Source organism: Mesorhizobium sp. (assembly GCF_004962245.1).
Classification (GTDB): Bacteria; Pseudomonadota; Alphaproteobacteria; order Rhizobiales; family Rhizobiaceae; genus Mesorhizobium.
Genome location: NZ_SUHQ01000031.1, coordinates 1 through 57,671, shown reverse-complemented (window position 1 = coordinate 57,671; position 57,671 = coordinate 1). Strand labels below are relative to the sequence as shown.

General features: G+C 62.1%; 49 protein-coding genes (1 of these 49 running past the window's edge). 27 read left to right on the top strand and 22 right to left on the bottom strand.

What is annotated here, in order from left to right; all coding sequences use genetic code 11:
- A protein-coding gene (locus tag E5X88_RS27160) for an arsenate reductase (azurin) small subunit (protein WP_292166734.1) crosses the window boundary here: on the top strand, positions 1-505 show its 3' portion. Its footprint begins 23 nt before the window's first position; 505 of the gene's 528 nt are visible here — the last part of the coding sequence; its start codon lies beyond the left edge, outside the window; it ends in the stop codon at positions 503-505.
- 14 nt (positions 506-519) lie between these two features.
- Positions 520-3,057, top strand: a complete 2,538-nt coding sequence (locus E5X88_RS27155) for an arsenate reductase (azurin) large subunit (RefSeq protein ID WP_292166732.1) — start codon at positions 520-522, stop codon at positions 3,055-3,057.
- Between the two features lie 135 nt (positions 3,058-3,192).
- Here the strand turns inward: E5X88_RS27155 and E5X88_RS27150 are convergent, their stop codons facing one another.
- Positions 3,193-4,119, bottom strand: coding sequence for a LysR family transcriptional regulator (locus E5X88_RS27150; protein ID WP_292166729.1), 927 nt, complete (start codon positions 4,117-4,119; stop codon positions 3,193-3,195).
- A 115-nt stretch (positions 4,120-4,234) separates the two neighbouring features.
- On the opposite strand from E5X88_RS27150, the gene E5X88_RS27145 reads away from it, so the two are divergent.
- From E5X88_RS27145 to speB, 7 genes are all read left to right on the top strand, one after another.
- Positions 4,235-5,227: an ABC transporter substrate-binding protein gene (locus E5X88_RS27145; protein ID WP_292166726.1), complete on the top strand. Its 993-nt coding sequence runs from the start codon at positions 4,235-4,237 to the stop codon at positions 5,225-5,227.
- A 152-nt stretch (positions 5,228-5,379) separates the two neighbouring features.
- Positions 5,380-6,120, top strand: a complete 741-nt coding sequence (locus E5X88_RS27140) for an ABC transporter permease (protein WP_292166723.1) — start codon at positions 5,380-5,382, stop codon at positions 6,118-6,120.
- A gap of 10 nt (positions 6,121-6,130) precedes the next feature.
- Positions 6,131-6,904, top strand: a complete 774-nt coding sequence (locus tag E5X88_RS27135; protein WP_292166721.1) for an ABC transporter ATP-binding protein — start codon at positions 6,131-6,133, stop codon at positions 6,902-6,904.
- The gene (locus E5X88_RS27130; protein WP_292166718.1) at positions 6,901-7,656 is read left to right on the top strand and encodes an SDR family oxidoreductase; all 756 of its coding nucleotides are present in this window, start codon (positions 6,901-6,903) and stop codon (positions 7,654-7,656) included. Before E5X88_RS27135 ends, E5X88_RS27130 begins: the two co-directional genes overlap by 4 nt.
- Entirely contained in the window at positions 7,650-8,357 is a 708-nt protein-coding gene (locus tag E5X88_RS27125) for an SDR family oxidoreductase (RefSeq protein WP_292166715.1), read from the top strand. The genes E5X88_RS27130 and E5X88_RS27125 overlap by 7 nt, the downstream gene beginning before the upstream one ends.
- A gap of 13 nt (positions 8,358-8,370) precedes the next feature.
- Positions 8,371-9,141 carry a creatininase gene (locus E5X88_RS27120; RefSeq protein ID WP_292166712.1) on the top strand — a complete coding sequence of 257 codons (771 nt, stop codon included), beginning with the start codon at positions 8,371-8,373 and terminating at the stop codon, positions 9,139-9,141.
- A gap of 13 nt (positions 9,142-9,154) precedes the next feature.
- Positions 9,155-10,123, top strand: a complete 969-nt coding sequence (gene speB, locus E5X88_RS27115; protein ID WP_292166709.1) for an agmatinase — start codon at positions 9,155-9,157, stop codon at positions 10,121-10,123.
- 4 nt (positions 10,124-10,127) lie between these two features.
- Here speB and E5X88_RS27110 read toward each other — a convergent pair whose 3' ends face one another.
- From E5X88_RS27110 to E5X88_RS27100, 3 genes are all read right to left on the bottom strand, one after another.
- Positions 10,128-11,651, bottom strand: a complete 1,524-nt coding sequence (locus E5X88_RS27110) for an FGGY family carbohydrate kinase (RefSeq protein ID WP_292166706.1) — start codon at positions 11,649-11,651, stop codon at positions 10,128-10,130.
- Between the two features lie 60 nt (positions 11,652-11,711).
- A complete protein-coding gene (locus tag E5X88_RS27105) occupies positions 11,712-12,599 on the bottom strand; it encodes a shikimate dehydrogenase (RefSeq protein ID WP_292166703.1) in 888 nt (295 codons plus the stop codon).
- Between the two features lie 92 nt (positions 12,600-12,691).
- Positions 12,692-13,333, bottom strand: a complete 642-nt coding sequence (locus tag E5X88_RS27100) for a glucose-6-phosphate isomerase (protein WP_292166700.1) — start codon at positions 13,331-13,333, stop codon at positions 12,692-12,694.
- 289 nt (positions 13,334-13,622) lie between these two features.
- Here E5X88_RS27100 and E5X88_RS27095 point away from each other — a divergent pair, with 289 nt between their 5' ends.
- From E5X88_RS27095 to E5X88_RS27070, 6 genes are all read left to right on the top strand, one after another.
- A complete protein-coding gene (locus E5X88_RS27095; RefSeq protein ID WP_292166697.1) occupies positions 13,623-14,282 on the top strand; it encodes an orotidine 5'-phosphate decarboxylase / HUMPS family protein in 660 nt (219 codons plus the stop codon).
- Positions 14,225-14,773, top strand: coding sequence for an SIS domain-containing protein (locus E5X88_RS27090; protein ID WP_292166694.1), 549 nt, complete (start codon positions 14,225-14,227; stop codon positions 14,771-14,773). Before E5X88_RS27095 ends, E5X88_RS27090 begins: the two co-directional genes overlap by 58 nt.
- 240 nt (positions 14,774-15,013) lie before the next feature.
- Positions 15,014-16,486, top strand: a complete 1,473-nt coding sequence (locus E5X88_RS27085; RefSeq protein ID WP_292166691.1) for an extracellular solute-binding protein — start codon at positions 15,014-15,016, stop codon at positions 16,484-16,486.
- Positions 16,487-16,577: 91 nt separating this feature from the next.
- A complete protein-coding gene (locus E5X88_RS27080) occupies positions 16,578-17,696 on the top strand; it encodes a carbohydrate ABC transporter permease (protein ID WP_292166688.1) in 1,119 nt (372 codons plus the stop codon).
- On the top strand, positions 17,693-18,739 hold the full coding sequence (locus E5X88_RS27075; protein ID WP_292166685.1) for a carbohydrate ABC transporter permease: 1,047 nt from the start codon (positions 17,693-17,695) through the stop codon (positions 18,737-18,739). The genes E5X88_RS27080 and E5X88_RS27075 overlap by 4 nt, the downstream gene beginning before the upstream one ends.
- Positions 18,740-18,744: 5 nt before the next feature.
- On the top strand, positions 18,745-19,821 hold the full coding sequence (locus tag E5X88_RS27070; RefSeq protein ID WP_292166682.1) for an ABC transporter ATP-binding protein: 1,077 nt from the start codon (positions 18,745-18,747) through the stop codon (positions 19,819-19,821).
- Positions 19,822-19,827: 6 nt separating this feature from the next.
- Here E5X88_RS27070 and E5X88_RS27065 read toward each other — a convergent pair whose 3' ends face one another.
- From E5X88_RS27065 to E5X88_RS27000, 14 genes are all read right to left on the bottom strand, one after another.
- Positions 19,828-21,336: a tripartite tricarboxylate transporter permease gene (locus E5X88_RS27065; protein ID WP_292166680.1), complete on the bottom strand. Its 1,509-nt coding sequence runs from the start codon at positions 21,334-21,336 to the stop codon at positions 19,828-19,830.
- Between the two features lie 10 nt (positions 21,337-21,346).
- Positions 21,347-21,820, bottom strand: a complete 474-nt coding sequence (locus E5X88_RS27060) for a tripartite tricarboxylate transporter TctB family protein (protein ID WP_292166679.1) — start codon at positions 21,818-21,820, stop codon at positions 21,347-21,349.
- A gap of 105 nt (positions 21,821-21,925) precedes the next feature.
- On the bottom strand, positions 21,926-22,903 hold the full coding sequence (locus E5X88_RS27055; protein ID WP_292166676.1) for a tripartite tricarboxylate transporter substrate-binding protein: 978 nt from the start codon (positions 22,901-22,903) through the stop codon (positions 21,926-21,928).
- Between the two features lie 308 nt (positions 22,904-23,211).
- Positions 23,212-24,534, bottom strand: a complete 1,323-nt coding sequence (locus tag E5X88_RS27050) for an FAD-binding oxidoreductase (protein WP_292166674.1) — start codon at positions 24,532-24,534, stop codon at positions 23,212-23,214.
- An 11-nt stretch (positions 24,535-24,545) separates the two neighbouring features.
- Positions 24,546-25,433: an ABC transporter permease gene (locus tag E5X88_RS27045; RefSeq protein WP_292166672.1), complete on the bottom strand. Its 888-nt coding sequence runs from the start codon at positions 25,431-25,433 to the stop codon at positions 24,546-24,548.
- A gap of 10 nt (positions 25,434-25,443) precedes the next feature.
- Positions 25,444-26,394 (bottom strand): ABC transporter permease, encoded by a 951-nt coding sequence (locus E5X88_RS27040; protein ID WP_292166669.1) that lies wholly within the window; start codon positions 26,392-26,394, stop codon positions 25,444-25,446.
- Between the two features lie 105 nt (positions 26,395-26,499).
- Positions 26,500-28,170, bottom strand: coding sequence for a peptide ABC transporter substrate-binding protein (locus tag E5X88_RS27035; protein WP_292166667.1), 1,671 nt, complete (start codon positions 28,168-28,170; stop codon positions 26,500-26,502).
- A gap of 59 nt (positions 28,171-28,229) precedes the next feature.
- On the bottom strand, positions 28,230-29,561 hold the full coding sequence (locus E5X88_RS27030) for an FAD-binding oxidoreductase (protein WP_292166664.1): 1,332 nt from the start codon (positions 29,559-29,561) through the stop codon (positions 28,230-28,232).
- Positions 29,562-29,563: 2 nt separating this feature from the next.
- Positions 29,564-30,292, bottom strand: coding sequence for an SDR family NAD(P)-dependent oxidoreductase (locus tag E5X88_RS27025; RefSeq protein ID WP_292166662.1), 729 nt, complete (start codon positions 30,290-30,292; stop codon positions 29,564-29,566).
- Positions 30,289-30,711, bottom strand: a complete 423-nt coding sequence (locus E5X88_RS27020; protein ID WP_292166803.1) for a MarR family transcriptional regulator — start codon at positions 30,709-30,711, stop codon at positions 30,289-30,291. Before E5X88_RS27020 ends, E5X88_RS27025 begins: the two co-directional genes overlap by 4 nt.
- Before the next feature lie 322 nt (positions 30,712-31,033).
- Positions 31,034-32,680, bottom strand: a complete 1,647-nt coding sequence (locus E5X88_RS27015; RefSeq protein ID WP_292166660.1) for an ABC transporter ATP-binding protein — start codon at positions 32,678-32,680, stop codon at positions 31,034-31,036.
- A 107-nt stretch (positions 32,681-32,787) separates the two neighbouring features.
- A complete protein-coding gene (gene uxuA / locus E5X88_RS27010) occupies positions 32,788-33,990 on the bottom strand; it encodes a mannonate dehydratase (protein WP_292166658.1) in 1,203 nt (400 codons plus the stop codon).
- A 208-nt stretch (positions 33,991-34,198) separates the two neighbouring features.
- Positions 34,199-35,305, bottom strand: coding sequence for a glycosyltransferase (locus E5X88_RS27005; protein WP_292166655.1), 1,107 nt, complete (start codon positions 35,303-35,305; stop codon positions 34,199-34,201).
- Positions 35,306-35,313: 8 nt separating this feature from the next.
- Positions 35,314-36,759 carry a GumC family protein gene (locus E5X88_RS27000; RefSeq protein WP_292166652.1) on the bottom strand — a complete coding sequence of 482 codons (1,446 nt, stop codon included), beginning with the start codon at positions 36,757-36,759 and terminating at the stop codon, positions 35,314-35,316.
- Between E5X88_RS27000 and E5X88_RS26995 the strand changes: the two genes are divergently transcribed.
- On the top strand, positions 36,758-37,054 hold the full coding sequence (locus E5X88_RS26995; RefSeq protein WP_292166651.1) for a hypothetical protein: 297 nt from the start codon (positions 36,758-36,760) through the stop codon (positions 37,052-37,054). The two genes, E5X88_RS27000 and E5X88_RS26995, sit on opposite strands and share 2 nt — an antisense overlap.
- Positions 37,051-38,364, top strand: coding sequence for a VpsF family polysaccharide biosynthesis protein (locus E5X88_RS26990; protein ID WP_292166648.1), 1,314 nt, complete (start codon positions 37,051-37,053; stop codon positions 38,362-38,364). Before E5X88_RS26995 ends, E5X88_RS26990 begins: the two co-directional genes overlap by 4 nt.
- Before the next feature lie 18 nt (positions 38,365-38,382).
- Here the strand turns inward: E5X88_RS26990 and E5X88_RS26985 are convergent, their stop codons facing one another.
- Entirely contained in the window at positions 38,383-39,423 is a 1,041-nt protein-coding gene (locus E5X88_RS26985; protein WP_292166646.1) for a hypothetical protein, read from the bottom strand.
- A 612-nt stretch (positions 39,424-40,035) separates the two neighbouring features.
- Between E5X88_RS26985 and wecB the strand changes: the two genes are divergently transcribed.
- From wecB to E5X88_RS26970, 3 genes are all read left to right on the top strand, one after another.
- Positions 40,036-41,190, top strand: a complete 1,155-nt coding sequence (wecB, locus tag E5X88_RS26980) for a non-hydrolyzing UDP-N-acetylglucosamine 2-epimerase (protein WP_292166644.1) — start codon at positions 40,036-40,038, stop codon at positions 41,188-41,190.
- Positions 41,183-42,520, top strand: coding sequence for a UDP-N-acetyl-D-mannosamine dehydrogenase (wecC, locus tag E5X88_RS26975; protein ID WP_292166642.1), 1,338 nt, complete (start codon positions 41,183-41,185; stop codon positions 42,518-42,520). Before wecB ends, wecC begins: the two co-directional genes overlap by 8 nt.
- 86 nt (positions 42,521-42,606) lie before the next feature.
- Entirely contained in the window at positions 42,607-43,320 is a 714-nt protein-coding gene (locus E5X88_RS26970; protein ID WP_292166639.1) for a WecB/TagA/CpsF family glycosyltransferase, read from the top strand.
- Between the two features lie 110 nt (positions 43,321-43,430).
- On the opposite strand, the gene E5X88_RS26965 is transcribed toward E5X88_RS26970, so the two are convergent.
- A complete protein-coding gene (locus E5X88_RS26965; protein WP_292166637.1) occupies positions 43,431-44,870 on the bottom strand; it encodes a polysaccharide biosynthesis C-terminal domain-containing protein in 1,440 nt (479 codons plus the stop codon).
- 153 nt (positions 44,871-45,023) lie between these two features.
- Here E5X88_RS26965 and E5X88_RS26960 point away from each other — a divergent pair, with 153 nt between their 5' ends.
- Positions 45,024-46,142, top strand: a complete 1,119-nt coding sequence (locus E5X88_RS26960) for a glycosyltransferase family 4 protein (RefSeq protein WP_292166635.1) — start codon at positions 45,024-45,026, stop codon at positions 46,140-46,142.
- Between the two features lie 77 nt (positions 46,143-46,219).
- Here the strand turns inward: E5X88_RS26960 and E5X88_RS26955 are convergent, their stop codons facing one another.
- Positions 46,220-47,461, bottom strand: a complete 1,242-nt coding sequence (locus E5X88_RS26955; RefSeq protein WP_292166633.1) for a cellulase family glycosylhydrolase — start codon at positions 47,459-47,461, stop codon at positions 46,220-46,222.
- A 115-nt stretch (positions 47,462-47,576) separates the two neighbouring features.
- Between E5X88_RS26955 and E5X88_RS26950 the strand changes: the two genes are divergently transcribed.
- The 3 genes from E5X88_RS26950 (at position 47,577) to E5X88_RS26940 (ending at position 51,848) form a co-directional block, all read left to right on the top strand.
- Positions 47,577-49,487, top strand: a complete 1,911-nt coding sequence (locus tag E5X88_RS26950; RefSeq protein ID WP_292166631.1) for a heparinase II/III-family protein — start codon at positions 47,577-47,579, stop codon at positions 49,485-49,487.
- 238 nt (positions 49,488-49,725) lie between these two features.
- Positions 49,726-50,721: a sterol desaturase family protein gene (locus tag E5X88_RS26945; protein ID WP_292166629.1), complete on the top strand. Its 996-nt coding sequence runs from the start codon at positions 49,726-49,728 to the stop codon at positions 50,719-50,721.
- Entirely contained in the window at positions 50,718-51,848 is a 1,131-nt protein-coding gene (locus E5X88_RS26940; protein WP_292166628.1) for a GNAT family N-acetyltransferase, read from the top strand. The genes E5X88_RS26945 and E5X88_RS26940 overlap by 4 nt, the downstream gene beginning before the upstream one ends.
- A 176-nt stretch (positions 51,849-52,024) precedes the next feature.
- Here E5X88_RS26940 and E5X88_RS26935 read toward each other — a convergent pair whose 3' ends face one another.
- The gene (locus E5X88_RS26935) at positions 52,025-52,495 is read right to left on the bottom strand and encodes a YbhB/YbcL family Raf kinase inhibitor-like protein (RefSeq protein WP_292166626.1); all 471 of its coding nucleotides are present in this window, start codon (positions 52,493-52,495) and stop codon (positions 52,025-52,027) included.
- Between the two features lie 252 nt (positions 52,496-52,747).
- Here E5X88_RS26935 and E5X88_RS26930 point away from each other — a divergent pair, with 252 nt between their 5' ends.
- From E5X88_RS26930 to E5X88_RS26920, 3 genes are read left to right on the top strand one after another with little or no spacing between them, the layout of a single operon-like run.
- Positions 52,748-54,697, top strand: coding sequence for a PrkA family serine protein kinase (locus tag E5X88_RS26930; protein WP_145716968.1), 1,950 nt, complete (start codon positions 52,748-52,750; stop codon positions 54,695-54,697).
- A gap of 19 nt (positions 54,698-54,716) precedes the next feature.
- Positions 54,717-56,024 (top strand): YeaH/YhbH family protein, encoded by a 1,308-nt coding sequence (locus tag E5X88_RS26925; protein ID WP_292166621.1) that lies wholly within the window; start codon positions 54,717-54,719, stop codon positions 56,022-56,024.
- A gap of 11 nt (positions 56,025-56,035) precedes the next feature.
- Positions 56,036-57,586, top strand: coding sequence for a SpoVR family protein (locus E5X88_RS26920; protein WP_292166619.1), 1,551 nt, complete (start codon positions 56,036-56,038; stop codon positions 57,584-57,586).
- Positions 57,587-57,671: the final 85 nt, after the last annotated feature.

Genomic DNA, 57,671 nt, shown 5'->3' with positions numbered 1-57,671 from the left:
CGACGTCGGCCGCCGTCAATTTCTAAGGGGAGGGGCGTTCGCCGCCGCAGGCATGGCCACGGCAGTGGCGCTGCCGGCGCAAGCTCAGACCAAGGCCGCACCCGGTCTGGCACTGGTCGAATATCCGTCGAACAAGTTGGCCAATATCGCCGATTTGAAACCAAACGAGCCTTTCGATGTCGGCTACCCTGATGAAAACGCGCCCGGTGTGCTGCTGAAGCTTGGAACGAAAGTGGAAGGTGGTGCCGGCCCTGACGGCGACATCGTCGGGTTCTCGACCACGTGCCCCCACAAGGGCTTCCCGCTCAACTACAACGCCGACGACCACTCCTTCAATTGCCCCGGCCACTATTCGCGCTTCGACGCGGATGCCGGCGGACAACAGATCTGGGGGCAGTCGACCGCCAACCTGCCGCAATACGCGCTCCGCATCGACGACAAGGGCGACATCTATGCCGAGGGCGTGGATGAGCTGCTCTACGGTCGCCTGAGCAACGTACTTTAGGGGAGGATCGGATCATGGCTTACAAACGTCACATCGACCGGCTGCCGATCATTCCGGCGGATGCGAAGAAACACAACGTCACCTGCCACTATTGCATCGTCGGTTGCGGCTATCACGCCTACACATGGCCGGCCAACAAGCAGGGCGGCACCGATGCCGCCTCGAACGTATTTGGGGTCGATCTGTCCGAGCAGCAGGCCGCCGAGACCGACGCCTGGTACGCGCCTTCGATGTACAACATCGTCAAGCAGGACGGTAAGGACGTCCATATCGTCATCAAGCCGGACCACGACTGCGAGGTGAACTCCGGCCTTGGTTCGGTGCGCGGCGCCCGCATGGGCGAAACGCGGTATTCGACGGCACGGGGCTCGCAGATGCAGCGGCTCACCGACCCGATGGTATGGCGCTATGGCCAGATGCAGCCGACGTCCTGGGATGATGCGCTCGACCTCGTCGCGAGGGTGACCGCGGCGGTCGTGAAGGAGCAGGGCGAGGACGGGCTGTTCGTCTCCATGTTCGATCATGGCGGGTCGGCGGGCGGTTACGAAAACACCTGGGGCACCGGAAAACTCTATTTCGGCTCCATGAAGGTGAAGAACATACGCATCCACAATCGCCCGGCCTACAACTCGGAAGTCCATGCCACCCGCGACATGGGCGTTGGCGAACTCAACAACTGCTACGAGGACGCCGAGCTTGCCGACACGATCATGGCCGTCGGTACCAATCCGCTCGAGACCCAGACGAACTACTTCCTCAACCACTGGATTCCGAACCTGCGAGGCGCAACGCTGGACAAGAAGCAGGCGCAGATGCCGGACGAGCCGCATGCGGCCGCCCGGATCATCGTCGTCGATCCCCGCCGCACGGTGACCGTCAACGCCTGCGAGGCCGAAGCGGGTAAGGAAAACGTGCTCCACCTCGCGCTCAATTCAGGAACCGACCTGGCGCTGTTCAACGCGCTGTTCACCTACATTGCGGACAAGGGCTGGGTCGACGAGGATTTCCTCAAGAACAGCACGGCCGCGGAAGGCAAGGCGCGCCCGGCGCTTTATCCGGCCCGCGGCGAGGCGGACGGCAAGCCTGGGCACCTTACCAACTTCAGCGGCGCCGTTGAAGGCTGCAGGATGTCGATCGAAGAGGCGGCGGGCATTACCGGGCTCGATCCGGCCGACATCGTCAAGGCGGCGGAGTGGATCGCCATGCCGAAAGAGGGCGGAAAGCGCCGGCGCACCATGATCGGCTACGAGAAGGGGCTGATCTGGGGCAATGACAACTACCGCACCAACGGTGCGCTGGTGAACATAGCGCTGGCGACGGGCAATATAGGCCGCGAGGGTGGCGGCGTGGTGCGCCTCGGCGGACACCAGGAAGGTTATGTGCGCCCCTCAGATGCGCATGTTGGGCGGCCCGCGGCCTATGTCGACAAGCTTCTGATCGAGGGCCAGGGTGGCGTCCACCACATCTGGGCCTGCGACCACTACAAGACTTCGCTCAATGCGCACGAGTTCAACCGCGTCTACAAGACGCGGACGGACATCGTGAAGGACGCGATGAGCAAGGTGCCGTATGGCGACCGGCAGGCGATGGTCGAAACCATTCTGGCCGCCATCAAGGCCGGCGGCCTGTTCTCGGTCGATGTCGACATCATACCGTCCAAGATCGGCGCGGCGAGCCATGTCTGGCTGCCGGCGGCAGAGTCGGGCGAGATGAACCTGACGTCGATGAACGGCGAGCGGCGCATGCGGCTGGTCGAGCGCTACATGGACCCGCCGGGCAATGCCAAGCCTGACTGCCTGATCGCGGCAGGACTGGCCCAGCATATGGAAAAGGTGCTGCGCGAGATGGGCGACGCTGCCTATGCCGACCAGTTCAAGGGCTATGACTGGGCAACCGAAGAGGATGCGTTCATGGACGGCTACAACAAAAACGCCGGCGGCGGCGAGTTCGTCACCTACGAGCGCCTGAAGGTCATGGGCAACAACGGCTTCCAGGAGCCTGCTACCGGCTTCGCGGACGGCAAGATCGTCGGAACGAAGCGACTCTATGCCGACGGCGTTTTTTCCGGGGAAGGCGGCAAGGCAAGCTTCATGGACGCGCCTTGGCGCGGGCTGCAGGCACCAGGCAAGGAAGAGCAGAAGGCCAAATTCAAATATCTTATCAACAACGGCCGCGCCAACATCGTCTGGCAGAACGCCTTCCTCGACCAGGAGAACGAGTTCGTCATGGATCGCATGCCCTTCCCCTACATCCAGGTGAGCCCGGACGATATGGGTGAACTCGGCCTGAAGGCCGGCGACCTCGTCGAGGTCTACAACGATGACGGCTCGACGCAGGCGATGGTCTATCCGACCCCGACGGCGAAGAAGGGCGAGACCTTCATGCTGTTCGGCTTTCCGACCGGGGTGATGGGTAACGTCATCAATGACGGCGTGAACGAGCTGGTGATCCCGAACTACAAGCAGACCTGGGCGAACATCAGGAAGATCTCGGATGCGCCGGAAGGCGTGAAGCACCTTTCGTTCAAGTCGCAGGAATATCAGGCCGTCTGAGGCTCTCCCGGGTCCGCCGCGGCGCCAGTCGCAGCGGCGGGCCCGGTGTCTCGCTCTGCCGTCTGGAGATTCCCGTCGGAAGCAATCCTCAGTGTCTCGAGCGGCCAGCCAAAGCCATTGCCCGAGAAGTCCTGATCACTTTGCTCCACGTCCTTTCAAGGGACCCGTTTCCGATCCCCTGGTCAGTTCCTGCAGGAACGCCTGGACCAGATTTCGTGTTTCGTCCGCCCTGCGGTAAGCAATCAGATGCCGCGAACTGAAGGTATAAGATCCCGGCTTGATCGCCCGCAACTCGCCAGCATGGACCCATGACGATGCGAAATGGGCCGGCAGGAAGCCGATGAAATTCTCCGACAGGATCAGCATCAATTGTGCTTCCATGTGGATCACCGACGCGCTGGCCTTGGGATGCCCGACGAGATAGAGATCGTCGAAATACCGATAGCTGCGCACCGAAAACCGCGCGGCATGGATGGCGCTTTGGTCGATCCTTGAATCGGGCACCGCAAAAAGCGGATGCCGTCGGCCGCAATAGAGAAAATGCGGCTCACCGCAGTAATCCCGGTAAACGACGCCGGGCGCTTTCTGCGATAGCGGCCCGATGACAATATCGCGGCCGCCATCAGCGACTTGCTGCTCAAGCTCGGACGGCGTGCCCAGCGAAAGATCGATGAAAACATCGGAATCAGGGCTCATGAAGCGTCTGAGGGCATGCTGGATGCCCAGTTCATCGCTTGTGAATACGCCATCGGAGGTGCCGATCCGCAACCGGCCGGACAGGCTGCCGCTGGCCGCGCTGATGCGGTGCCCGAAATCGTCGAGGTCGCGGAACAGTTTCTGCGCCGCGTCGTAGGTCGCCTGCCCGACTTCGGTGAGGCGGAACTGTTTGCGTCCGCGATGGCAGAGCTGGGCGCCGATGCGTTTCTCCAGCTCCGCAAGATGCGTGCTGAGCGTCGGCTGCGACAGGTTGAGGGTGATCTGCGCGTCGGCGAAGCCGCCTGAATCGGCCAGCGCCACGAAGACGCGCAGCAGGCGGATGTCGATGTTGTCCAGACGGCGCATGCCTTGTCCCTCGATCGGCGATACATCGACATTATTCGATGTAAAATTCTAAATAAACTCATTTACATCAATGCTAGAATCGCGAGCCTGCGTGAAACAAAAATGGGGAACAATCATGAAATCGTCACTTCGCATCGCGTTGTCCGCAGCACTGGTGCTCGCCAGTTCGCAGTTCGCCTTCAGCGCCGACCAGATCCGCATCCTGGCTCCGACGTGGCTGGGATTTGCACCTGTCCACATCGCCGGCGACCTGGGCTGCTTCGCCGGCAAGGACCTCGACGTCAGCATCAAGTTCGAGGATGACCTGACCAATGTCATGGCGGCGATGGCGCGCGGCGACATCGAGATGCAGATGCGGTCCGTCGGCGAATATCAGGGTCGCCCGCGCGACGCCTCCACGCCGGGCATCATCATCGGCACGATCGACGAATCGGTCGGCGGCGACGGTGTCATCACCGATGACAAGATCAAGACGGTGGCGGATCTCAAGGGCAAAGTCGTCGCTGCCGAGCCGAACATTCCCTCACGCCTGTTGCTCCAGATGGAGTTGAAGCAGGCTGGACTGTCGCTGAAGGACCTCCAGATCAAGGACATCGCAACGGCTGACACGGGCGCGGTTTTCGTCGATGACTCGATTGCCGCGATCGCGACCTACGAACCGTTCATGTCACAGGCGCTGAAGGCCTCGACCCGTCCGGGTGCCCGCATGCTGGTCTCGTCCAAGGATCATCGCGGCATCATCATCGATGCGATCATCGTCCGCAACGACGATTTCAAGGCGAACCCGTACAAGTATGCGAAGTTTCTCGGCTGCATCTACGAGGCTGTCGACTTTCTCAAGTCCGAGCCGGAAAAATTCGCCGACATGGCCTCCAAGCATTTCGGCCTGACAGCGGCTGAAGTGACCGAGATCGTCAACTCCAGCCTGTCCTACACGACGCTCGCCGAATCGCTCGCCTATATGGGCGAACCGGGAGAAAAAGGCACGCTCCACGGTATCTTCGATACGGTGATGGACCTCAATCTGGAGAACGGCGCCGCCGACAACAAATTGGTGGCGACGGACCAGATCGACAATTCGGCGATCAACAAGGTATCGGCTAAGTAACGGCAGTACCGACCAGATCCGGCGGCCGCCTTCTGACGGCCGCCGGCGGCCATGCCATGCCGGCAGCCGTCAGTGACGGCCGTTGTTTCGACCATCCGGGGATAGCGATCTTGTTCAGCAGTCTGTTTGTTTTCCGCGGCCGGGCTTCGCCGATGGCGGAATCCGCCGTCAGCGTTGCGGCGGCCGCCCTGATCGTCGCGGGTTGGGAGCTGGCGGCGCGCGCCGGCGTCATCGCGCCGCAGTTCCTCCCCTCGCCAAGCCGAGTCGTCATCGCCTTATGGACAATGCTGACCGAGCAGAACCTCGTCTGGCACGTCGTGGTCTCGACCGCGCGTGTGTGGATCGCCTTCCTGCTCGCCGCGGCCATGGCCATCCCGATCGGCATCATGATGAGCAGTTACCGGATCGTCGGAGCCGCACTCGAGCCGATGATCGATTTCATCCGCTATCTTCCGGTTCCGGCACTTGTGCCATTGTCCATTATCTGGTTCGGCGTCGGCGAGGAGACCAAGATCTTCCTGCTCTGGCTGGGCACGTTCTTCCAGCTCGTGCTTCTCGTGGCCGACGACATGCGCCGGGTGCCGCAGGAGTTCGTCGAGGTCGCCCGCACCGTCGGCGCCACGTCAAGGCAGGTGATGACCGATGTCGCCTTGCGCTGGATGGGGCCGACTCTGATCGACAATCTCAGGATCACACTCGGCTGGTGCTGGACATATCTGATCATCGCCGAGATCGTCGCGGCCGATTCCGGCATCGGCTACGTGATCTGGACGGCACGCCGCTTCGTCAAAACGCCCGAAGTGATGGCGGGCGTCGTCGTCATCGGGCTGATCGGCCTCGTCACCGACCAACTGCTTCGCCTGCTTCACCGCCGGCTTTTCCGGTATCTGTGAGGGGCAGGTCATGAAGAACGGCTACGTTCAGTTCGTCGGTACGGCCAAGTCCTTCGGCCCGGTCGATGTCGTGCGAAAAACCGATCTTGGCCTCGACCGCAATTCGCTGGTGGTCTTCCTTGGCCCATCGGGCTGCGGCAAGACAACCTTGATGCGGATGGTCGGCGGCCTCGACGAGCCAAGCTCGGGTTCGATCCTGCTCGGGGGCGAAAAAGTTGTCGGGCCGGATCGCCGGCGCGGCATGGTGTTCCAGTCCTATTCGTCGTTTCCCTGGCTGACGGTCGAGAAGAACATTGCCTTCGGCATGCGCTACAGGAAGGATCTTGGCGTGGCCGAGAAGGCCGAGCGGATGCGCCATTATCTCGAATTGTTTGGGCTTGCCGACTTCGCCGGCTCCTATCCGAACCGGATTTCGGGCGGCATGCGCCAGCGCGTGGCGATAGCGCGCACACTCGCTGCCGGTTCGGATGTGCTGTTGATGGACGAGCCTTTCGGTGCGCTCGACGCGCTGACGCGCGAGCGCCTTCAGGTCGAGCTGCGGCAGATCCAGATTCGCGAGGAAAAGACCATCATCTTCGTCACCCACGACGTGGAAGAAGCGGTATTCCTCGCCGACCGGATCATCCTGTTTTCGCGCCGGCCGGCTTCGGTCGTGGCCGACATCGACGTGGCGGCCGAACTCGGCCCGCAACGGCCACTGGAGATCCGGGAAACGCAGAAATTCTTCGAGCTGCGCAACAAGGTCCTGCATCTGATCCGCAACGAGACCGGAGCGATCGTATGAGCCTGTCCTTCTCCGGAAAGTCTGTGGTGATCACCGGGGCCAGCCGTGGCATAGGCCTCGGCATCGCGAAGGGCTTCGCGCAAGCCGGCGCCAGCCTGCATCTCATTGCGAACGACGCGGCGGTGCACGAACGGGCGCGTGAATTGGGCGCCACCGGCACGGAGGCCGACATTGCCGATCGTGCGGCCGTCACGGCGGCACTCGAACCTGTCGCTCACATAGACGTGCTCATCAACAATGCCGGCCTGGAACTGATGACACCGATCACCGACAGTGGCGACGATGTCGAAGCCGCCTTCCGGCGCATCATCGAGATCAATATCATCGGCACGGCGCTCGTCACGGCGCGTGCCCTGCCGCGCATGCAGGCCGGCGGTTCGATCGTCAACACCGCATCGATCTGGGGGCGCGTCGCCGAGGCGCAGTTTGGTGCCTACGTCGCCTCCAAGCACGCCATCATCGGCCTGACGAAGACCTGGGCCAAGGAACTTGGGGGCAGGGGCATCCGCGTCAATGCGGTCTGTCCGGGATGGGTTCGCACGGATGCGTCGATGCGTTCGCTCGGCCGCATGGCCGAGAGAGACGCCGTCAGCGAGGCAGTACTGCTCGAAAGCATCGTTGGTGCACAGGCCCTGCCGGGTCTGATGGAGCCGGCCGATATGGCCGGCACCTATCTCTTCCTGGCGTCGGAGCTCGCAGCCAACATCACCGGGCAGTCGCTCGGCGTCGATAGGGGAGAAGTGCCTTGGTAAGCCCGCTCCACGGAAAACGCGCGCTGGTCACTGGCGCGGCCAGCGGCATTGGCCGCGCGACCGCGCACGCCTTGCGCGAGGCCGGGGCGACGGTTCTCGGGCTCGATCTCGAAGCGTCCGAGGGCGATATCCCCATTCTTGCCTGCGACCTCGCCAGCGAAACCGACATCATTGCCGCCGTCGGGCAGGGCGCGGACCGGATCGGCGGCTATGACATCCTCGTCAACAATGCCGGCATCCTCCAGGAAGCACCGCTTGGCGGGATTTCGCTCGACCATGTCGACCGCATGTTCGCCGTCAATGTGCGGGGCGCAATCATCGTGGCACGGGAAGTCTTGCCGCATCTTCCCGATGGCGGACGCATCATCAACATCGCCTCCGAACTCGCTTATCTCGGCCGGTCGGGTGCTTCGGTCTACTGTGCGACGAAGGCGGCGTTGCTCGGCCTTACCCGCTCCTGGGCACGCGAACTTGCACCCCGGATCCTGGTCAACGCCGTGGCGCCCGGGCCGACCGACACGCCGCTTCTTGGCTTCGAGGCGCTGACCGAGAGCCAGCGCGCGCTGGAGACGACACACCCGCTGGGGCGGATCGGACGGCCGGACGAGATCGCCTCCGCGGTGGTGTTCCTGGCCGGCCCCGGCGCAACTTTTTTCACCGGACAATGCCTGGGCGCCAATGGCGGCGCGGTGATGCCTTGAGAAAGAGATGATCATGAAAGACCGCGTTTTCCTCGCTGAACTGTCGTGGCCCGAGGCCCAGAAGCGGATCGCCGCCGGCGCTCCGGTGTTCCTGCCGCTCGGCGCGACCGAACAGCACGGCCACCATATGGCGATGAACGTCGATGTGGTGATTCCGACCGCCATCGCCGAAAAGGTGGCGGCGCAGGTCGGGGGTCTGGTGGCGCCGACGATCGCCTACGGCAACCGCTCGCAGCCTAGGACAGGCGGCGGCCCGGCCTTTCCCGGTACGATCAACATCACGGCACAGACTTTTTCGCTTCTGGTCAAGGATGTGATCTGCGACCTGTATCGCCAGAAGGTCCGACGCATCGTCGTGCTCAACGGCCATTACGAGAACATCGGCCCGTCAATCGAAGGTATCGAACTGGCGCTCGACGCCATCGGCCGCGAACGTGCGACAGACCTGACGATCCTGCGCGTCGACCACTGGGACATGGTGCGCGGCGAAACGCTGGCGAAGGTGTTCCCCGACGGCTACCCCGGCATCGAACTGGAGCATGCGAGCGTGATCGAAACGTCGATGATGCTGGCGCTGCGCCCGGAGCTCGTCGACCTCGACAAGGCGCTGCATGACGGTCCCGCGCAATTCAAGCCCTACGACCGCTATCCCAAGCCGGCCGAGGACGTGCCGCCGTCCGGCGTCCTGTCGTTGACCGAGGGCTCGTCGGCGGAGAAGGGCCGATGGCTGCTCGACGACTGCGAGACGAGGCTCGCCGATATCGTCAAACGTGAATTCTTCTGAGGTGAACGACAACATGAACAGCAATTTCTTTCAGCCGGTCGACGCCGCAGCCGTTCCCCGCTTCGCCGGGCTGTCGACCTTCATGAGACTGCCGGCCGTGGCAAGTGCCGAGGGGCTGGACATCGCACTGGTCGGCATACCGTGGGATGGCGGTACGACCAACCGCGCCGGCGCGCGCCACGGTCCGCGCGAGATCCGGAACCAGTCGAGCCTGATGCGGCGGGTGCATCACGTCTCGGGAACCGAGCCATTCAGCATTGCCAACGTTGCCGATGTCGGTGACCTGTCGGTCAATCCGATCAACCTCCTGGACGGCCTGAAGCGCATCGAGGACGGCATCGCGGCGATTGTCGCGGCAGGCGCCATTCCGCTTGCTGCCGGCGGCGATCATCTGACGACACTGCCGGTGCTGCGCGCAATCGCGCGCGATGCGCCGGTCGGCATGATCCATTTCGACGCGCATTCCGACACCAACGACCGCTATTTCGGCGACAATCCCTACACGCATGGCACACCTTTCCGACGGGCCATCGAAGAGGGGCTGCTCGATCCCAAACGTGTTGTCCAGATCGGCATCCGCGGTTCCATCTACGAGCCCAACGAGCATGATTGGGCCGTCGCCCAGGGCATCCGCATCATCTACATGGAGGAGTTTGTCCGGCGAGGCGCGGCCAGCGTCATGGAAGAGGCACGCGGCATCGTCGGCAGCGGTCCCACCTATGTGACCTTCGACATCGACTGCATCGACCCCTCGATGGCGCCCGGTACCGGCACCCCCGAGCTTGGCGGCTTCACCACGCGCGAAGCGCAGGAAATGGTCCGCCTTCTCGACACTGTGACCATAGTCGGCGCTGATGTCGTGGAAGTGGCACCGCCGTTCGATCTTGGTGGGATGACGGCGCTCGCGGGGGCGACGATGATGTTCGAGCTGCTGTGCGTGATTGCCGGGTCTGTCGCTGCAGGCAGGGTTCGACCGGCCTGAAGCGTCACGGCTGCGTCGGCCGCGTGTCGGCTGCAAGTGCGTCGAGGTCGTCGTAGAGCGCCTGGCTGTGGTGGTAGAGCCGGTCGAAAACGGGTTGGGTGCGCCTGTAGGTCTCTGCCCATCTGGGGTCCGGCAGGATTTCGGCGCGGTAGCTCACGAAGCGCTCGGCCGCCTGTTCGACGTGCGAGAAGCGGCCTGTCGCCGTCGCCGCCATCGCGGCACAGCCGACAATGCCGCATTCGGGCTCCCGCGGAACCAGGATCGGAATGTTGAAGGCACTCGCCTTGATCTTCAGCCAGAGCTCCGTGCGCGCCCCGCCACCGGCGGCGATAACGCGCTCCAGCGGCTTGTTTGACGCGTGTTCCATGATGCGGATGTGACGCGTCATAGCAAAGGCGATGCCTTCCAGGATAGCGCGGTGCAGATGCTCCATGCCATGCGCGGCGCCCAATCCGAAGAACTGTGCGCGGGCGTTGCGATGGCGCCCCAGGCGCTCGCCGGTGAGAAAGGGCATGAAGAGCAGTGCATCGCAACCGGCGGGTGCCTCGGCGGCGCGGGCGGCGATCTCCTCATAGGACAGTGCGTTGCCGTGGAAAGCGCGGCGTGCCCAGCGCATGCCGTCGCCGCCGGTCTCCAGCAGCACGAATTGCGCCCAGTTGCCTTCGATCGTCGCGACGTTCGAGATTTCCGGGTCAAGCAGCGGCTTCTCCGCGATCGCGGTGATGATGGCGCCCGTGCCGGTGCTGTCGGAACCCATTCCCGGTCGACAAGCGCCTGATCCGAGCAATGCGACGGGATAGTCGGCGCCGCCGACCAGCACGGGGGTTCCGGACCGCAGGCCGGTGTCGTGCGCTGCCTGTTCGGTGACGTGGCCGATGACATCCAGCGGGTTGCGGATCGGCGGCAGCTTGGCGGCGTCCAGCTCCATGCGTTCGATCATCACCGGCGACCAGTCGAGCCGCTCCGGGTTCATCAGAAAGCTGCAGGACGCGTCGCCTGTATCCATGGCAATCTCGCCGGTCAGCCGGTAGTTGATGTAGTCCTTCGGCATGATGGCGACCGCGCTGCGGGCGTATGCGGCAGGATCGTTGTCTCGGACCCATTGCAGTTTGAAGCCCGGCCATGCGGGAGTCGGCGTGTTGCCGCTTTCGGACAGATAGCTGTCCGGCTCATTCGCTTCTTCGAAGCGACGGACGAGATCGACGGTGCGCTTGTCGTTCCAGAGCGGCGCCGTCTCGCGAACCAGGGCTCCGTGCGCGTCGAGCAGGACCAGCCCGTGCATCTGTCCGCAGACGCAGATGGCGCAGATGTGTTCGCGGGCGCCATCGATGCGATCCAGCACCGTCTTGATGCTCGCGCGCGCACCCTCCCACCAGTCGACCGGCCGCTGTTCGGCCCAGCCGAACTCCGGCACGATCTGGTCGTGCTCTCGCGACGCAAGTTCGAGGATCTTGCCGGTGACATCGATCAGTGCGGCGCGGACGCTGCCGGTGCCGACATCGACAGCGAGGAAAAGCTCGCCGCTCATTTCGACAGGACCCTGAGATGGGCGAGCGAGCGCGGCGTGACGAGAATGCGGTCCACGGCATTACCCTTTCGCCGCTTCGATGGCGATACGCGAAATCGCGTTGAAATCCGGCCCCGACACCGGGATCGCAATGTCGAAGACCTCTGCGATCACCTGCGTCCAGCCATGCAGGAAATACGTCCAACCGTCCTCGATCTGCAACTGCTGTCGCGCCTGCTGCCGCCTTGCCTGGTCGAGGAAGATCAGGTCGCCGCGATAGTTGAGATCCCAGGCGATGCCACGTTTGGGGAACACGCCGTCATCGGTGATCGGCGAGCCCGGGGCGTCCTTGCCAAGTCCCGTCGCGTTGATCACCAGCGAACCTGGTTTCAGCGCCGCCAACGTCCCGTCATTGATCTCGGGTCGGTCTGCCAGGACATACTCGATCTCGACCGTCGATGTCATGCCTGTGTGAATGCGCTGGATTTCGTCGAGACGCGGCTGCGAACGGTTGGTGACAATGATGCGCGAAGGTAGGTCGGCGCCGCGTTCCTTGCGCATCAGGTGCCAGGTGATCGCAATCGTCGATCCGCCGGCGCCCATGGACAGGACTTCCGCGCCGGTATCCGCGAAGTATCCTGCCGGGATGAAACCATCTATCGCAAGGCCCGAAGAGATCGGATCCTTGGCATGGCAGATGAGTTTGCCGTCCCGCTTCGACAGGCAACTGGTCTCGCGCATCAGGCGAGCGTGCGGATCGATCACGTCGAACAGGTCGCGCTCGCGCGCTGCGTTGAAGAGATCGATCTTGTGCGTGGTGACGAGCGCGCCAAGCGATAGAGGGTCGGATTTTATGAAGGAGACGACCTCACGGTAGGCCTCCGGATCGGCATGCAGCGGAAAGTCGATGCCCTTGAGAACCGCATCCTTCAGCCCGAGGTGGCGCGCCCATGCAGGGAAAACCCGCATAATCGAACTGCTCGTCGTCGTGACGCCGATAAAATAGAATGTCGGCTGGGTAGCCGGCCGATAACGGCAAGCAGCGGTCTCGAAGGGAGCCTTCACGCCGGCACCGTGCTGGGTTGTTGCGCATAGAGGGCGGAGATCCGCTTCGCGTCACGCGGTCGCCAATCCGGGTTGTCGACTTCCTTCCAGCCTCCATCGCCGGCGACCACACGCGATCGCATGCCCCCCGATCTTGCGATGATCTCGTAGTCCTGCCCCGAATCGGCCGGATAGCAGAACAGCATCACCAGATCGTCTTCCCCGACATTGATCGAGCGGTGGATCCAGAAAGGGGGGACGTAACAGACGGTCTGCGCGTCGACGGGCAGGATCCGGACCTCGCCCTCCGGCGATTCCATCAGCATGAGGCCGTGCCCCTTCTGGCCATAGTAGATCTCGGGCCGGTCGGCCTGTCTGTGGATATGACCGCGCGTCATGAAATACTCGTCACCGACCTTGCCGGGCGCCATGCGCGTGACGCCGAAAATCAGATCACCCGACTGCTCGGTCGGTCGGAACTCGGAGACCTCGTAGACGATGCGCTCGCCCCATGTCGCGCGCATGGCTTCGAAGGCCGCGGCGTCCGCGTAGAGCCCGTCCAGATCGCGGAAGCGCTTCTGGTAGCTGCCGGTTGCATTGCCCATCGCACCAGTCGACAGATCGACCTTGCATCCAGTGGGCTCAAACAATCTCGTCAAAGGATTACCTCATATTGCATTGCTGATGGCGTCGACGCTGATCTGGCCCGCACCTCCTGCTTTCGACAAGAACCACACTTGCTTTGCAGGTTACGATTTGCTCTCCCTATGCAGACCAGCTTGGAGGTCGCTGGATTATGGCAGATTTCGACTGCGAAGCACACGATAGCAGGTTGGGCGTTGTCGTCCTGCCGCTTTGCGCTGCGTCTTGCCGTGTCACTGTCAACGCACCGACTACCGGCTGACAGCCTTCTCAACGCCATATCAGGCCTTATGCGAGAGAACCGCCTTGCTCCTCCAAGTCGCCTTCGACAGACCTGAACACCTGGCCCTGCTGCCGCAGATGAAGGCGTTCGCCGACATTATCGAGATCGGCACGCCGCTGCTGAAACGCCTTGGCCTCTCTGCCATCACCACGGCGCGCGAGCTCTGCCCTGACGTTATGGTGCTGGCTGATACCAAGACCGTCGACGGCGGCCAGTTCGAGGCCGATATGGTATTCGGCGCCGGTGCCGCGTTCATGACGGTCCTGTCGTGTGCTTCGTCCGCCACGCATGAGACGGTAGGAAGACGCGCCGCAGCCTTCGGCGCGACGGTCATCGTCGACACCATCACCGAGTCGGGCAAGGCGGAATTGCTTCCCTTGAATGCTGCCTTCCCCGAAAGCTTCGGCTACGTCGCGGTCCATTCGCCGACCGATGCGCGGCTGGCGGGCAACATTTCCACGTCACATATCGACGCCGTGAGAAAGATGCACGATCGCGGCTTTCTGGTTTCGCTCGCCGGCGGGATCGGCCCCGACACGCTGGAAACGGTGATCGCAGTCGAACCCGAAATCCTCGTGGTTGGCAGCGCCATTACAGAATCCGCAAACCCGAAAGAGATAGCACGATGGATTCGCGACAGATTGCCCAATCCAGGCCGTGGCTGGCCGTGGGACAGGAGATAGCCGGCCTTCTTGGCCGGATCGACGCCGACGCCTTTGCCAGGCTGGTGCAGGCGTTCGACGATCCCGATCGGCGATGGTTCTTTTCCGGGCAGGGACGCTCAGGCCTTGTCGCGCAGATGGGTGCGATGCGCTTCATGCACCTTGGCCGAACGGTGCATTTCGTCGGTGAGGTATCGGCGCCATCGATCCGCAAGGGCGATGCGCTGCTGGTCATCTCCGGCTCCGGAGAGACGCCGGTCAGTACGGGCTTTGCCCGCATCGCCAGGGCGGAGGGCGCCAAGGTCGTTACGCTGACGCACAAGCCGGCGGGGACCCTGGCCGGCATTGCCGATGTCACACTGCATGTCCCTGTCGAGGAATCGGAACAGTTTGGCGGCAGCCTGTTCGAGCAATCCTGCCTCATCCTGCTCGATAGCGTTGTGCTCGGCCTGGCGCGGCAGATAGCCGACGCGCACAAGCTGATGTTGTACCGCCACACCAACTTGCAGTGACGCCCATGCCGACGGTGGTGAGCATCGGTGACGGGATCGTCGATGCGGTGGAATTCTCCAGGCAAGATCGAAGCCCTGGGCACCTCATCTTCCGTTGCGGCAAGGCACTGGACTCGCTGCGTGATGCCGATATTGTGCTTGAGGAGCGTTGGTGCCGTGCTCTGGCGACGGCAACCGACGGGGAGCTGCCGGCGGCTTGGTTCGCAGGAACAAGTCCCGGTCAATATGGGAGGAAGTCTGATGAGAGTTGGGGTCTTTCTGGCCGGCGTTTCGGCCTTTTCCGCGCTGGCTGGCGCACCTGCCTTGGCGCAAGACAAGCCGTTTGCGGGCGTTACCGTGAACGTCATTACGCAGACCGGTGCGATTCAAGAGCCGCTGCAGAGGCGCGCGCCCGAGTTCGAAGCGCTTACCGGCGCCAAGATCAATGTCATCGCGGTGCCCTTCTCGGATCTCTATCAAAAGATTCTCACCGACTGGGCGAGCGGCACCAACTCGGTCGACGCCGGCGTGTTCGCCCCGCAATGGATGGTCGACTACATTGCCGGCGGCTACCTTGAGGACCTGACGCCGCGGATCGAGGCCGACAAGGACATCCAGCAGGACGATGTTGGCGCGTTCTTCCGGGACTTCTCCGAGAAGTACAGCGGCAAGACCTACATGGTCACGCTCGATGGCGACTTCCACATGATGTACTACCGCAAGGACGTGCTGGAAGCGGCCGGCCTGGCGGTGCCGAAAACCTGGGATGAGTATCTCGAGGTCGCCAAGGCCACGCACGGCAAGGACATGAGCGGCGACGGCACGCCGGATTTCGGCTCGTGCATCGCCAAGAAGCGAAACGCGCAGAGCTATTGGTTCGTCACCGACGTGGTCGGCTCGATGACCCAGTCCAAGGGAACCAGCCAGGGCACCTTCTTCAACACCACGGACATGACGCCGCTTGTCAACAACGACGCCTTCCGCAAGGCGCTCGATTTCCTGTCTGAATCGACCAAATACGGCCCGCCGGACGAGCTGAACCTCGACGTCAGCGATACAAGGCCGCTCTTCGCATCCGGCCGCTGCGCGCTGAACCTCGACTGGGGCGATGTGGGCACGATCTCGATCGATCCGGCCCAGTCCAAGGTGATGGGCAAATGGGGCGCGGCGATCATGCCCGGATCCAAGGAGGTCCTGAACTGGGACACCGGCAAGCTCGAGGCCTGCACGGCAGACAATTGCCCGCACGCGATCGACGGCGTGAACCATGCACCATTCGCCGCCTTTGGCGGCTGGGGCGGCGGCATCAACGCGGCGGCCGATCCGAAGGTGAAGGACGCCGCCTACGCCTACTTCTCGTTCATGACGCAGCCGGCACAGTCGAACGCCGACGTGACCGTCGGTGGCACCGGCTTCAATCCGTATCGCACCTCACAGCTCAGCTACAGCGACCTTTGGAAGAAGGCCGGCATGAGCGAGGATGAGGCCAAAGTATACCTGGGCGCGATCAACGACAGCATGAGCAGCCCGAACATGATCCTCGACCTGCGCATCCCACAGAACCAGAAATACCAGCAGGTCGTGCTCGACGAAGCGGTCTCGCGCTTCCTCGCCGGCGAAATCGACAAGGAAGCGACGGTTTCGGCCGTCGAGGAAGGCTGGAATGAGCTGAACGACGAGGTTGGCAAAGACGAGCAGCTCGAACTTTACAAGGCGACCATCGGCGCCAAATAGGCGGCCAGGCCATCGACCCGGCGTGGCATCGGGCCGCGCCGGGTTTATGCCTGCCCCACATTCCCGGGTTATGATGACCGCAACCGACACTATGCCAGAAGCTGCCGACCGCCGCAGCTGGGCCGAATGGCTGGACGGTCACTCGGGTCGGATCATGGTGCTGCCGGCCGTCATCGTGCTTCTTTGCTTCGCGATTTTTCCGCTCATCGTCTCGGCCTATCTCGCGCTTTCGCGCTTTGCGCTCGCGCCGGGCGGATTCACGCTGAAATTCATCGGACTTGTGAACTTCCGCAAGCTGCTGGTCGGCTCGCAGCAGTATCACCTGCTCGGCAAGTTCGGCACGTTCGGCTTTGTCCAATCCGCTTTGCTGGCGTTGATCGCGGCAGGGCTGCTTTTTCTTCTCGCCCGCTATCTCATGCGTGGCAGGCCGACCATCGCCGGCGTGATTGGTCGGCTTCTCGCGACGGCAATGGCTATGGGCCTGGCGGTCCTCGCGCTGGCCACCATGGCGCCGGGCGGCGTGCCAGGGACTGTCGTCAACACGCTTCTCTACGTGTTCGTCGGCGTGTCCGTGCAGTTCGCACTGGGGCTGGGCCTCGCGCTCCTCTGCGGCCAGCCAATCCGCGGCCGGAATTTCTTTCGCGTTCTCTTCTTCATCCCGCTGATGGTGACCCCGGTCGGCATCGCCTACACGTTTCGCATGCTCGCCGACATGCAGAAGGGGCCCTTTGCCCCGCTCGTGCGCGCTTTCGGCATCAACGAGTGGTCGTGGGCCACAGAGGCCTGGTCGGCGCGGCTCATGGTGCTGGTCGGCGACACCTGGCAGTGGACGCCGTTCATGTTCATCGTGCTGCTGGCGGCCGTTGAGAACCAGCCGCGCGATCAGGTCGAGGCGGCACGGCTCGACGGAGCCAACGGCTTCCAGATTTTTCGCGACATTACCTGGCCAGCGATCGCGCCGATTGCCGCTACCGTCGTGCTGATCCGGCTCATCGAGGCTTTCAAGATCATCGACCTGCCGAACGTGCTCACCGGTGGCGGTCCCGGCCTGGCGACGGAATCGATGACGCTCCATTCCTTCATTTCCTGGCGCACCCAGGATCTAGGCGGCTCGGCCGCCATCGGCTACATGCTCCTTTTTATCTCGACCATCGTATGCGTCTCGTTCTTCAACTTCGTGGTCCGGCCGGCGCGCCGGTTCGAACCATGAGCGCCGAGCCGCGCTCACTGGCGCGCCGGCTGTTCGAGCCGGCTTCGATCGACAGCCAGGCGCCGGTCGTCAGGATCGTGACCTATGCGCTGCTGTTCCTGTGGACGCTCGTTGTCGTGGTTCCTCTCTACTGGGTGTTGATCACGTCCTTCAAGGGGCCTGGGGAGGTCGACAATGGGCCGTTCTATCTGCCGTTCGTCGACTTTGCCCCCTCGCTGCGGGCATGGGACTTCATGCTCGTGCAGAATTACACGCTGCGCCCTTACATGAATTCGGTCGTTGTCGCGGTGGCCAGCACGCTGCTCGCAGTCCTGATCGGCTCGCTGGCGGCCTATGCGCTCGTGCGTATCCGCTTCCAGGTGAAGCTCGCCGCCGTTGCGCTCTTCCTGATCCTCCTCACTGCGGTGATCGTGGCGGTGGCCACTTTCGGCGTGCAGTGGGAGATTGCGGTTGCCGTGGCGGCCGCTCTGTTCATGATCGCGCTGTTCACGCTCGTTGGACGCACGAAGCTTGCGGTCGGCAATAACGACATCGAGTTCTGGATCATCTCGAACCGCATCATGCCGCCGATCGTCGCCGTGTTGCCGATCTACGTGATGTTCCAGCAGATGCGCCTGCTTGACACGCAGTTGGCGCTGATCGCCACCTACACCGCCATCAACCTGCCGATCGTCGTGTGGCTGACTCGCGATTTCTTCGCCGGCATCCCGCTCGACCTCGAGGAGAGCGCACAGATAGACGGGGCCTCCAAGTTCCGCGTTTTCTTCACCATCGCGCTGCCGCTGGTGCGTTCCGGCTTGGTTGCGACCTTCCTGCTGGTGCTGATCCTTGCCTGGAACGAGTATCTGCTGGCCCTCTTCCTTTCCAATGCCGACGCGCAGACCATGCCGGTGCTGGTATCGGCACAGAACACGACCCGCGGACCGCAATGGTGGAACATGTCAGTGTTGATCACCGTGATGATCGCTCCCGTGATCGTCATCTCCAGCATCCTGCAGAAGCACATTGCGCGCGGGCTGCTGGTCGGCGCAGTGAAGGGCTAGTCAATATGCGGGTCACCCTGTCCGATATCTACAAGTCCTTCGGCGCGGTCGAGGTGGTCAAAGGGCTCGACCTGGAGATCGAGGACGGCGAATTCCTGGTGCTGCTCGGCCCTTCGGGCTGCGGCAAGACGACGGCGCTGCGCATGGTCGCAGGGCTTGAATCGGTGAGTTCCGGCCGCGTCCTCATCGGCGATCGCGACGTCACCCACGTGCTGCCCAAGTATCGCGACGTGGCGATGGTGTTCCAGTCCTACGCGCTCTATCCGCACATGACGGTTGCGGAGAACATCGCATATCCTTTGAAGCTGCGGGGCGTGCCGCGCAACGAACGCGACGCCTCCGTCCGCGGCGCCGCCGTCAAGGTCCACCTCGAGGAGTTCCTCGACCGCTATCCGCGGCAGCTTTCCGGCGGCCAGCGGCAGCGCATCGCGCTCGCCCGCGCCATGGTGCGGCGGCCGAGCGTCTTCCTGATGGACGAGCCGCTCTCCAACCTCGACGCCAAGCTGCGCGGCCACATGCGCTCGGAGCTGAAACGCCTGCAGGCCGATCTGGGCGTGACGACGATCTACGTCACCCACGATCAGATCGAGGCCATGACCTTGGCTCACCGTGTTGCCATCATGAACCGCGGCGTCGTGCAGCAGATCGCGACGCCCCGACAGATCTACGACGATCCGGCGAACCTGTTCGTCGCCGGCTTCATCGGCTCGCCGCCGATGAATTTTCTCCAGGGTGAGCTGGTCGAGGGTACCTTCGCCTGCGCGGAAGGCCGATTTACGACCAGCGTTGCCGAGAGCCGAAAAAAGGTCACTGCCGGTCTCCGGCCCGAGGATTGCCGGGTCACGGGCCCATCGGAGGGCAAGATTGCCGCGCGGGTCTACGCTGTGGAACTGATCGGCGATCATACCTTGATCACGTGCCAATTCGGGGGGGCCACCGTAACCGTCAAGGCCGACAAGTCGGCGCATTACGACATGGATGAGCCGATCGGCATCACGTTCCAGGACTCCGCCGTCTTTCTGTTCGATTCGGAAACCGGGGGCCGCATCGGCGGCCGCGCTCATGAAAAAGCGGCCGAGTGACTTTCGCTAATTCTCCTCCACAAACACCTCTTCGCGCTTCTTCTTGACCGCAGGCAGGAAGACGATGGCGAGCACGGCGAGCGCGATCACGAGCAGGCCGGCGCTGATCGGTCTCGTCATGAAGGTGCTCGGGTCGCCGCGCGAGAGAATCATGGCGCGGCGCAGGTTTTCTTCGAGCAGCGGGCCGAGCACGAAGCCGAGCAGCAGCGGCGCGGGCTCGCAGCGCAGCTTGGTCAGGAGGTAGCCGAGGAAGCCGAAGAAGGCGACGGCGTAGAGGTCGTAGATATTGGTGCTGACACTGTAAACGCCGATCGAGCAGAACGCCATGATGATCGGAAAGAGCACGTAGTAGGGGATCGTCAGGAGTTTCACCCAAAGCCCGATCAGCGGCAGGTTCAAGACGATCAGCATCAAATTGCCGATCCACATCGAGGCGATGATGCCCCAAAACAGCGCCGGCTGTTCGATCGCGACATTGGGGCCGGGCACGATGCCCTGGATGATCATCGCGCCGATCATCAGCGCCATGACCGGGTTGGCTGGAATGCCGAGCGTCAGCATCGGGATGAAGGAGGTCTGGGCGCCGGCATTGTTGGCCGATTCCGGCCCGGCGACGCCTTCGATGGCGCCCTTGCCGAATTCCCCCGGGTTCTTCGACACGCGCTTTTCGACCGTGTAGGAGGCGAAGGCTGCGAGGATCGCGCCGCCTCCCGGCAGGATGCCGAGCGCCGAACCGATGATCGTTCCGCGCACGATGGGCGCCGCCATGCGCCGAAAATCCTCGCGGGTCGGCATAAGACCGGAGACCCTCCGGATCATCACGGAGCGCTCGTGCTCGTTTTCGAGGTTGCGCAGTATCTCGGCGACGCCGAAGACGCCGACCGCCACCGCGACGAAATTCAGCCCGTCGGCGTATTCGCGGATGCCGAGCGTGAAGCGCGGCGTGCCGGTGTAGATGTCGGTGCCGACAATGCCGAGCAGCAGGCCGAGCACGACCATCGCCAGCGCCTTGACGATCGAGCCGTGGGCGAGCGCGACGGACGAGACGAGGCCGACGACCATTAGTGAAAAATACTCGGCGGCGCCGAATTGCAGCGCGATCGCCGTCAACGGCGGGGCAAAGATGGCGACGAGGAAGGTCGACACGGTGCCGGCGAAGAATGAGCCAATGGCCGCGATGGCGAGTGCCGCCCCGGCGCGGCCGTTCTTGGCCATCTGGTAGCCATCTATTGCTGTGACGGCCGAGGACGATTCGCCGGGCATATTGATGAGGATGGCGGTGGTCGAGCCGCCATATTGCGCGCCGTAATAGATGCCGGCGAGCATGATCAGGGAAGAGACCGGGTCACCGATCTGGAAGGTGATCGGCAGCAGCATGGCGATGGTTGCGGTGGCGCCGATGCCGGGCAGGACGCCGATCAGCGTGCCGAGAAGGACGCCGATCAGGCAGAACAGGAGGTTCCAGAGCGTCGTTGCCGTCGAAAAGCCGAGCGCGAGGTTGTCGAGGAGTTCCATGTTCATCCTCTCACAATGCCAGCCACGTGGGCAGCCACGGGCCGAAGCGCCGGAACGGCAGGCCGAGCGCATAGCTGAAGACGAGGAACGCAAACAGCGTCAGGCCGGCGGAGAGCACGAGCGCGGTCAGCGGCCTCATGCGGCCGCTGGCGAAGGATGCGATCAGCGCCGTCAGGAAGATCGAGGGGATGAAGCCGAGGCCGCGCACGGTCAGGCCGAAGAAGATCGGGGCAGGGAGGATGAACAGCATGCCGCGCCAGGCTATATGGCCGATCGGCTCGCTCTCGAAGCGCACTGCCTGGACGAGGATAACGGCGCCAAGCAGGATGAGCACAATTGCCAGGACCAGGGGGAAATAGCCCGGCCCCATGCGGAAGGCGGTGCCGATTTCGAGGCCGAGCGACTGCAGCGCGAAAAATCCGCCGAGAAAGATGAACAGCGCGGCGCATATGCCGTTGGTCGTGTCGATTGTAAAAGGTTTCATGACGTTCCTCCCAGGCCTATGCCGCGGGCGCGCCGTTGCAGTGCGAAAACGGGCCGAAGCCGGTGTGAAAACGGGGCGCTGGTGGGCGCCCCGTTTCCGAAAGCCTCAGTCGGCATACTGGCCGGCGGCTTCGATGATCGGCTTCCAGCGCGCGATCTCGCTTTCCAGCTTGGCCTTCAGCGCGGCCGGCGTCGCGTCTGCCTCGGACGACGGCTTGGTGCCGAGTTCGGCGAAGCGGGCGGCGACATTCTGGTCCTTCAGCGCGACCTGAAGCGATTTCGACAGGCGCTCGGTGACCTCGGTCGGCGTGCCCTTGGGCGCGTAGAGGCCGTGCCAGATGCCGACCTGCACTTCCGGGAGACCGGCTTCCGTCGTCGTCGGCAGGTCGGGCAGCACGTCGAGGCGTTCCGGCGAGGTGACGGCGTAGGCCTTGATCGTGCCGCCCTGGATCTGCTTGGTGGTGTTGGTCGTCTGGTCGCACATGATGTCGACCTGACCGCCGAGAAGATCGGTCATGGCCGGGCCGGTGCCCTTGTAGGGCACTGTGACCAGCGGCGTGCCGATGGCACTCATGAACAGCATGCCGCACAGATGCGAGGCCGCGCCTATGCCGGCATTGGCGACGGTGACGGTATCCTTGTTGGCCTTGGCGTAGTCGACCAGCCCCTTCAGATCGGTCGGCTCGAGGTCCTTGCGACCGACGATTGTCATCGGCACCTCGGTGACGAGGCCGACATATTCGAAGCCGTTCAGCGTGTCGTATGCGAGCTTTCGGTATAGCGTCGCGCTGGTCGCCATGCCGATGTGATGGAGCAGCAGCGTGTAACCGTCCGGCTCGGCGTTCGCGACGCGGCCGGCGCCCAGCGTGCCGCCGGCGCCGCCGACATTCTCGACGATGACCTGCTGGCCGAGATCCTTCGACATGGCTTCCGCGACGAGGCGCGTGACCGTGTCGGTCGGGCCGCCGGCCGAAAACGGCACCACGACGGTGATGGTGCGTTCGGGATAGGTCTGCGCGCCCGCGGCGAACGGATAAAGCGTGACGGCCGCGGCGGCAGCCAGAACGGCGACAAATTTTCTCATCGTGATTTCCTCCCGGATAAGAATTCCCAACCGCTGCAGAGTTCGTCTCAACACCGGCTGTGGATGAAGCAACAATTAGCGCAAGCTAGCAGATTGCAATCGGACTCAAACCGCAAACTGCGATTATGCGCAACCGTCCGCGCAAAATGGGTGGAAAGGTGACATCGAGCTGGAGGATAGCGGGCATTCGGCCGAACTCCTGGCGCTGCTCGGATATCTCTATTCACTCTCTTGAACGGACCGTTCCGTTTTATAGAAGAGACCCGTGATCTTTCTGGCCTGGGCCGCATGTGACTGGCGACATGCATTTAGGCGTGGGGTGGAAGTGGAGATCCGCTCGCCTGTGCCCGCAGCCAGTCCGAGACGCGATAGTATCGTAACATGGCGGCCGGAGCGAACGACATGAAGAAGGGGGCTTGCCGGAGCGGTTCGAGCTTCAGCGACAGGTCTTTTTCTGGGACCCCCTTCGCCCATTCGCCGAGTATGCCGCCGAGCATGCTGCCGGTCGGCACGCCACGACCGGACAGGCCAGTCAACGCGACGACGCCCGGCGCGAGTCGGTAGAATCGCGGGATGGTTCGCTTCTGCATGTCCAGTTCACCGAACCAGAAATACTCCCATCTCAAGTCGCTGCTGATCTGCGGATGGAGCCAATGCAAGCGGTCGGACATGAGGCGGTGTGTGAACGCCATGTCCCGGCCGCGTCGGCCCATCGGGAACATCGAGGCGACGATCCGTCCTTCGGCGTTGTACTTGTAGACGAAGATGTCGCCGCGGCCATCATGCATCGTGGTGTTGCGTGGCAGGACGGCTTGGCGTTCCGCCCCGGTCAGCGGCTGTGTCGCGGCGACGAACACCTTCTGGATCTTGTAGGTCCGGTCGAGGCCGGGCCAACCGTCAACAGTGTAGGCGCCTGTCGCAAAGATGACCTTGTCCGCAACCACAACACCTTCGCCCGCATGTACGGCCCAGGCGCCGTCCTGCCGCACGACATCGTGGACAGGCGACCTGGTATGGATCGTGCCGCCCTCCTCGATGACGGCGCGCGCCAGCCCTCTCGCGTAGCTCAAGGGATTGAGGTGACCAGCCTCGGAATGAAACCAGCCGCCATAATATCGCGGGCTGCCGGTCATCTCCTCGCTAGCCTGCCTGTCGAGCATCCGCGTCTTGGCGCCAACTGCGTTGTACTGCTGCGCCTTTGCCTCGAGCTTGGCGACGGCACCTGGCGTAAGCGCGCCCATGACGTAGCCGTTCTGCTGCCATTCGCAGTCGATGCCGTAACGCTCGATCATCCCCGCGACTTGTCTGTTGGCCCCTGTCTGCCGGGCGATCAGCCTTTCGGCCCACGGCTCGCCCAACATGGCACGCAGCTCGGGCAGGCTGTAATGCGTGAAGGTTGGCGTACAGTGGCCGGCATTGCGCCCCGAGCCGCCGAACCCGATCTCCTGAGCTTCGAGAAGAACGACGCGTATGCCGTCGCGAGCGAGATCGAGCGCTGTCGTCAATCCGGTATAGCCACCGCCGACGATGCAGACGTCCGCCCGTGTGCGCCCTTGCAGCGGACCGCTTTCCGGCGGCGGCTTCGCGGTCGCATACCAGAGTGAGACTTCAAACGGCGAAAACCTTGCCATGCCGGCCGGTCTCACAGCATGTCGCTTCGCGCGTCGAGCGCATCGCGCAGCCCGTCGCCAATGAAGTTGAAACTGGTGACCGCCAGGGTGATGGCGGCGCCAGGAACGATCGCCAGCCACGGCGCGCTGTCGAGATACTGCTGGGCGCCGTTGAGCATGTTTCCCCAACTCGGCAGCGGCGGCTGAATGCCGTAGCCAAGGAAGCTGACATAGGCTTCGAGGAGGATGGCGCGGGCGACGGTAAGCGTGGCCGCGACGATGATCGGGCCGATCGCATTGGGCAGAAGCTCGCGGAACATGATGTGGCTGTTGCTGAGCCCGAGCATCCGGGCGGCGACCACGAAGTCGCGTTCGCGCAGGGAGCGCACTTCCGCCTCGACAATGCGTGCGATTTCCATCCAGCTCGTCGCCGCAATGATCAGGGTGATCATGATCGGGCTCGGCTTGATGAAGGCAGCCATCGCCAACAGCAGGAAGATGTTGGGAAAGGACAGCATCGCGTCGACGAAACGCATCAGCACGGTGCCGATGCGGCCGCCGAAGAAGCCGGCCACAATCCCGAGCACGGTTCCGAAGACGGTGCTGAGGAGCATGGCAGCGAAACCGACCAGCAGCGAAACGCGGCCAGCCATGAGCAGGCGCGCCGCGATGTCGCGTCCGAGCGGATCGGTGCCGAAGAAATGATAGCCGGTGAACGGCGGGGAGAACCGTCCACGCAGGTCGATGTAAAGATCATCGAAGGGCAGGAGAAAGGGCCCGAAGATGCAGGCGAGGACCAGTATGATGATCGTGACCAAGCCGAACATCGCCAGTCGATGGCGGGCAAATCGGCGCACGGTGCGGCTGCGCCACCAGGGTTGCGTGGAGCGGGTGGAGACGAGTAATTCCGACTGGCTCATTTTTCGTTCCTCAGCTCAATCGAATGCGCGGATCGACGAATGCGACGGTGAGGTCGGCGGCCAGATTGCCGACCAGGACGAGAACCGCGGACATCATCAGCAGGCCCATCACCACGGGGTAGTCGCTGTAGCCGAGACTATCGAGGAACAGCCGTCCCATGCCGGGCCAGGTGAAGACGGTTTCCGTCACCAGGGCGCCACCCAGTATTGTCGGCAGTTGCAGCCCCAGCAGCGTGATCATCGGAAGCAGAGCGTTTCCGAGGATGTGACGGATCAACACACGTCGGGGCCTCAGTCCCTTGGCCCGGGCAGTGCGGACGAAATCCTGATTGATGACGTCGAGCGTCGCGGTCCGCATGTAGCGGCTCCACACGGCGATATTGACCAGCGCAAGAACGATGCTCGGCATGATGAGATGGATCGCATAGTCACCGAGCGAGCCGTGGCCGATCGTGTACATGTTACCGGCTGGCAGCCATCTGAGCCGGAGCGAGAAGATGTAAATCGCGATCAGCCCGAACCAGAAGGTCGGGATCGACAACGCCACCATCGCGCCGACCGTCGCCGCGTAGTCGAAGATCGAGTACCGTTTGAGCGCACCCAGTACACCTATGCAGGTGCCGACGAAGATGGCGATCGCGGTCGATACGCCCATCAGCAGCAGTGTCGCGAGAAGGTGCTCCCAGATGATGTCGAGCACGGGCCTGCCGTCCCGGAAGGAACGTCCCCAGTCACCGCGAAGCAGGTGCCCCAGCCAGTCGAGGTACTGGACGGGAAGAGGTCGATTAAGACCCATTTGCGTGGCGATCCGGTCAAGATCGGCCTGCGTCATTCCTGGCGTGAGAGTGAACTGCGAGAGCGGTCCGCCAGGAGCGAGGTTCAGGACGGCAAAGCCAATCACCGAAACCAGCAGGAGCAGGACAAGACTTTGCCAAAAGCGGCCCAGCAGATAGCGAAACATGCCGGCTGTCTCCGTTTTGCTGTGCGTCGGATACGGTCGCGCAAAAGGCGCTTTATCGACGATTGAGGCCGAGCCGGTCATTGCCGGCCCGGCCCATTTCCGGACCTATGACCAGTACCAGGTGGCCACGTCCCAGGAGTCGATGCGCACATTGATGTTCGGGACGATGCCTTCGACACCGGACTTGTGTCCGCGGACCGTCGCATATTGGAACATCGGCAGGAATGGCAGGTCGTTGCGCACGATCTCCTGGATTTTCAGGTAGGCTTGCTTGCGCTTTTCCGGCTCAAATTCGACACCGCCGGATTCGAGCAGCTTGTCCACCTCCGGGCTGGCATACTGAAAGGTATTCTGGCCGGCGCCACCCTTGGCCGGACTTGATTTCGAACTGAGGTAATCCGAGGTATTGGGGTCGGACCCAGTCAGGAAGTTGATGCCGACGACAACGGAATCGAACTGCGACTTCACCCAATAGTCCCCCCACATGACCGCAGGCGGCAGGTTGGAGATCTCCACTTCGACACCGATGTCGCGATACGATTGCTGAATGAACTGCTGCGCCTGTTCGCGGATATGATTGCCCGCCGTGGTTGAGTTCTTGAACGAGAGGCGGACGCCATCCTTGACGCGAATACCGTCGCTGCCGGGGACCCAGCCGGCGTCGTCCAGCAATTTCTTTGCCTTGTCCAGATCGTATTCCTGCTTCGGCAGATCCGGATTGTAGTAGAAGGATTGCTGCGGCATGTAGGTTTCGGTCGGGGTCGGCAGTCCGTAGTAGAGGGCGTCGATGATCGTCTGCTTGTCCAGCGCATAGTACAGTGCCTGGCGAACGGCGAGTTCCTTGAACTGCGGGCGCTCCATGTTGAAGCTGAGCGATTCGACCGTGGCGGCGGGAACGACGGCAACGGATGTCCCGCCCAATGCCTTGGCTTCCTCATAGTGGTCGGGCGTGATCCACTGCAGTCCGATGACATCGATGTCGCCGGTCTTGAACTGGGTGTAGAGAACCGTCAGGTCCGGAATGTATTTGTAGATCAGCCGCTCGAGATAAGGGCCGTCGCCGAAGTAGTCGGTGTTGGCGGCCAGTTCGATATGATCGCCGGCTGTGCGTTCCACCCATTTGAACGGTCCGGTTCCGATGGGAGCATTGTTGAACGGCGCGGTATTCTTGTCCTCCGCCGCACCGAGTATATGTTTCGGGACGATGAAGGTCGCCGCCAGGATCGATGGATAGGGTGCGTAAGGCTCCTTCATCTTCCAACTGATCTCGGTTGGCGAGACGACGGTCAACTCCTGGATAAGTTCGTGGCCGGCGCGCCGCCAGCTCATAAATTTCGGGTCGACCAAGAGTTCGAGCGTGAACTTGACGTCCTCGGCCGTGAACGGCTTTCCGTCATGCCACTTCACATCATCGCGCAGCTTTACGCGCCATTCGAGCCCGTCCGCAGAGATGCCGCCGTTTTCGACGGTAGGCACCTCCTTGGCGAGTGCGGGGAAGAAATTACCTTCCGGGTCGACGCCAAACAGCGGATCGAAGACGCTGAAGTGAATGCCCTCGTCGACCTCGATATGCACCAGGTGCGGATTGAAGATGGTGGGTTCCTGAGAAAAGCCGACGATCACCTGCCCCTTGGGCGCGCTCGGCGGGGTTGCGGCATGGGCTCTGCCTGCCCCCGCCAGGTTGGGCATAGCGAGGCCGGCGGCGCCGGCGATTGCCATCCCAAGCGTCTGGCGACGCGTCGGCCGAAAGATTGTGCTGCTGCTCTGGTTTGACATTGGAGTCTCCTTTTTGAAGTGTTCCACTTTCGCTGCGTCCCGCTCTCTTGTCGGAGCGGTTAGAATCCACTGATCGGCGCGACCTTCGATCCGTCCGAAAACCGCGACCATCTGAAGTCCGTCGGATCGACGATCGGCGGCCGTCCGGTGACGATGTCCGCCATCAGCCTGCCTGCCGCCGGGCCGATGCCGAAGCCATGGCCCGAGAATCCGGTCGCGACATGGAAGCCGGGGACGGCATCGACCGCGGAAATGACGGGGACGGCGTCGGGCGTGACGTCGATATAGCCGGCCCAACGCTGCGCGATCTCTGCCTTGTCCAGAACCGGAAATGCCTTGCGGGCGTTCGCAAGGATACGCTCGGAGCTTTTCTTCGACGGCTTGGGATCGAGCACGCGGCAGTATTCGAAGGGGCTGGCCTCGTCCATTGCCCAACGGGTCGGCACTCTTGCCTCTTCGAGGAAACGGGGCCCCAGATGGAAATTCAGCGATCGCCACTCCATCTTCCAGGCCGGAAGAAAATCGCGCGCGTACCGAAACGAGTTCGGCACGATGTCGACGACGTTGGTCATGCTGGAGGCTATGGTATACCCGCCGTCCTGGCGCTTGCGTACAGCGAAATTGTTTGCCCACACGGCCTGTTCCGGCCCGTCCTCGACCGGCGTCGTGCGAAGAACCGTGTTCATGACCTTCAACTGCGGCAGGTCAAGGTCAAGCGCTCCGCAAAACAGGTTCGACCAGGCGCCTCCGGCAAGGACGACCGCCTTGCATGCAATGAAACCACGTTCGGTCACGACGCCCGAGACCGCGCCGTTCGTCGTCTCCACGCCGCGCACGGCGCACTCCGTTAGAATGGCGGCGCCGCGCTCGCGCGCGGCTTCGGCAATCGCCGGGGCGGCCTTCTGCGGTTCCGCGCGGCCGTCGGCGGGCGTGTACAGCGCTCCTTTGACATCGAGATTGGAGCCGGGGAGGAGATCACGCAATTCTCGCGCGCCGATCATTCGCGACTCGAGCTGATAGCCCTCGAGATGACGTCCCCAGCTTGCGTGCTGTTCGTATTCCTTGTCGTTCGCACAGGTGAACACAATTCCGGCTCGGGCATAGCCGGTATCTCGGCCCGTTCGTTCGGAGAGCCTCGTCCAGATGCGTAGTGCTTCCGCCATCAGCGGAACCTCGCGCGGATCCCGACGGGAGATGCGCACCCAGCCCCAGTTGCGGCTGGACTGCTCCTGGCCGATTCCGCCTTTTTCGCACAAAGCCACCCGCAAACCGCTCTCGGCGAGTTCCAGCGCCGTGGAGGCGCCGACGATGCCGCCGCCAATGACGACGCAGTCCACCTCCTTCGGCAGTTCAATATCTCCATGGACGGGGACGACGAATGGTCCGGGCATGCTCAGTAGAACTCCTCGAGCTGGCAATTGATTGAAAATTCGGCGACGCTTGCATGATTGGGCAGATCGAGGAGCATCCCGATGATCCGTGCGAGATCATCTGGGTCGGTCATTTGCATATCGGCGCGATTGGTGATGCTGCGTGCCATATCGGTGGCGACGAACCCGGGACAGACGGCTGTTGCCCGAATTCCAAGATCCCACCCCGCCTGCCGGATGCCGTGCGACAGCGCGACGGCGGCAAATTTGGAGATCGAATAGGAGCCCGCCGTCGCGGACTTGACCCGCTTGCCCGAGAGCGAGGCGAGGATGATCACCCGGCCCGCGTTGCTGGCCGCAAGCGACGCCCATGACGCGCGCACCAGACGGCGCGGAGCCTTCACGTTGATCTCGAACATCAGATCGAGATCGGTATCGTCGGCGTCGATGACCGACTTCGGAATCATGATGCCGGCACAGGCAATGACTGCGTCGATCCGGCCGAAGCCATCGATGGTGCCGTCGACCCACGCCTGTTCGGCGTTAGCAGCCGCGGCCTCATAGGGGAATACGCGGACGCGCTCGCTGTCGGCCCAGTCAGGCTGTACCGGTTCGCGCATGCCGAGCGACAGTGACCAGCCCGTCTCAAACAAGTGCCGGGCGCAAGCCGCGCCGATGCCGCGACTAGCACCCGACAGGAGCGCCACCCGCTGGGTGGCCTGCACTGCGCCCACTGCCGCCGGCTCACTCATTGGCCGAGACCCACGGTACGACGATAGACGCGCCGCAATATGTCGAGCAGACGCTTCTGGTCTTCCTCGGGCACACCGGCGAAGAAATCGCTGGATTGCTTGGTGGCGATCTTGCGCACCTTGCGGGCGAGGGCCGCCCCCTTTTCGGTGATATGGAGCTCCTGTGCACGTCCGTCGTCGGCTGCGGCCTCACGCGTCATAAGGTCGTGCTCGACCATCTGGTCGACCAGCCTGCCCATGGCGGAGCGATCGCGCATAATGAGCTGCGCGATGACCGAGGGCCGTATCCCTGGATGGCTGTCGACAAGAAGCAGGGTGGTGACCTTGCCGGTTCCCCGCGCGACATCGAGACCCTCCAGGCGGTCATCGAGATCATGAGAAAGGGCGATGTTGATGCTTCTGACATAGAAGCTCAACATGTCTTCGAGGACATCGAGCCCCACCGTCTCGACGGTATGAAGAGGGCCTTTCTTCTTCTTCGGCAACGGACACTCTCCTGAGGCTTCCCTGACAGCCTGCATCGAGATCACCGGCAGCCTCGAAAATGGGGTTGCCGCGAGCCTTCAAAGACATAGTTGAGCGGGTAGTGGACAATTGCAACTACTTTTGATGGACAAAAGCAACTATCTTCCCTGCGGGAAGGTCCGAAGATGCGCGTGCGGTTCGGTCGAGAAACGGCCTTGCGGCCACGTCTCTATCGGCACCGTGATAGATGGATCGCGGGACTTTCCCGATCTCCGCCTAGGCGGCGGGGACCCATTCCTTGCCGGGAATGGCAGAGATGAGTTGCCTTGTATAGGCGTGACGTGGCGATCGGAATATCTGCCAGGGCGGGCCGGATTCCACGACTTCGCCGCGGTTCATGACCAGAATCTCGTCACAGATACGGCTTGCCACTCTCAGGTCGTGAGTGATGAAGATCATGGCTATCTTCATTTCCTCCTGGATATTGGCCAGCAGATCGAGGATCTGCGCCTGGATGGAGACGTCGAGGGCGGAGACCGCTTCGTCGGCGACCAGGACCTTGGGGTCCATCATCAGAGCCCGAGCGATGCCGATCCGCTGACGCTGGCCGCCTGAGAATTCATGCGGAAACCGGTCGTAGGCACCCTCGTCGAGCCCGACCAGCCGAAGCAGCTTCAACGCTTTCGCGCGCGCTTCGCGAGCGGGCAGGCCGTGCGCCATCGGGCCGACGGTGAGGATCTTGGCGATCGTCTGCCGCGGATTGAGCGAGGCGAAAGGATCCTGGAAAATCATCTGGATGTGCGGCCGCATCGGCCGGAACTCGGAAGCCGAAAGTGCCGCGATATCCTTGCCGTCGAACAGAATGCTGCCGCCGTCGCTGTCCAGCAGCTTCAGGAGGACGCGGCCGAGGGAAGATTTTCCCGAGCCGGACTCGCCGACGATCCCGAGCGTCCGGCCCCGGCGGACCTCGAAGCTGACCTGCTTGACGGCGTGCACGATGCGCGACCGCGAGAAGAAGCCGATGCCCGGCCGGTAGGTCTTGTCGAGCTTCTGCACCTCCAGCACAATCGGAGCATCGCCGCGCGACTTCGTCTCGTTCTCGATCATGTGCGGAACGGCGGCGATCAGTCGCTTGGTGTAGGGATGGCTTGGATTGCCGAGCACGTCGGAAGCGACGCCTTGTTCGACCATCGCACCTTTCTCCATGACGATGACGCGATCGGCGATTTCCGCGACGACGCCAAAATCGTGCGTGATGAACATGACGCTCATGTTCTTTTCGCGCTGCAGCCGCCGGATCAACGCCAGGATCTGCGCCTGGGTGGTGACGTCGAGAGCCGTCGTCGGCTCGTCGGCGATCAGCAGATCGGGTCCGAGCGCGAGCGCCATAGCGATCATGACGCGCTGGCGTTGCCCGCCCGAGAGTTGGAACGGATACTGGTGACGCAGAACCTCCGGCTCCGGCAGGCCGACTTCGCCGAGCAGATCGACAACCGCCTTCGTGCGGGTCGCCGAAGTGCCTGCGTGGTGCGCTTCCATGACCTCCGCAACCTGCTGGCCGACGGTCATCAGCGGATTGAGCGCCGAAAGCGGATCCTGGAAGACGATGGAGACCGAACGGCCCCTGAGGCCGCGCAGAACGTCTTCCCGGGCGCTGGCCAGATCGTGGCCCTTGAACCGGATGCTTCCCTGCGTGATCCGCACCGAAGATGGCAGCAGGCCCATGATCGCATTGGCGGTGACGGACTTGCCGGAGCCGGATTCGCCGACGATGCACAGCATCTCACCCTTCTTCATGTCGAAGGATATGTTTTCGACCGCGTTCTCACGCTCCATGTTCCTGGGCAGGCGGATTGTCAGATTTCGAACGGACAGAACAGCTTCCTCGATCGGGTCGCCTGTAGTCATTTCGCTCGGCAGCATTGCTTGGCCTTTCGAAGTCCAATGATCTGACAACGCATACTAGCCGCACGTTCCACCGTCAGCGCAAGCCCGCATTTGTGAGATCAGGCACCGAGGTGTCTTTATCCTTATGTCGCCTTGCGAATGGCATGCTCGACGCCGCGGAGTTCGGCCAGTCCCTTGAGCCGACCGATGGCCGGATAGCCAGGCTGGGCGCCACGTGTGAGGTCATCGAGGATATCCTGGCCATGATCGGGGCGCATCGGGATGACGGCGTCCGGGCGTCCTTCCTTCTTGCGCCGCGCCTCTTCGTGGAGCAGCGCCGCCACCACCGCCACCATGTCGGTGTCGCCGGCAAGATGCTCGTCCTCGTGGAAAGAGCAGGGCATGCCAGCCGCTTCCTTGCGCACATTGCGCAGATGCGCGAAATGGATTCTTGGTCCCAGCCGCCCGATCATGCCGGGCAGATCATTATCTGGTCTTGCGCCGAGCGATCCCGTGCACAGTGTCGCCCCGTTGGCCGGGCTGTCGATTGCGTCCAGAATGTAGCTGTAGTCGGCCTCGGTCGACATGATGCGCGGCAGGCCCAGCAGCGGAAACGGCGGATCGTCCGGGTGGCAGCAGAGACGCAGACCGAGGCGTTCGGCCGTAGGCACGACCTCGGCCAGGAAGTCGACGAAATGCTGGCGCAGGGTTGTTGCATCGATGCGGTCATAGCGTGACAGTTGAGCCGCGAGACCATCGAGAGACGTGTCTTCGGTCGAGCCGGGCAGACCGGAATTGACGCTTCTTGCCAGAATCCTGCGCGCAACGTCATCCATCTGCGCGTATCGCCGCTCCGCCTCGGAGACGAGTTCCGGTGTGTAATCGCCGAGCGCCCCTTTGCGTCTCAGGATATGGATGTCGAATGCGGCGAAATCGACCAAATCGAAGCGCATGGTGGTGCCGCCATGCGGCAGGCGCCAGGCGAGGTCAGTGCGGGTCCAATCGAGCACGGGCATGAAATTGTAGCAGATGACCGAAATGCCGGCCTGCGCCAGGTTCTCCAGTGATGTCCTGTAGTTGGCTATATGGCTGCGCCATTCGCCGACCTGCGTCTTGATCGCTTCGGAAACCGGCAGGCTCTCGACGACCTCCCAGTTCAGATCGCTTGCGCTTCCATCCGGCAAAGATGCGACTTCGCGCTGACGTCTTTCGATTTCGGCTGGCAGCCAGACTGCGCCGTAAGGAACGTGGTGAAGGGCCGAGACGATGCCTTGCGCACCGGCTTGACGCGCATCCGCGATCGTCACCTTGTCGACAGGGCCGAACCAACGCCACACATGTCTCATTCGAACATCCCGTTAAAAAGAATCGCCGTGCGGCTGTGCGCCCGCCGTTGTGACCGACCCAGTGCTTCTCTTCGGCCAATATCAGATTCCGATGTATCTGACACCGATCCTGCTTGGGCACTGCACCGCCCAACCGCGATGCACCGATGCTGATCGATGCGAATGGCGATAGCGGCTGCATCAATGAACGCCAGCGCGGAGTTCCTGGCTAGAGCAGAGCTTCGTATCTATCCCCGATCTTTTCAACTTCGAAATCCGCTGCCCTGCTTTTCAGGATGGCGTCAGAAGTGGGGTGGTCCAGCATCTCAGCCATTGCCTTTGCCAGGGCCGCGGCATCGCCAACCGGCACCAAGGCGCCGAAACGACCGTCACCGAGGATCTCGCGCGGGCCATGCGGCGCATCCGTGGAGACCACCGGCACACCAGCAGCCATGGCCTCGACCAACACATTGCCAAAGCCCTCGCTCGTGGAGGAAAGGACGAACAGATCGGCTGCAGCGTAGCAGGCCGCGGGATCGTTGACGTAGCCAGCAAAAAGCACATCGGCGCCTATACCGGATTCCCGGGCATAGGCGCGCAACTCGGCAGCCAGCGGGCCTTCGCCGAAGATGACAAGCCGAGCGCGGCGGCCGGCGCGCAGGATGGCGAAGGCCCGGAGCAAAGTCCGATGATCCTTGACCGGCACCAGGCGTCCGGCGGTGGCGATGACCGGCCCATCGCCCATCGCCGCCAGCTTTGCCTGCCAGGCATAGGAATGTCCCTGGAGCGCCACAGCCGGCGGTAGCGGGTTGTTGATGACGACAACCTTGGATCTGGGGAAACCGCGGGCCATGATGTCGCGGCCGACACCCGCAGAAACGGCGATGGCTTTGGTTGCGCGCGCTGCAACCAGCGTTGAAAACCAGACCGCTATTCTGGCGCCGAGACCGCTGGAAGGCAGTGAGGCGGCTGCGTGGAAACTTGGAAAGAACCTTGCTCGGCTGCGTGCCAACAGAAGCGCCAGCGCCACGACCAGATTGGCAAATTCCGGAGCGCTATAGACCGCGTGGGGATCAAGGCGATTGAATAGACGTGCGCTTCGCACGACGCCCTTCAGCGTTGCCCATTTGCCATAACCCTCGCCCCGGATGGGAAGGCCGAAATCGACCAGATGCACGGCAGGCGAGCGCAGCGCAGCGTTAGGTCCTTCCGCGTTCCAGGTAAAAAGCGTGACATCGTGCCCACGGGACGCCAATTCATTCGCCATGAGGACGAAGACACGCTCGGCGCCGCCGCCCCTGAGACTGGCAATATGAAAGACAATGCGCTTTGGCATGCCTGGATTCAGGCTCGGCTGACGCCGATGCCTGATCGATTCGGCGGCTGGCGCATGTCGCGCACGATGCCCATGGCAATGGCGAGCAGCATGCCTAGAGCAAAGCCGGCGAAGGCCCCCATCCCGGCCACCAGGGGAGTGCGTGGCGGCCACGAGCGCCCCTTTGGCGGCACCGCGGTGGAAATCACCTGCACATTTGTGGTGTCGATCTGCTCGCGCTCGGTGATTTGGCGCGCGCGTGACAGGAAGCTTTCGTAGACCGCCCTCTTCGAGGCGGCATCGCGTTCAAGCTCACGTAGGGCGACCTGGGACTCGCTGTCGGTGAAAACATTGCCCTTCAGATCGTTCATCTTGGCGTTGAGAGAAGCCAATGAAGCCTTGGCCCTATCAAGGTTGGCTTTTGCCGTGCCGACCGTGCGGGAGAACTCCGACCTGAGTTGAGAACTGACGGTTTCGAATTCCGTCCTGAGCCTGACGATCGTCGGGTGGCGCGGACCGAAGGTCATGGACTGTGAATCGATTTGCTGCCGCAGGCCGTTTGCCTTGTCGCGCAGCACTGCGAGTGCTTCCGAAACTGTAGGGTCAGGGTTGGCCCCATTGACGCCGGAGGCAACCAAGGAGTCGTAACTTGCCTGCGCAGCGATTGCGCGCGATTGCGCCTCTACAATTTCGCTATTGAGCTGTGTCATCGTCTGCGAGCTGACAAGCTGGCCATTGCTGGCGGACAGATTGTGGCTACGCCTGTAGCTCTCGACCTTCTCTTCGGCTGCCTGCACGTCGCGCTTGAGTTGGCCGAGCCGGCCGTCAAGAGCAGCCGCGGCACGGCCGGCACCAGCAGCTTCGGCCTTGGCCAGTTCTTCCTGGAAAGCCTTGACCATGGCTTGCGAGATCAGGATCGCCTTGCCGGTGGTTTCCGCCGATACCGAGAGGGTTGTGACGAACGACGTTTCATCTGCAGAGACACTGACCCGCTCCGCCAGGCTCTTCTGGGCGATAAGCTTCGGATCGGCCTTGGTGCCACTCACCTCAGCGCCAGACGCCGGGGCGCTCCGGTCCGGGTCGTAAAACTCCGGATCGTTGGCCAGACCGAGTTCGTCCACTACATGTGCAAGCACGTTGCCCGAGGTCAAGATACGCTGCTTGCTGCGCGCGTTGAGCACTTGGCCGTCGATCTGGCCCGGCTGCGAGTAGAGGTCGTTTTCCACAATCTGCAAATTGGCGGGATTGATGAGGATTTCCGTCGCGACGGTAAAACGCTGTTTGCTCAGCAACCCATAGGCGGCACCGATGACGCCGCCGGCCACTGCCAGCATGCATGCTATGACGAGGCCGGCACGCAGCCAGACAAACAGGCGGCGAAAATCGAGCTCAAGGAAATCGCCGATCTTGTCGAGCGTCACCGTAGGGACAGGCTCGGGTGTGTGCGGCATGACAGGTCCGGAGGTGCGTGCCATGACTGGGGCATCCTGTTGCAGCCTTGCCCTGCTGGCGCGCCGCGCATTGGCGATCCGCTCGAGTGCGCTGATGTCGGAATCCGCCGCAGGGGGAGGGGGAGTGCCGGAAGCGGCGGACATGATGCTAACTCTTGTTATTCGCGACGCGGGCCAGCACTACAGAAAGATCGTTAACATCTCATTTTCCAAGTTGGCATATTTTGCCGATTCACGCGCCGCGTCCGTTCGGCGGACCCGTGAATGGACCGCGTTGGCCAGAATGCCGTTTGAATACCTCCATCTGGATGGGCCATGAGCTATCCCGCCGCCGCATCGGAACGATTGTTGTCCAGCCAGGCGCGTCGCCAGAACGCGCTGTCGCTTCTGTTTTTCCTATGCGCGGCCTTCGCGTTCCTGCTCCGCTTCACTGTGTCACCGCAGATGATGAACATGGTCGTCGACTATACGGCCCAGGGAGGCTCGTTCTACGAAAAATTGCATTTCGGCACCTATGCTATCTTTATGCTGCTTCCTCTCGTTCTTTTCAGTCGGCCATTTCTGCTGCAGGGCGACGAAATTGGAATATTCAAGGCTTTGCTGCTTTATTCTGCGCTGATGTTCGCGCTGGTGCCGTATCTGTTCATCACCGGCCGGGCCGGCTCCTCGGGGTTCATCATCGATACCTATCTGGTGGGGGGCGCGGCGGGCCTGTTGATGCTGGCCTTGAACGCGGATGTGCGGCGGGCGTTGGGTGACGTCGTGCTTGTAATGGTGATCCTCAGCGCTGTGATCGGCACGATCGAAGCGGTGACTCAACATCGATTTCTGCCTTACGGTCTCAGGGAATTGCAGTTCAGGCCAATCGGCCTATCGGCGCACCCGCTGGCATTGGGAGCGCTCTGCGCCACAGCCATCGGATTCGTACCGCTAACGCGCTGGCGCATATGGGTGCGGGTGGTATCGATCTTCGTATTGCTCGTCGGTTGTGCTGCGTCAGGCGCTCGCGCCGCCTTGATGCTCGCCGCCGGAGAAACCCTCATTTTGCTGATGTTCGTGCCTTGGCCGCGCCTGACGCCCAGGCACCAGCGGCAGGCCAAGGCCGTCGTGCTGCTGTTCGCCCTGGCGGGTGGCGCAGCGCTGGTGGCCGTACTGTTTTCGGGCGGGTTGCTTAATCGATTTAGCAACACGATCTTTGACGAAAATTTCATGGCGCGGGTGACGATCTACCAGGTGTTCGGACTTGTCAGTTGGAAAGACATCCTGTTTGGTATGAACGTCGACGACCTCCTCGCGATCGTCAACGAGAAGCTGCATCTGCCCTACATCGAGAGCGCGCCGGTGGTCATCATCATGCTCTTCGGCCTGCCCATAGCCGTGCTCTTTACCGTGCTGATATTCTGGCTCGTTTTCCGGCTGTTGCGCGCGGCGCCGCTGCCTGCATGGGTCGGCACCATGACGTTCTTGCTTGCTGCGCTGTCGAATAACGCGCTCTCGTCAAAATCGCCGGAGATCACGATAATCGTGGTGTTGCTGCTTGCCTATAGAAACGTGCCGTATAGAAACCAGCCGAAGAGCACATCTTCGGCCCCGGTCGCATCCGCGCCGAAACTGGATCGGCTCGGATAAGCACAGGCTCCAGACGCGTCAGCCGGCGCTGTCCACAACCTCGACACGGCCTGCGCGGTTAAGCGTGTGGATGCCCGCGCGAGCCCATGCTGGCCCCGGGCCGATCGGGCGAGGCGGCGCAAGACGGACATCGAAATCGTCAAGCCGATCCAGCCGCATCAACCCCAGACCGCCGCCATAGGCTCTTGATCCGTTTTGCACCGGCAGCACCAGAGCACCGCCCTGGCGGATAAGGGCGCCGCCGGGCCGAGTGGCCGAGTGATCGACGGCGATGGGGTTGAGCGTATGCGCTACCCATGGTCCGCGCAGCGAGGGTGCGGAATAGACGGCCATCGTGTCCGAGGCGCTGCCGTAACCGAACCGCTCCGTTCCCAACAGCCAGAAGCGTCCATCGGATTCGAGCAGCGTGGCGTCATTGAAATCCTTGTTCGTCATCAGCACGGTGTCGCGTACCCAGCGATCTGGAAACTGCGCGGCGCGATAGAGCACAAGCTCGCGCGCCGTCCCACTTTCAGGAATCATGAAAATCTCGCCGTCGTGAGCGAACACCTGCGGATACGACAGGTGGTGCGGTTCCTCCAGCACCACCCTCGGCACGCCGAAAGTGCCATCGTCGCCCAGTTCGGTGACAGAAATCACCCCGCGACCCGTAGCGTAGGGAAACTCCTCGACAAACAGATAGTGGCGGCCGTCCCGCTCGAGGACGAAGGGATCGGCGTAGAATCGCTGGCCATCGTCCGCGAGGACGGTGAACGGCGTACCGTCGAGTTGCCCGGTCTCGGCAACACCTGGCCCGCCGATCAGCCGATAGGCAACCTGCCAATAGAAGGGGCGTCGTCCAAGTCTGAGTTTTTGCATGGCGCGATCGACCACCCCCCTGCAGAAGAAGGGCAGATAGTGCCGGGCAAAACCGCCGGTCTTGAGGGTCGGCGCCGGGCTATCGGCAATTGGCACAAGTTTGCCCGCGGAAAAACGGGCGACGCTTTGCACAACCAGCGAGATGGCCCCGGCGAGCAGGTCGTTGCAGCTGCGAGACAGCCAAAGCCGGTCGCCGAGCATTGGTCGCCCCCGGGCGACTGTAACGCCATCGAGGCGAACGGCAAGTTCTGGCAAACGCCCGCTCGCCAGCATCTCGGTCACACCGGCGGGAAAGGTGCTGCGGCCGCAAAATTCGAGCGTCAAGACGGGTGTGCCTTGTCCCGCGGCCCTGCCCGTGAGATCGACTACAAGATCGGCGGGACCGGCATCGTCTGACGGCAATGGCTTGGAACGGCTTGCCAGCGAGGGACCGAAGCGTCGGCTTTCGATCGCCAGCACTTTATCGAGCCCGCGTGCGATAGGCGCAGGCGCCGACGCGTGGCAACTCGAAACCACGTGACCAGCCGCTTTCAACCGCACGAGAAGCTCAATTTCCCAGCACCGAGATCCGTCGGCGTGGCTGATGATTGAAATATTAGTCAATCGAATATATTCTTTTTCAAGACTACTCTGCCAAGATACCTAACGGTTCAGTCTTTCATAAGAGTTACCCGGGGAGAGCGCGGGTTTGATCGTTAATCATATATTAAGATTTAAGGTCACGAAGGCGGCTCCTGCCGCTATTGTAGCTATTGTAGCTATTGTAGCGAATAATCAGCAGGTCGCGATGCCTTCTGGCGACCAGGATCAGCAATGAACGTCCTTTCACGTCCTAAACTGCCGTTCAGGCAAAAATTGCTGATCGTGTTCGGCACGAGGCCTGAGGCGCTCAAATGCTTTCCGGTGGTGCGTGCCGCGCTTGCCCATCCAGGGTTTGTTACCGAAACATGCATTACAGGCCAGCACCGCGAGATGGTCGATCAGGTCGTCGAACTGACTGGCCTGCCGGTGCATCACGATCTCAACGTCATGCAACCTGGCCAGACGTTGTTCGACGTGACCTCGCGCGTGCTCCTGGGCATGGCCGAAGTGCTGGAGAGGGCGAAGCCCGATATCGTCCTCGTGCAAGGCGACACGACCACGGCGATGACTGCGGCCCTGGCTGCCTTCTACAGGCGCATTCCGGTCGCCCATATCGAGGCAGGATTGCGCAGCCATGATATCAACTCTCCCTTTCCGGAGGAGTTGAACCGCAAGATTGCCGGCGATATCGCTACCTGGCATTTTGCGCCGACCATCCAGGCGCGCGACAATCTCATCGCCGAAGGAAAGGCTGCGAATACCATCTTCGTGACCGGCAATACGGTGATCGACACGCTGTTGCATTTTTCCGGCGCGATCGACGCCGACAAGTTGATGAACGCGAAGCTCGCCGCCCATTTCCCCTTTCTCGACCCCGCCAAGAAAATGATCCTCGTCACCGGTCATCGCCGTGAGAACTTCGACGGCGGCATCCACCGTATTTGTGCGGCGCTGAAGAGACTGGCGGAGCGCGGGGACGTGCAGATCGTCTATCCCGTCCATCCCAACCCGAATGTGCGTTCGGTGGTCAACGAAGAACTAGGGGGCGTGCCCAACATCCATCTGGTCGACCCGCAGGACTATCTGCCGTTCCTGTTCCTGCAGAAGCAGAGCTATCTGGTGCTGACCGACAGCGGCGGCGTGCAGGAAGAAGCGCCTTCGCTCGGCAAGCCGGTGCTGGTGATGCGCGAGAATACCGAGCGACCCGAGGGGGTCGCGGCGGGTACCGCCCGTCTCGTCGGCACCGATATCGAAAAAATCCTGTCCAATGCCAACAGCCTGCTCGACGATCAGGCTGCCTACCGCGGCATGGCGGAACGACACAACCCATATGGCGATGGCCGGGCCGGTAACCGGATCGTTGAGGAACTGCTGCATCATGGCTGAGATCAAGACCGTTTCCGTTATCGGCATGGGCTACATCGGACTGCCGACCTGTGCCATTTTCGCCAGCCGCGGGCTCGACGTCATTGGCGTCGATGTCAACGAGTCGGTGGTCGAGAAGGTCAATCGCGGCGAAATCCACATCGTCGAGCCGGACCTTGATGGTTTGATCCAGAAGGTTGTAGCCAACGGCAAGCTCAAGGCGTTCAGCACGCCGCAGCCGGCGGATGCCTATGTCATCGCCGTGCCGACCCCGATGACCGACGACCACAAGCCGGATGTGAGCTACGTGCTCGCGGCGGCACGAAGCATCGCTTCCGTGCTGAAGCGGGGAGACCTTGTTGTGCTGGAATCGACATCGCCAGTCGGCACGACGCGCATCATGACGGGACTGCTTGCCGAGTTGCGGCCGGATCTCAAATTTCCTGTCACGCATGGCGAAGAGGCCGACATCCTGGTCGCCTATTCGCCAGAGCGCGTGTTGCCGGGAAAGGTCCTGACCGAGCTGATCAACAACGATCGCTCGATCGGCGGACTGTCGCGCAAGTCGTCGGAACGGACCGCGGCACTCTATTCAACTTTCGTTACCGGCGACCTGTTTATGACCCAGGCCGAAAGCGCCGAACTGGTGAAGCTGACCGAGAACGCGTTCCGCGACGTCAATATCGCCTTCGCCAACGAGCTTGCGGCAGTGTGCCAGGACCTGTCGCTCAACGTCTGGGAGGTGATCGATCTCGCTAACCGGCATCCCCGCGTGAACATCCTTCAACCGAGCCCGGGCGTCGGCGGCCACTGCATTGCGGTCGATCCGTATTTCATCATCGACGCCGCGCCTAACAGCACGCGGCTGATGGCTTCGGCACGCCGGATCAATTCCGAGCGTCCCTTGTCGGTGGTCAGGGATATCCAAGCCTTGCTCGACCCTTCCCGCAAGCAGGCGATCGCTTGTCTTGGCCTCAGCTTCAAAGCCAATATCGACGATATGCGCGAGAGCCCGGCTGTCGAGGTGGTGAAGCTCTTGTCCGATATCCCCAACCTGAAGATCATCGCGGCTGAACCCAACACACACACACTGCCGCATGAGCTCGAGGGCAAGGGCATCATCTTCACCGATGCACTTTCCGCCATCGACAAGTGCGATATCGTCGTCCTGCTGGTCGACCATCGGCAGTTCAATCTGATTGATCCCGAGGCGCTCAAGGACAAGAAGCTCATCGACACAAGGGGTTTGTGGACCTGGCGCAAGGCACGCAAGCCCGACGCCCGCATCGAAGGCAAGAAATCGGAAATCGAACACCTGGCACTTTCCGCAAGTGCAGAGGAGGCGGCATGAACGCGCACGACCCGGCATGGGCGCAGCATCGCCTGTTGGCGTCACGGCGCCGGGAGTTCCTTGGCGCGCCGATCCATGCGCTGACCATGGCCGAGACGCTGGCCATCGCCGATGAGGCGATGACGCTGCGACGGCCGCTGCATCATGTGGTCGTGAATGTCGCCAAGCTTGTGAACATGCGCAACAATACCGAGCTGCGGGAGGACGTTGCGACAGCGGATGTGATCAACGTCGACGGCAAAGGTGTGCTTTGGGGTGCGCGCCTTTGCGGCGTCGCGCTGCCGGAGCGGGTGGCTGGCGTCGACATCATGATCAATCTGCTGAGCCTGTGCGCGACGCGCGGCTACAGGCCCTTCCTCCTGGGCGCCGAACAGCACGTTCTCGATGCGGTGAAAGGTCGACTTGCCAAGGATCATCCGAGCCTGGTGGTCGCCGGCATGCGCAATGGCTATTTCAAGCCGGAAGACGAGGCCGGAATCGTCGAGGAGATCAACGCCTCGGGCGCCGACTGCCTGTTGGTGGCGATGCCAACGCCGCGCAAGGAGCGCTTTCTCAAGCGCTATCGTGACGAACTCACTCCGAGTTTTGTCATGGGCGTGGGCGGTAGTTTCGATGTCTATGGCGGCAAGGTTGCCCGGGCGCCGAAACTGGTTCAGGCGGCCGGTCTGGAATGGTTGTTTCGCGTGGCACAGGAGCCGCGACGCTTGTGGCGCCGCTACTACGATACCAACACTGCTTATGCAGCGCTGCTGTGCCGCGAGTTCTGGGACCGTCGCGGGCGCCGAAAGGTCGATCTATAAGCAGCGGCTACCCCACAGACAGGGGGCCGGCCCTGGGCTCCGGCATCGGGCTGAAGTCGGAACTGCTTTCCAGGACTTCGACACGGCAAACTCAAGATGCCATCGCGGGTCTATGCGATCCGTAGCCGCGCCCTCAGCTTGGCTACGAATTGCATCGCCGCGGCAGGGTAGAACAGCCAGGTCAGCCCGAAGAAAACCGCTGCGCCAGCGGTGCCGCCCGCGACGAGCGAGAAGATGGCCGGCACATCGCCGAGTACAGCGCTGGCAAGGCTGGCAGCTAGTCCCGTGCCGAGCGAGATGACGATCGAAACGCCGATGTCGCGCCATGGCACCGGCACGGGTGTGAGCCGCTCGCTGATGATGATGCAGGCTATCAGGCCCGCCAGCGATCCACCCGCCAGCGCCAAAGCAGCGCCGACCTCCGCCATCGGAGGGATCAACAGCACCGACAGTGCGATTGTCGCCACCGAGCCGAAGGAATTGGCGATGATCAGCAGCCACGGCCGCTTGTGCGCGTGCACCACGGTGCCATAGACGAAGCTCGCGAGGTTTGCACTCAGCACGCTGAAGGCGATGATCGGAAAGAGCAGGCCGAAGCGGCCGTGATATTCGGAGGGCAGCAGGAACTGCGTGATGTCGCTGCTGAGTGCGACCAGCATCGCCGCAACCGGCAGGCAAAGGCGGACCATCAAGGCCATCAATTGCGACAGCAGCCGGCCCGATGCCGCGGGCCCCTCCTCGTCGAACCGGCTGACCACTTCGGGAAAGGCGCCCATATTGATGGAATTGGCGACCATATCGATCGGCTGGCGGGCCAGCGCATAAGCCGCGGCGAAGATCGCCACGGCACCGGCATCGTAATAGATCTTGAGGAACACACGCTCCGCGCTGTGGAGGCCGAAGCCTACCAGCGCCATGATGACCAGGGGCACGCCAAGGACGAAGAAATCCTTCTGGGTGAAGCGTGGCGGACCGGCAACGACGCGCCGGGATGCCATGACGCCCGCCACGATGCCTGCGATCAGCACGCCGAGGCTCGAGCCGAGCGATACCGTCAGGAACGAATCCTGAAACAGGACGATGGCGCCGATCGGCAGCGCGAGCTGCAGCAGGGCGCGCAGGAATTCGAGCATCGAATAGACCGAATGGCGCTGCTGCATCTGCAGCACCGTCAACGCGAAGCGGCCGATGGAACCGGCGATCAGGTAGCCGCAGACGGCGATCGCGAACTCGACCCAGCGCTCCGGCACGATCACTGCCGAGGCGACCACGGATACAATCAGCGCCAGTGCCGTGCTGGCAAGCAACACCTGTCCGGCCAGTATCAGGCTGCCGCGGCTGATATCGCCTTTGCCGCCAAGCCTGAGCAAGGCGATGCGCAGCCAGTTGGTGACGGCGATGTCGGTCATTTCGCCTACGGTCACCACCAGGGTCAGCAGGCCATACTCGGTCTGGTCGATCAACCGCGTCACGATCACCAGCAGGAGCAGCGCGGAGATTCGCGTCAGCAGGATCGCCGGGGCATAGATGAGCGTGGAGCGGAGCAGCAAGGATTGTCCCCGGAAAATTCACCTTCGACTAACCGTCGACCGGCGGAAAATCCAGCGCGATGACGGCAAAGGGTGAACAGATTCAGTTTGAACTAACGGATTCGTCGTAAACCTTATTTGAAACCTTTGCTTGTAGTTCCGAAAAAAGGAATCATGTTGCAGCGTCCGGCCCACAATCGAAAAGTGCACGTCCTTGTCGCGACGCCCTCGGGTGTTTCGGGGCAGGGAGGCATCGACCGCATCATGGGGGCGTTGAAGCAGGAGTTCGAACGGCAAGAGATCGCCGACATCGATGTACGCTTTCTCGCCAGCCGCGGTCCAGGGCATGTTGGGCTTTCGATCTTCTACATGTTTGGCTTTTGCTTGCGGATGCTCGCGGCGCGTTTTGCGAGACGCGCTGATGTCATTCACATCAATATATCGGTCTCCGCCAGTACCTATCGCAAGATGGTGATCGCCGCCTGCGCCCGGCTGCTGTCGATACCCTATGTCCTGCATTTGCACGGGGCGCAGTATCAGACATTCTGGAAAGATGATCGTAGTTTCATGAGCCGCCGCATCGAAGCTTTGTTCGAGCGTGCCGCTCGGGTGATCGTCTTGGGCGGGCTTTGGCGCGACTTCGTCGCCAGCCGGGCACCGGGGGGAGCCGGCAATATTGTCATCGTTCCCAATGCCACGGCGGTTCCCTCCTTGGCGCATGTCGGCGGCGGCGATCATGTGCATATCCTGTTCCTCGGCCGCATCGGCGACCGCAAGGGCGTACCGCAATTGATGGATGCGCTGCACCGCATGAAGCCCATCGAGAATTGGCGCGCCACGATCGCTGGGGATGGCGAAGTCGAGGCGGCACGGATGAGATCGTCCGAACTGGGCCTTGCCGACCGCGTTACCTTTCCAGGCTGGGTCGGCCCCGATGAGGTCGCGTCGCTGATCGCTTCGGCGGATATTCTGGTGCTTCCCTCCTTTGCCGAGAACCTGCCGGTCTCGGTCATCGAAGGGATGGCCGCGGGCCTCGCGGTTGTGACGACGCCTGTCGGCGCGGTGGAGGATATCATCACCCACGAGCAATCCGGGTTGCTGGTACCACCCGGCGATGTTGCGGCGTTGACCGAGGCGCTGACACGGCTGGTCGAAGATCCGACACTGAGGGCCAGGCTTGGTGCTGCCGCGATGGCCGTGCATCGGGAACGGCTTGAGCTCGCACCGTTTGTCGGCGCGATCTGTGACGTCTGGAGGTCGGTCGCGTTAGAGGCTCAACCGGTCAGGCGCTGACGCTGTCCTGAGCTTGCGCTTGACTGGCAAGTGAGCCCATGACGAGCAGCTGCGGGTCGGGCGCGACAATCGAGCAGCTATGGCAGGCCCAGTGCCTGCAACATCTCCGAGTCTGGGACCGCAGGCCCATCGGGCTGGATGACGGTCATTCCGTAGGGATTGGAGAATTCCCAGACGGACCATGGGATCGCGAAGCGTTCCGCCTGCTGGCGCACCGCCGTAAGATAACGCAGACGGTCAGCGTCGAACGCGCCCATGCGGCCGTCCGCGGACATGAGGATGACGCCGAATTCGCCCATGAAGAGCCGCCGGCTTGGGATGCCATGGGCCTCGGCCCAGTCGACCGCCTGACGGAAGCTCGCCTCGAGTTGGCTCGGGCCCCAATTCCGCTCGAAATATCGGGCGATTGCTTCACGCGCCGCGACCATGTTCATCATCTGCTCGACCGGGCTCAAGCCGGCGGCATCCATCTGCGCCTTAAGGGTTTCGGTCACCACCTGAGGCGTGCTGCTGTCGGCTGGCCAGGGAAGGCCCGAGGCGAAGGTGTCTGTCCCGTCGGGCCGCTGATGCGTGAAACTGTGCGGCTCATACATATGGAAGCTGTAGTAGAGGTTCGGATCGTCAAAGCCCGGGGTGAGATTGACCAGTCCGGCAATGCTGCCGCCACAGGCGCCCGTTGCAACGATGGTGAGCTCGCTGCTGACTGCGCGAATATCGCGAACCGTGCCTGCCATGATCCGCTGCCAGTCATCGCTCCCGCTCGAATCGCAGGGGTAGTATGCCGGCTCGTTATAGGGTTCGATGGCTACCTTGTCGGTGCCGACCTTGACCAGCATGGTGGCGACCGCCACAACCATTTCGCGATAGCGGGCAACGCCCTCGCTGTCGGCACCGTCATAGATCATCTCCATGCCATAGGCCGGAACCTGGGTGACGCCGTGCAGGTCGAAGACCACCTTCAGGCCGGCCGACGTCACACGCTCGACCGCAGCAGCAAGTATGTCGAGCGCCTGCTGCCGTTTGGTGCCATCGCTGGCAAGCAACGGGCCGGGGTCGACGCTCAGCCGGACGAAATCGAAGCCCATCGACCTGATGCGCGCAAACTCGTCGCCACCCGGCCAATCGGTGAGCGGCCTGTGTCCGGATCGCCACTCCTTCTCGCTGCGGTAGGGCGGCCAACTGTAGGATCCATCGTCCTCCACCGGCGACCAGTTGAGCCATTCATGCACGCCAACGCCGCGCTGGAGCGGGATGGGCGCAGCGCTGGCGGCTACCGCCATGCCGAGCACCCACGCCGCAACACACGCCATCCTTCTCATCGCCAGTCTCCGTATCATGCCGAAGATATTAACCGGAGGAACGGAAAAGAGGATTGCCGCCGCGCGGCTATTCGACAGCATGGTATATAAGAATCGAAACCTTGGCGGAGTGCGTATGAGAATCGGCTGGTACATCAACCGGTTGCGCAGCATGGAGCCGGCCGAGGTGTTGCACCGGCTGGGCGAACAGCGTCGAAGGATCGCCTCACGCCGTCGCGACGGTGGCTGGGAGCGCTATGCTTCACCTCAGTTGCATCCGGTGCTGCGTGAATTGCGCGATGCCGCGCTGGCTACGACACCGGCACAACGGCAAGCCATAGCGGTGGCGGCGCAAGACACGCTTGGGGGCCAGTTTTCCGCACTTGGGCGGATATGGCCACGACGCGAACCCGATCGGCTGTTTCCTCCCGAGCTTTGGCGCCTTGATCCGGTGACCGGCAGGCTTTGGCCGGGTCCCGAGACCTATACTTTCGACATCGATTTTCGCCATCGCGGCGACCGTGGCGATGTAAAATATGTTTGGGAGATCAATCGGCTGCAGCAGTTGCCGCCGCTTGCCGCTCACCTGCTTCTCGCCGGTGACGATCAGTCCCGAATGGCCATCGAGGCGGCGATCGACAGTTGGCATTGCGCCAACCCGCCGTTTCGTGGGGTTGGCTGGGCTTCTGGCATCGAAGTAGCGCTGCGAGCCATCAGCCTGATTGTCACCATGGACCTCGTCGGCGACCGACTCGGCGCGGCGACCCGGCAGCAAGTGGGTGAAATACTGGCGGCAAGCGCCTATTGGCTGCCGCGGTTCCCCTCCCGGTTCTCCTCCGCCAACAACCATCTCGTCGCAGAACTGGCTGGCGAGTATCTGATCTGCCTGGCGTTAGGGGCCGAATCCGGCGCTGTCCGCAACGCCCTACTGGCTGAGGCGCACAAGCAGATTCTTGCCGATGGTACCGGCGCCGAGCAGACCCCGACATACGCGGCCTTCACGGCCGAACTCATCTTGCTATGCGCTGCTGCAGCTCGCCAGGCCGGAACGCCTTTTCCCTCGCCCGTCGAAGCGCGGCTGGCTGCATTCGCCAATTTCGTCGGCTGGCTCCCACCGAAAGCTGCCAGCTTTGGCGACAACGATGAAGGTCGCGTGCTGACGCTAGGAGACGAGCCGGGCTATGTCCAATCCGTCGCCGCCGCCATCCATGGCTTTCTACGGATGCCGGGCAACGCCGCGGAACCAGATGATTTTCGTGCGCTTTTCTTCGGCACGCCGTCGGAACCGGCGCCGGTGCCGCATGGGTTGCAAACGTTCACGCAAGGCGGACTCTCCGTCTGGCGCGGTGAGATGAATGGCCGCAGCATCGATCTGACATTCGACCACGGCCCGCTCGGCTATCTCTCGATAGCGGCTCACGGCCATGCCGACGCGCTGTCGCTCACCCTGTGCATCGATGGCGAGCCGGTGCTAATCGACCCCGGCACCTGGCTCTACGGTTCGGGGGGCGTCTGGCGCGACTGGTTCCGCTCGACGCCGGCGCACAACACGCTGAACATCGAGGGCAAAAGCCAAAGCATCATCGCCGGGGAGTTCAACTGGTCGCACAAGGCGGTTGCGACATTTATTGAGAGCGAGCCGGGAACGCACTGGAAGCTGCGCGCCCGACACGACGGGTACGGAAGCCGCTTCGGCGTCGTGCACCAGCGCACCGTGATGCACCAGGCCGACGGCATCTTAGTGACCGACCAACTGCTCGGCGGCAGGCGCGTGGCCGAAATCGTCTTCCAGCTTGCCACCGGTCTCGGCGCCAACCAGGACGAAAACACGGTCATGGTGTTGCGAGGCGATGAGCGGCTGATGACCATCCGCTTTCCGGACGCTGCGATCGACATCCGCGCCGGCGGCGACGCACCGGGGCAGGGCGGCTGGGTTTCACCAAGTTTTGGCGCCAGGCAGCCAGCCGAACGCATCGCCTGGCGTGGCGAAGTGGGCGAAGAGGGGATCAAGATCCACCTCGCGGCAATCCCCCCGCCGCAAAGCTAGGGACTGGCGCTGCAGCACAGCGGCACCTTCCGGTGTTCCAGCCATATTCGACATTAATTACGTTCGGACATTTAGCGGTTTTGTTACGGTTGACCTGCTAGTTTGGCGCAATCCGGCATGCTTTGCCCGTTGCATCCGCAGAAACCACTGGTTGCAGGCAACATGCGGTGAGTTTGGCATTTCTTTTGCTTGCAGTCCGCCGGATCGCCTTCTCACAACCCCAGGAGCCACCGCACCGATGTTTTCCGAACTTGCCAGAGTGATTGTGGAAAAGCTCTCGAACGTCAATTTTCTGACTCTCGGCCTGCTTCTCCTCACGGCTTTGGGGAGCGCGGTGGTCGCTTACTGGCGAACTGTCGAGCATAAATCCGTCAGGGATTTTTTCGATTTCGCCTTCCCGGCGGAAGTCATCCTGCACCCGTCGGCGCGAGCGGATGTTCTATTTTGGGTCACAAAACGCGCGATGATGCCTTTCCTGCTCATCCCTGCCGGCGTCACCTTCGTTGCCGCCGTAGGCTACGGGACACACCAGGCAGTCGGCTGGCTTTTCGATATCCAGGCGCCGCTCATCGGCGGCCCGGCCGGACCGGTGACAATCGTCATCTTCACCGCAACCATGCTGATCGCCTACGATATTTCATATTATATCTACCATGTCGCCCAGCACCGCTTCCCGTTCCTGTGGGAATTGCACAAAGTGCATCATTCGGCCGAAGTGATGGTGGGAATCACCAAGGATCGGGTTCATCCGCTGGACGATCTGATGAACCGTATCTGGGATGGCGTCATCCCGGGGATCTGCTTCGGCATATGGAGCCTGATCGCGCTCGATCCGGTAGAGATCGCTATCTTCGGCATCAATGTCTATGTCATCCGCAACATCCTGATGATGGACTTTGTTCGCCACACCCATTTCAAGATCTCCTTCGGCCCGTTGAACAACATCATCTTGTGTCCGCACTGGCACCAGGTGCACCACAGCATCGACCCTCGCCACTATGACAAGAATTTTGGCCTGCTTTTTTCGTTCTGGGATCGCCTCTTCGGAACGCACTTCGTCCCGGACCCGGATGAAGACCTGAAGTTTGGCCTGATGGATCGGGATGTGCGCGATTATCAATCGCTCTTTGGGCTTTACATCCTGCCGCTCAAGAAGATGGGGGGGCATCTCGTCCGACTGTTCCAGAGGCGTCCCGATGTCATTGCTCAGCCACAGGATCATTCCTCTTCATGAACACCATTGTTCCGATTGACGTTTCGAGCGCAGAGCGCCTGGAAATTGTCCGTTCGGCGGATCGCCTGGCTGCGGTCGAAGCCGATTGGATACATCTTTGGCATCGCACCGACGGGCTGATCTTTCAGAGTCATGCCTGGATTTCGGCATGGTGGAGTACCGTGGCGGACCGTGACCAGCGCGCGCTGCGGATCGGCCTGGTCTGGAACGGCGACAGGCTCGTTGCTGTCGTTCCCCTGGCGATCGGCAAGCGCAAAGGCCTGCGGTTTCTCGAATGGGCGGCCGGCAGCTATACCGATTACGGGGACATTCTCGTTGCTCCGGAATGCTCGCTGTCGGCCCTGCGGGACGTATGGGTCCAGATCTGTAACGCCGGTGGCTTCGATCTTGCCTTTCTCAATCGTCTGTTGCCGGGTGCGGCGGCCCGCAGAATTTTCACTCTGGATACCTCGGGCGGCGTCAGGCTCCGCCCCAATCACAGAGAGGAAATCAGTTACCGCGTCACCGGACAGTGGGAGAGCGGAGCCGCATGGTTAGCGGCGCAGTCGAAAAAGACGCGGCAGAACTATCGGCGCGGCGTCAAGACGTTGGAAGAAGCCGGAGAAGTGAAATTTCGCCTGCTTGCGCCCGACGAGCCACTGCAGCCGGTCCTGGACCGGCTCGCTGCCCTGAAGCGCAGATGGCTGGTGCAGCACAAGCGTGAATCCCAGCTTTTCGAAGAGGGAGCACCAGTGCTCGCGGCACTCGTCGACGCGCTGGCGCGTGCCGGCGTGCTGCACATTTTCGTACTTGAATGCGATGGCGCGATGGTCGCAGTCTCCATCAATTTCGTCCAGCACCACACCATGATGGCGTTCGTGACCACATTCGATCCGGATTTCGGCCAAGCGTCGCCGGGCATGATCCTGATGATGGACTATATACAGTGGTCGATCGATCACGGCCTGGGCACGGTCGACTTCCTCTGTGGCGCCGAGTCGTTCAAGCACAAGTTCGCAACGCAGGGTGTTGTCCTGCAATCGGTTCTTGGGACGCGCACGGCGCAAGGCTCGCTCGCCTCCCTTGCCGATCGTATGCGTCAGACGGTCCGGCATGTACGTGGACGCGGATTGGTACCGACACCTTGATTTCGGCTTGATCGCGCCAGAGCGCCGTGTGTCCGATAGATTGGAATCTAGCAGCAGCGAGACAAAAATCGGACATTCGAGGACACGCGGTTCCGCTCTGCGGGGGCGTGACATTGGATTAGACCCTCTCGCCTGGTCGAGGCAAGAGATCGCGCATGACCTGCGCGCCGTCAAATTCATTCGTTGCGTTCGTATGTCCCCACCAATTCCGCTTCCTCCAGCACATGTTTTTGCGCTTCTTGCCAGATGCGCGCCACGCCCGCGGCCGCCGGAATCGCGAGGCTCGGCGTGTCGAGCGCGGCAAGCCGGAAATGGTAATGATGAACCCCGTGTCCGACCGGCGGCTCAGGACCGTCATAGTAAGCGTTGCCGAAGTCGTTCGTGGCTTGCCTGAGCGCTTCAGGACCGGGCTTGCCACTCTCAGCGTCGGGCAGTTCGCCGACGTCAGGCGGGATGTTGAACACGGCCCAGTGACCGAAGTTTCCGTTCGGCGCATCGGGATCCTGCATGACGAGAGCGAGGCTCTTCGCCTTGCCCGGCACACCTGACCATTTCAGCGGCGGGGATACGTTCTTTCCGTCACGCGTATATCTCTCGGGAATTTTTTCGCCGTCGGCAAAGGCGGAACTGCTGAGCGTAAGAGGCATGGTTCACTCCTCCAGAAAAACAGCTTGTTCGCGGCGAACTTGCTGCTCGGCAAGCGCGCTGATGGAGGAATGGACATCCCATGGAAACGTTCCATCCTGCGAGCATTCGCTGGCTGGTTTCCTTTGACGATATCTGTCTGGACCCCTAACATCCTGTCACAGACTCACTACGTGAAGAGAGGGAACCACAAAGGCTTTCCGACAGTTGAAGGATGAGGCGACAGCAACCAGACCGGCCGGGGCGAGGATACCATGCGCGAGAACCACTCCGACGTCTTCGATCTGTTTTCGGAGATTTACACGAATGCGGCGCAGGAGGAGATAAGCATCCAGCAATATCTCCTCGCCTGCCGCGAGGATAAATCGATGTACGCCTCGGCGCCTGAACGGATGGTCGAGGCGATCGGCGAGCCCACCCTGATCGACACCAGCATGGATGAGCGGCTCGGCCGCATTTTCTCGAACAGGACGATCAAGGTGTATCCCTCCTTCGCCGAGTTTTATGGCATGGAGGACACGATCGAGCGTATCGCCGGTTATTTCCGCTATGCCTCTCAAGGGCTCGAGGAACGCAAGCAGATTCTCTATCTGCTCGGCCCTGTCGGCGGCGGCAAATCCTCGCTCGCCGAACGGCTGAAGAAGCTGATGGAGCAGCGTCCGATCTACACGCTGAAGGTGGGCGACCAGATCAGCCCGGTTTTCGAATCGCCGCTCGGGCTTTTCCATCCCGACCGCATGGCCGATCTTTTGGAGGACAAATACGGCATCGCGCGGCGCCGGCTGAACGGCCTGATCTCGCCGTGGGCGGCCAAGCGCCTCGATGAGCTGTCCGGCGACATCTCCAAGTTCAGCGTCGTCAAGCTGATGCCTTCACGGCTGCGCCAGATCGGCATTGCCAAGACCGAGCCGGGCGATGAGAACAACCAGGACGTTTCGGCCCTGGTCGGCAAGGTCGACATAAGACAACTCGAGAATTTCAGTCAATCCGATCCGGACGCCTATTCCTACAGCGGCGGCCTGAACCGGACCACGCAAGGATTGCTCGAGTTCGTCGAGATGTTCAAGGCGCCGATCAAGGTCCTGCATCCGTTGCTGACCGCGACCCAGGAAGGCAGCTACAACGGCACGGAAAACTTCGGCGCTTTCCCCTATCAGGGCATCATCGTGGCCCATTCCAACGAGTCGGAATGGCTGCAGTTCAAGAACAACAAGAACAACGAGGCGTTCCTCGACCGTATCCTGGTGGTCAAGGTGCCTTACTGCCTGCGGGTCACCGAAGAAAGGCAGATCTACGAAAAGCTGCTGCGCGAAAGCGAATTGGCCTCCAGCCCCTGCGCTCCGGAGGTGCTGGACATTCTCAGCCGGTTCACCGTCTCGACCCGTCTGGCCGAGCACGACAATTCGCCGCTCTACACGAAGATGCGCGTTTATGACGGCGAGAACCTCAAGGACGTAGACCCCAAGGCGAAGTCGGTTCAGGAATACCGCGACGCCGCCGGAGTCGACGAAGGCATGACGGGCGTCAGCACGCGCTTTGCTTTCAAGATCCTGTCGCAGACATTCAACTACGACACCAAAGAGGTGGCCGCGGATCCCGTGCATCTGATGTACATTCTGGAGGAGGCGATCAAACGCGAGCAGTTCCCGAAGGAAACGGAAGCCGCCTATCTCGACTTCATAAAGTCGGAACTCGCCACGCGCTATGCCGAATTCATCGGCCATGAGATCCAGAAGGCCTATCTGGAATCGTACAGCGAATATGGTCAGAACCTGTTCGACCGCTACATCGCCTACGCCGATGCCTGGATCGAGGATCAGGATTACAAGGACCCGGATACCGGTCAGCTCCTCAATCGCGGGGTATTGGACAACGAACTGTCGCAAATCGAAAAGCCGGCCGGCATTGCCAATCCCAAGGACTTCCGCAACGAGGTCGTGAAGTTCACGTTGCGCGCCCGGGCGAGGAACCAGGGCCACAACCCGTCATGGACAAGCTATGAAAAGCTGCGCGAAGTCATCGAGAAGCGGATGTTCGGCCAAGTCGAGGATTTGCTCCCGGTGATCAGCTTCGGTTCCAAGCAGGACGGTGTAACAGAGAAGCGGCACAACGAGTTCGTGCACCGGATGGTCGAACGCGGCTACACCGAACGTCAGGTTCGCCGGCTGGTGGACTGGTACATGCGGGTGAACAAGGCGGGTTGAGCCCGGCCGGGATGGTTCCATGCCGATCTTTATCGATCGCCGACTGAACCCGAAGGATAAGAGCCTCGGCAACCGCCAGCGCTTCCTGAAGCGTGCGCGCGAAGAGCTGAAGCGAAGCATCCGGGACAAGATCCGCACCGGCAGGATCGCCGACGTGGATAGCGAGCACACCGTCTCCATGCCGGCGAGGGGCACAGCCGAGCCGAGCTTTACCGATGCGAAGGACAGCGGCAGGCGGCAGCACATCCTGCCGGGCAACAAGCATTTCGCCCCAGGCGACCGCGTTCCCAAGCCCGGCCAGGGCGGCGGCGGATCATCTCCGGGGAAAACGGTCTCGGAAGACGATTTTCGTTTCGTGCTCTCGCGCGAGGAGGTGCTCGATCTCTTCTTCGAGGATCTCGAACTTCCCGACATGGTCAAGCTCAATCTCAAGGAGATACTTGCCTTCAAGCCGCGCCGGGCCGGCTTCGCCGCGACCGGTTCCCCGACCAACATCAATGTCGGGCGCACGATGCGAAACAGCCATGGCCGCCGGATTGCGCTCAGGCGTCCCAAGCAGGAGGAGCTTGATGCGATTGCGAAGGAAGTCGCAATCCTGGAGGCAGAGCCCCAGAGCGCGGCGGCACGCCAGCGTATTGCAACGTTGCAGGAAGAGCTCGAGCGACTTGAGCGCCGCCGCAAGCGGATCGCCTTTGTCGACCCTGTCGACATCCGCTTCAACCGCTTCGACGCCCGGCCCGTGCCGAATGCCAACGCCGTCATGTTCTGTCTCATGGACGTATCCGGTTCGATGGGCGAGCGCGAGAAGGATCTGGCCAAGCGCTTCTTCGTGCTGCTGCACCTCTTCCTAAAACGGCGTTACGACCGCACCGAAATCGTCTTCATCCGCCATACGCACGAGGCGCAGGAGGTGGACGAGGAGACCTTCTTCTACAATACGCAAAGCGGTGGCACGGTCGTTTCCACGGCACTCGAAGAGATGCGCCGCATCATCGAGGAGCGCTATCCCAGCAACGAGTGGAACATCTATGCCGCCCAGGCATCGGACGGGGACAATTTCGCCACCGATTCTGAGCGCTGCATAGCCCTCATGGATGGCCAGATCATGCGCCTGTGCCAGTATTTTGCCTATGTCGAGATCATCGACGAACGCGAGACCCATATCTTCGGAGCCACTGAGAACGGGACCTCGCTCTGGCGCGCCTACAGCGCGGTCAACCTGAAATGGCCGAATTTCCAGATGAGCCGCATCGCCACCGCAGCCGACATCTATCCGGTCTTTCGCCAGCTGTTCGCCAGGCAGCCGGTCGTCCAGAAGAGCGCTTGAAGGGGATGCCGATGGCCAGGCAAGCCAGCAAATCCGGTTTGCTCTTTTCCGGGTCCGGCTGGGATTTCAAGGCACTGTCGCGTGTCCACGAAGCCATCGAGGCGCTCGCGATCGAAGAGCTTCACCTCGACGTCTATCCGGTGCAGATGGAGATCATCTCATCCCAGCAGATGCTCGACGCCTATTCCTCGGTCGGCATGCCGCTGATGTATCGTCACTGGTCCTTCGGCAAGCATTTCCTCTACCAGGAGTTGCTCTATCGCAAAGGCGGGCGGGGGCTCGCCTATGAACTGGTCATCAATTCCAACCCCTGCATCGTCTACCTGATGGAGGAAAACACGATGGCCCTGCAGGCCCTGGTGACAGCCCATGCAGCGCTTGGCCATAATCATTTCTTCAAGAACAATCATCTGTTCCGGCAGTGGACGGACGCCGGCGCGATCCTGAGTTATCTGGACTTCGCCAAGGGTTACATCGCCCATTGCGAGGAGCGGCACGGCGTCGCCGCGGTGGAGGCCATCCTCGATGCGGCCCACGCGCTGATGGAACAGGGCGTGTTCAGATATCACCGGCCGCCGAAGCTGTCGTCGGAGCGGCAGCGTGAGGGCGTTCGTGAGCGCCTGGAGTACGAAGAGCGCTCCTACAACGATCTGTGGCGCACGCTCCCGGCTTCGAAGGGCGGGAGCAGTGCCGGCGAAAAGGATCTCGGCATGGCGGAGCGGAAGAAAACGCTCAAGCTGCCCGAGGAGAACCTGCTCTACTTCCTGGAAAAGAACAGCCTCGTCCTGGAGCCCTGGCAGCGTGAAATCATCAGGATCGTCCGCGTCATCGCGCAATATTTCTATCCGCAGCGGCAAACGCAGGTGATGAATGAAGGCTGCGCCACCTTCGTGCACTACACACTCATGAACATGCTGTTCGATCGCGGCCGGATCAGCGAAGGCGCGATGCTGGAAATCCTGCGCAACCATTCGAACGTGGTCTTCCAGCCGGCGTTCGACGATCCGCGTTTTTCCGGCATCAATCCTTATGCCTTGGGCCTCGACATGATGCAGGACATCCAGCGCATATCGACTGAGCCGACCGCCGAGGACCGTGACTGGTTCCCCGATATCGCCGGCAACGGCAATTGGCGCGAAACTCTGCTCGACGCGTGGGCGAACCATCGCGACGAGTCTTTCATCCGCCAGTATCTGAGCCCCGCGCTGATGCGGAAATGGCGGTTCTTTATCCTCGCCGACGCCGCGAGCGAACCGCATTACGAAGTCGCGTCGATACACAATGAGCGTGGCTACGAAAAGATTCGCGCCGGGCTCGCCCAGAGCTACGACATTGGCGCGAGCCGGCCGGATATCCAGGTGGTGGATGTGGATCTGCGCGGCGACCGACAGTTGCGACTGGAGCACAAGGTGAAGGACGGCATCATGCTGGAAGAGGCCAGCCGCGACGCCGCCCTGCGTCATATCCGCAGCCTGTGGGGCTATGAGGTCAGCCTGGCGGCGATCGATGCGCAAACGGGCGAGATGCTCAACGAACGTTCGACGAGCCAAATCGGGGAATGACAAAACCGGATGGCCGGCGACGGCGTCGTTCTAGAGCGTTTCAGGTTTTGACGGAAGCATATCCTGCGTTGTTGAAATAGTTGGC

Excerpts from the sequence above, each read along its gene's own strand:
- E5X88_RS26935 (WP_292166626.1), bottom strand. The coding sequence starts at position 52,495 with ATGCCTCTTACGCTCAGCAGTTCCGCCTTTGCCGACGGCGAAAAAATT.
- E5X88_RS27050 (WP_292166674.1), bottom strand. The coding sequence starts at position 24,534 with ATGGCAAGGTTTTCGCCGTTTGAAGTCTCACTCTGGTATGCGACCGCG.
- E5X88_RS27045 (WP_292166672.1), bottom strand. The coding sequence starts at position 25,433 with ATGAGCCAGTCGGAATTACTCGTCTCCACCCGCTCCACGCAACCCTGG.
- E5X88_RS27025 (WP_292166662.1), bottom strand. The coding sequence starts at position 30,292 with ATGAGTGAGCCGGCGGCAGTGGGCGCAGTGCAGGCCACCCAGCGGGTG.
- uxuA (WP_292166658.1), bottom strand. The coding sequence starts at position 33,990 with ATGAGACATGTGTGGCGTTGGTTCGGCCCTGTCGACAAGGTGACGATC.
- E5X88_RS27005 (WP_292166655.1), bottom strand. The coding sequence starts at position 35,305 with ATGCCAAAGCGCATTGTCTTTCATATTGCCAGTCTCAGGGGCGGCGGC.
- E5X88_RS26950 (WP_292166631.1), top strand. The coding sequence starts at position 47,577 with ATGAGAATCGGCTGGTACATCAACCGGTTGCGCAGCATGGAGCCGGCC.
- E5X88_RS27145 (WP_292166726.1), top strand. The coding sequence starts at position 4,235 with ATGAAATCGTCACTTCGCATCGCGTTGTCCGCAGCACTGGTGCTCGCC.
- E5X88_RS26995 (WP_292166651.1), top strand. The coding sequence starts at position 36,758 with ATGACTGGGGCATCCTGTTGCAGCCTTGCCCTGCTGGCGCGCCGCGCA.
- E5X88_RS27110 (WP_292166706.1), bottom strand. The coding sequence starts at position 11,651 with ATGAGCGGCGAGCTTTTCCTCGCTGTCGATGTCGGCACCGGCAGCGTC.
- E5X88_RS27020 (WP_292166803.1), bottom strand. The coding sequence starts at position 30,711 with ATGTTGAGCTTCTATGTCAGAAGCATCAACATCGCCCTTTCTCATGAT.
- E5X88_RS26960 (WP_292166635.1), top strand. The coding sequence starts at position 45,024 with ATGTTGCAGCGTCCGGCCCACAATCGAAAAGTGCACGTCCTTGTCGCG.
- E5X88_RS27085 (WP_292166691.1), top strand. The coding sequence starts at position 15,014 with ATGAGAGTTGGGGTCTTTCTGGCCGGCGTTTCGGCCTTTTCCGCGCTG.
- E5X88_RS27035 (WP_292166667.1), bottom strand. The coding sequence starts at position 28,170 with ATGTCAAACCAGAGCAGCAGCACAATCTTTCGGCCGACGCGTCGCCAG.
- E5X88_RS26930 (WP_145716968.1), top strand. The coding sequence starts at position 52,748 with ATGCGCGAGAACCACTCCGACGTCTTCGATCTGTTTTCGGAGATTTAC.
- E5X88_RS27055 (WP_292166676.1), bottom strand. The coding sequence starts at position 22,903 with ATGAGAAAATTTGTCGCCGTTCTGGCTGCCGCCGCGGCCGTCACGCTT.
- E5X88_RS26940 (WP_292166628.1), top strand. The coding sequence starts at position 50,718 with ATGAACACCATTGTTCCGATTGACGTTTCGAGCGCAGAGCGCCTGGAA.
- E5X88_RS27120 (WP_292166712.1), top strand. The coding sequence starts at position 8,371 with ATGAAAGACCGCGTTTTCCTCGCTGAACTGTCGTGGCCCGAGGCCCAG.
- E5X88_RS27040 (WP_292166669.1), bottom strand. The coding sequence starts at position 26,394 with ATGTTTCGCTATCTGCTGGGCCGCTTTTGGCAAAGTCTTGTCCTGCTC.
- E5X88_RS26945 (WP_292166629.1), top strand. The coding sequence starts at position 49,726 with ATGTTTTCCGAACTTGCCAGAGTGATTGTGGAAAAGCTCTCGAACGTC.
- E5X88_RS27135 (WP_292166721.1), top strand. The coding sequence starts at position 6,131 with ATGAAGAACGGCTACGTTCAGTTCGTCGGTACGGCCAAGTCCTTCGGC.
- E5X88_RS27105 (WP_292166703.1), bottom strand. The coding sequence starts at position 12,599 with ATGCGGGTTTTCCCTGCATGGGCGCGCCACCTCGGGCTGAAGGATGCG.
- speB (WP_292166709.1), top strand. The coding sequence starts at position 9,155 with ATGAACAGCAATTTCTTTCAGCCGGTCGACGCCGCAGCCGTTCCCCGC.
- E5X88_RS26920 (WP_292166619.1), top strand. The coding sequence starts at position 56,036 with ATGGCCAGGCAAGCCAGCAAATCCGGTTTGCTCTTTTCCGGGTCCGGC.
- E5X88_RS26970 (WP_292166639.1), top strand. The coding sequence starts at position 42,607 with ATGGCCGAGACGCTGGCCATCGCCGATGAGGCGATGACGCTGCGACGG.
- E5X88_RS26925 (WP_292166621.1), top strand. The coding sequence starts at position 54,717 with ATGCCGATCTTTATCGATCGCCGACTGAACCCGAAGGATAAGAGCCTC.
- E5X88_RS27075 (WP_292166685.1), top strand. The coding sequence starts at position 17,693 with ATGAGCGCCGAGCCGCGCTCACTGGCGCGCCGGCTGTTCGAGCCGGCT.
- E5X88_RS27070 (WP_292166682.1), top strand. The coding sequence starts at position 18,745 with ATGCGGGTCACCCTGTCCGATATCTACAAGTCCTTCGGCGCGGTCGAG.
- E5X88_RS27155 (WP_292166732.1), top strand. The coding sequence starts at position 520 with ATGGCTTACAAACGTCACATCGACCGGCTGCCGATCATTCCGGCGGAT.
- E5X88_RS27090 (WP_292166694.1), top strand. The coding sequence starts at position 14,225 with ATGGATTCGCGACAGATTGCCCAATCCAGGCCGTGGCTGGCCGTGGGA.
- E5X88_RS27015 (WP_292166660.1), bottom strand. The coding sequence starts at position 32,680 with ATGCTGCCGAGCGAAATGACTACAGGCGACCCGATCGAGGAAGCTGTT.
- E5X88_RS26955 (WP_292166633.1), bottom strand. The coding sequence starts at position 47,461 with ATGAGAAGGATGGCGTGTGTTGCGGCGTGGGTGCTCGGCATGGCGGTA.
- E5X88_RS27140 (WP_292166723.1), top strand. The coding sequence starts at position 5,380 with ATGGCGGAATCCGCCGTCAGCGTTGCGGCGGCCGCCCTGATCGTCGCG.
- E5X88_RS26990 (WP_292166648.1), top strand. The coding sequence starts at position 37,051 with ATGAGCTATCCCGCCGCCGCATCGGAACGATTGTTGTCCAGCCAGGCG.
- E5X88_RS27130 (WP_292166718.1), top strand. The coding sequence starts at position 6,901 with ATGAGCCTGTCCTTCTCCGGAAAGTCTGTGGTGATCACCGGGGCCAGC.
- E5X88_RS27030 (WP_292166664.1), bottom strand. The coding sequence starts at position 29,561 with ATGCCCGGACCATTCGTCGTCCCCGTCCATGGAGATATTGAACTGCCG.
- E5X88_RS27000 (WP_292166652.1), bottom strand. The coding sequence starts at position 36,759 with ATGGCACGCACCTCCGGACCTGTCATGCCGCACACACCCGAGCCTGTC.
- wecC (WP_292166642.1), top strand. The coding sequence starts at position 41,183 with ATGGCTGAGATCAAGACCGTTTCCGTTATCGGCATGGGCTACATCGGA.
- E5X88_RS27065 (WP_292166680.1), bottom strand. The coding sequence starts at position 21,336 with ATGGAACTCCTCGACAACCTCGCGCTCGGCTTTTCGACGGCAACGACG.
- E5X88_RS27150 (WP_292166729.1), bottom strand. The coding sequence starts at position 4,119 with ATGCGCCGTCTGGACAACATCGACATCCGCCTGCTGCGCGTCTTCGTG.
- E5X88_RS27080 (WP_292166688.1), top strand. The coding sequence starts at position 16,578 with ATGCCAGAAGCTGCCGACCGCCGCAGCTGGGCCGAATGGCTGGACGGT.
- wecB (WP_292166644.1), top strand. The coding sequence starts at position 40,036 with ATGAACGTCCTTTCACGTCCTAAACTGCCGTTCAGGCAAAAATTGCTG.
- E5X88_RS27060 (WP_292166679.1), bottom strand. The coding sequence starts at position 21,820 with ATGAAACCTTTTACAATCGACACGACCAACGGCATATGCGCCGCGCTG.
- E5X88_RS26985 (WP_292166646.1), bottom strand. The coding sequence starts at position 39,423 with ATGCTCGGCGACCGGCTTTGGCTGTCTCGCAGCTGCAACGACCTGCTC.